The following is a 57,671-nucleotide window of genomic DNA, read 5'->3' on the forward strand; positions in this document are numbered from 1 at the left end:
AGGACACCTATGCTAGCAAGCGCTCCTACCTTAGCAAGCTTTTGCTGTAAATCTTCATCCAGCTGTGCCGCAAGCGTCTGCGTCTGCAGCGCCAGCTTGTCGTTGATCTGATCCCGGAACACGGAGGAGTTCGGAATAAACAGCGCCAGCGACATCGAAACAACGATAAGCAACGAAATGACGAGCGTAGAGATCATCAGCTTCGTGGCGATTTTCCGTGATGTAAGGCGCTGAAGAATGGAAGGACGGTTCATAACTGTGATTCCCCTTTGCTTCTAAACTAGATTTTGGTTAGTTTAACTATAGTGAACAGATGTTTGATTACTATGGAAAAAGCATTTAGTTTTTGTTAGAACCTGTATTTTACGCTTTTTTTAGAATTGGTTTAGAAGCTGTTTAGAGCTGGGCTATACAATAGAGGAAGAAAGGGGCGTGAGCCTAATGTCGATCCGAAAAAAACTCGTGCTCTCCTATATCGCCATGATTGCAATTCCAGCCCTACTCTTAGTGCTTACTGTACTGCTCGCAGCGAGCGCGTTCATGAGGGATTCCGGTGCTGAACCGGTTGGCGGCAAGAGCGGCGTGCCGTTCGCGGCGATACGCAATCTGTTCGATGGCCGGAGCGAAGTGACGTCAGGGCTGCTGTTCGTTGCCCAGCATGATCCGAAGCTGCTCGGGGATGAGGCTTTTCTCCAAGAGACGGCGGCGGAGCTGGCGAAAGCCGATGCCGGTCTTCTTGTCCTGAACGGCGGCGGACAAGCTGCATATACTTCTCAAGGGTTGAATGCGGATGAGGTAAAGCAGCTGCTCGCAGAGGATAAAAGCAGCAACGGACACGGTCGCGATGCCGGGTGGGGACCTCCCTGGAAACGCGACGACTTCAGCAAGCTGAGCCTGAACCAGATCGCTTTCACGGCAGCGGACGGTCAGCCCGGAACGGTCGTCATTGTATCGGATATGGAGCCGGTTGCTCGCTTCTTCCGTCGGTTCTTCCCGACTGTGCTGCTGACGCTTGTCGGCACGCTTATTCTGACGAACGGCCTGCTCACCTACTTCGTGTCGCGCAGCATCATTAAGCCGCTCTACGCATTGAAGGATGCGGCGAGCCATATCCGCGAGGGCAATTTGGAGCACAGACTGCAGCTGCAGCCGCTTAATCGGCAGGATGAGATCAGCCAGCTCAGCCGATCATTCGAGGAGATGCGGGTGAGGCTGCAAGCTTCCATCGGCGCACAGCTGCAGCTGGAGCAGAGCCGCAAGGAGCTGCTCGCGAACATTTCGCACGATTTGAAGACGCCGATTACGGGCATTCAAGGCTGTGTTGAATGTTTGCAAGGTGGCGTGGCAGATACAGAAGAGAAGCGCGGCAAGTATGTAGATATGATCGCAAGCAAGACGAGCGATATGAACCGGATGATCGAGGAGCTGCTGCTCTACTCGACACTCGATATTGGCAAGCTGCCATTCAATTGGGAGCGGCTGGATGCCGCAGCATATATGCAGATGACAGTCGATGAGCTGCGCCACGACCCTCGAATGGCAGGTATAGCGCTGGTGTACGAGAACAGCGGTGAGCCAGGCAAGCCCGCTTGGATTCGAGCTGACCGCGAGAAGCTGAACCGAGCGCTGCTCAATATTGTCGGCAACAGCCTCGCGCATATGGAACAAGAGCCGCGCGAGCTTCGCTTCGCGATGATTGCAGACAGCGAAGCGGCGGAGGCGGTCACGATTCGCATCACCGACAATGGCACAGGCATTCCGGCCGAAGCGCTGCCGCTTGTGTTCGACCGGTTCTACCGCGCGGAGCAATCGCGCCGGACAGAAGCCGGAAGCAGCGGGCTCGGGCTGACCATCGTGAAGCAAATTATTGAGGAGCATGGCGGAACGGTAGAGGCGCATAGCGTAGTCGGTCAGGGAACAAGCATTACGATCAAGCTACCCCTCCTAGTAGAAGACGCGGATCATGAATTACCGAGAGGAGACCAGCTGTGAAGAAGCGGATATTGATTATCGAGGATGATCCCGTCATTGCCGAGGTGCAAAAGGATTATCTGGAAGCGAGCGGCTTCGCAGCCGATATAGCGTGCCACGGCGACCAGGGGCTTGCGCTTGCACTGGAGGGCGAGTACGATCTGCTGCTGCTCGACCTCATGCTTCCGGGCAAGGACGGTTACGAGATATGCCGGAGAGTACGCGAAGCAAGCAATCTGCCGATACTGATCGTCTCTGCGAGGAAAGAGGAAGTAGACAAGATTCGCGGCTTCGGTTACGGCGCCGACGATTATATTCTGAAGCCGTTCGGACTCGGCGAGCTTGTCGCACGAGTGCGAGCACATCTGGCGCGGTACGACCGGCTCGTCGGAAGCGGCGAATGGCGGCGGGATGAGCTTTCCTTGCATGGCATCCGCATCGAACGGAAGTCGCATCGCGTCTATGTGAACGAGACGGAGGTTGCTTTTACAGCGAAGGAATATGACCTGCTCCTCTTCCTCGTCAGCAATCCGAACCGCGTCTTCCGCAAGGAGGAGCTGTTCGAACGGATATGGGGACTGGATGCGCTCGGCGATCATGCGACCGTCACCGTCCACATTAGCAAGCTGCGGGAGAAGATTGAACGCGACCCGTCCGCTCCGCAATACATTGAGACGATCTGGGGCGTTGGCTACCGCTTTAATCTGTAGGAGGTCTTTAATCCGATGAACAAAATATCTTTAATGCAGCGAAGGATTCTGCTGCTTCTCCACATCCTCTTCGCCTCCATTATGTTCGGCGTGCAAGTCGTCTTCATCATCCTTGCCTTGACGGCATCCGTGACGGACAGCGGCTCCGTGCTGCAAGCGTGCTACTCGATCATGAATTTGCTCGCGAGGACAAGCGTGCGGGCATCCACAATCGGCACGACCGTAACCGGTATTATGCTGTCGGTATGGACCTCTTGGGGACTGTTCCGCCACTACTGGATTATTGCCAAAGAAGCGCTGACGCTGCTCGCTATCGGCATTGGGCTGTATGGGCTGTACGAATGGACGCTGCATGGGATGAACCGCATTGACGCTGAAGGTCTGTCCGCTTGGAGCGCGGCGAGTTTTAACGTGAATCATATCTCGCTATGGATCGGAATCATCATTCAAACCGTTTCCCTCATCGCGATGTTTATTCTATCCATATGGAAACCTGGCGGTAAACGCAAAAATCCAAAATAACGCTAAGGAGAGTTGAAGCCACTATGAAACGCACTTCTGCAATTATCTATTATGTACTGGCATGGCTATTCGCCGCATCCCTGTTCGCTCAAGTCTTCCTCGCCGGTCTTGCCATATTCGATAACGGCGACTGGTCGATGCATAAGTCCTTCATTCATTACTTCGAATTCATACCTATCATCATGATCATCTTCGCAGCGCTTGGACGCCTGGGCTGGCGTACAATTACGTTGTCTGCCGTCCTGTACTTGTTTATTATTTTTCAATACATCTCGGTAAACCTGGATGCACGGGCGCTTGCTGCGATCCATCCGGTAACCGCGCTTCTGCTGCTGTGGACCATCCTGTATCTGATCCGCCGCTCGAACCCTTGGAAGCAGCGTGCCTGAGAGGGAGTGACTCTCGATATCGCGAGAACACATAAAAAAACAAATGAGAGTCGGGTTTGCCGACTCTCATTTGTTTTTCCCGTTCGCACCCGATCAACCCTTCACCGAACCTGCCGTCAGCCCTCGGATAAAGCTTTTCGAGCCAAAAATAAACAGAATCAGCACGGGGATCGTCCCGAGCGTCAGCCCGAGAATTTGCGCAGCCAAGTCGGTCCGATACGCATTGCCGAGCGAGGTAATCGCTAGCGGAATGGTGTATAGCTCCGGCTTGTTAATAATAATTAACGGCAGCAAGTAGTTGTTCCACGACCAGAGGAAGACGAGCAGCGACAGCGTCGCAATCGCCGGGTAGATGAATGCTACAACAATCCTAAAAAATACGCCGATGTCCGAGCACCCGTCAATCCGCGCACTCTCCAGCACCTCGGTCGGGATTGCCCCCTTCATAAACTGCGTCATCCAGAAGATACCGAACGCATTCGCAACCCAAGGCAGAATGAGCGGCAGCAGCGTGCTGGAGACATGAATGTACCGCATCTCAATAACGAAAGCGACAAGACCAAGCTGACCCGGAATCATCATCGTAAGCAGCACACCCGAGAAAATCTGCTTCTTGTACTTGAACTCATGCTTCGCGAACGCAAAACCTGCAAAGCAGCTCACGAACACCGACACCACCGTACTCGCCGCCGAGACGATGAAGCTGTTCAAATACGCGAGGTCGAACCGACTCTCTGCCACCGTCTTGATGTTCTCCATCAAGTAGTGACCCGGTACCAGCACAATCTTCTGAAAAAGCTCCTCATTCTGATACGTGCCCATCACGATCATAATGTAGAACGGTAGAAGGGCAAACAAGGAGAACAGCGCAATCGTCGAAGTCGTAAGCGTCGTGCGGAGCGATCTATTCATTCCTCTTCCCCCTTCTGGAATTTCACGCCTATGAACGAGAATACCGCGATAATGACGCATAGCCCATACGCGATTGCGGCGCCAAGCCCATATCTCGTCGTGCTTCCGTAAGCTGTGTCATACATATTCCATACCGTTGTCAGGCAGCAGCGGTCCGGGCCGCCGATGACCGCACTGCTTGAACCCATGCCCGCGCCGCCGAGCAGCAGCATCGGTTCCTCGAGCAGCTGGAATCCGCCGATAATGCCCGTAATGACAATGAACGTAATGACAGGCCGCAGCAGCGGCAGCGTAATCGACCAGAAGTTGCGGAAGCCGGATGCACCGTCGACCTGCGCCGCTTCGTTCAAGTCTTTCGGAATGTTGGCAAGCCCCGCGAGGAAGAAAATCATCGTGTAGCCGAAGCCTTTCCAGAACATCATCAGCACGATAATGAGGCGCGCGTACACGGGGTCGCCGAGCCAATAGATGCCTTCATCAATGATGCCCAAATGAATCAGCACCTTGTTCACGAAGCCCGCCTGCCAGTCGAACAGCAGATTGAACATCAAGCCGACCGCTACCGGCGTCACGATATAAGGCAGAAAATTAATGAGCTGAAAGAACGCCCGCCACTTCACGTACTGGCTGTAGAGCAGCGTTGCAATGAGCAGCCCGAATAAGAGCTGCAAAGGCAGCGTCATTACGATAAACATCAGCGTATTGCCGATTGATTTAAAGAAATACGAATCCCCGTTGAATAGAAACTTGTAGTTCGCGAAGCCGACGAATTTCTTGCTGCTGATGCCGTCCCAGCTCGTTAAACTGACGTAGAAGGAGAAAATAATCGGAATGAGTCCAAACGCCATATAGAACAGCAAGTAGGGGGATAGGAAAAAATACGGAACCCATTTGCGTTTTGCAGTATCCATTATTCACGCTCCTGATAAAGAAGCCAAAGAACAGCCCGGGAGATACGCAGCCGTTCTTTGGTCTTTAAGTTGGTTAGCCCGTTCGATGCGGCCTTATTCGAATGTAATGTTTGGCGCTTTCGCCGTAAGCTCCGTCTTGATCTTGTCGAAAGCCTGGTCGACGCCAAACGAATTGTCTTTGGATAGCGTCTGCAGCACAATGTTCATGACATCATTCAGAAGAAGGTCATTAACGTTCTCCGGAACGGCCTTGGTCGTCTCGGATATATCCTTGAAGTACTTCTCGCCGATATCTTGATTGCCGAAGCTCGGCCACGTCCACTTCGTAAACGCCGGATCATCATAGGCCGGCTTGAAGTGCGTGAATACGCCGTCCTGCTTCTGCGCGGTCGCGCCGTCCTGCGACATCGATGTGAACTCAATCCATTTCCACGCAAGAGCTGCGTTCTTCGCGCCTTTCGGAATGCCGTGCGAGGAGCCGCCTGTGATGTAACCGCCAGCTGGAGGAACCATCAGACCCCAACGGCCTTCTGCCTTATCGTTCGCACCGATAACATATTGCGGCATCCAGACCGGCGACATCGCGAACATATATTTGGACTGCGCGAACGTTGCGTTCCATGCCGGCGTCCATTGGTCGAGCTTATCGACGATGCCGGAATCGCGGAAGCTGACGAGATCGGTCAGCAGCTGCTTGAGCACAGGCGTATTCATCTTATCGCCGTCGAAGAACGGACCGGAGCGCTGTCCTCTCAGCACCGTATAGACGTCTCCCAGTCCAGGGAACATTTTCACCTTGCCGCCACTGTTTGCGACGACTTCCTTGCCCTTCTCGATAACGGCGTTCCAATCCGGGAACATCGCTTCCAGCTGCTTCGGATCATCGGTACCGAGGTACTCCTTCGCCAGCGGCTTCAAGTAGGCAATACCGGCAATGCTCATGTCGTCCGGAATAGCGACGAGATGACCGTCTACCGAGAAGGCGTTAATGTCATAGTCGAACAGTAATCCTTTATCTGTGTTGTACGGCGCGTCCTCGAGGTTCTCCAGCACGTTCATATCGAATATTTTCGCTTTCTGCCCTGCTTCAATCCGAATGACGTCCGGCAGCTCGCCGCCCGATGCGATCGTCGTTTGCAGCTTCTTCGTCACATCGCCAGCGGATACGTTGACTCTCTTCACCTTAATATTCGGATACAGCTTGTTAAAAGCTTCCAGTGCCGTCTTGTGCTCAGGCTCCCACGTCCACAGGACGAACTCGCCTTCTGTCTTATCGGCGCTGCTTCCGGTGTTTGCCGCAGCAGCATTATTGTCTGAAGCTGTATTGTTTGCTGCCCCGTTCCCGCTTGCCGAATCATTCGCTGCCGTATTTCCGTTCGAGCTGTTGCCGCTGCCTCCGCCACAGCCTGCAAGCAAGCCGATCAGCATGGCCGCGGACAATCCCGCGCCAACTCGCTTCATCCATTTCGGTTCCAACATTGATGAATCTCCCCCTAGCGATCGTTTTTGTATCCGCTTTCAATATAAATCGAAGACCTACGCCGCTGAAATATAAGAAACCTACACTTTTGGTTGCATTTCTACACTGCTCTTCTACCGGCCCTACGCGCTCAGGTATAATAGAGCCATCATCTTCCTGTACATGGAGGTTACACTATGAAGATCATTCTGGTCGACGATGAACGTATCGCTACCGAGCATATGAAGAGCCTCCTAGATTGGGAGGCACACGGCTTCCACATCGCAGCGACAGCGACAAACGGCCGCAGCGCCTTGAAATTATGCGAAGATCTTCGCCCGCAGATTATGATTGTCGATATTCGTATGCCCGTCATGGACGGCTTGGAGCTGATCCACGCCGCAACCGAGCGGAAGCTCGGCGTCAAGTTTATCGTTATGAGCGCCTATGAGGATTTCGAGTACGCCCGCAAGGCGATCTCGCTCGGCAGCGTGTCCAGCTATCTCATCAAGCATGAAGTAAACAGCGAGAAGCTGCTGCTTGAGGTGAACAAGGCGAAAGAAGCATGGGAGACTGAGGAAGCGCAGCGCGCCATTCAACGCAGCGAGCAGCTGAAAGCACTCGTGACCGGAACGGCTGGAGCGACAGCGACGCTTGCAGGCAGCAGCGCTCAACCGGGTGGCGCTCCCCTGCTGCTGAAGCCTCCCTATGCGATGGCGCTGTTCCATAGCGACACCCCGTTCTCGGCTGTCCCGGCAGCAGCGGCAGCAGTCGCAGCTGCGCCATTGCCCCGGCTCACCTGGGAGCAGAAGCTGACCGGCTCCGCCGAGAACAGCGGCTGGCTGCTCGCCGGCGCCTTCCCGCTGAACGCGGATCAATCGCTTGCGCTGTTCTCGCTGAAGAGCGCTATCGCCGCGCCGATGCGCGAGTCATTCCATGCGCTGCTGCAAGCGATCCGCGAGCAGCTGAGCCAGACTTGTCCCGCAAGCTTCTCCATCTGCTATACATGTGAAGCGGACGAACGGGCAGTTGCGTCGCTCCCTGCATCCTATCACAAAATAACCGCCGCACTGCATCATGCCGTCTTCATCGGCCCGCAGGCAACCGTCTATGCGGATGAGCTGCCACTTCCGCAGCTGCTGCCATCAGCTCAACAAGACATAAGCTTTGCGCACAGCTCTTCATCAGCACGGCTGCATGAAGTATCAGAGCTGCTGCTTGAACGTGCCAATGGCTCGGAGCAAATTGAAAGCGTTATCAGCAAGGTGTTCGCGCCGCTTTCCCAGCCGGTCTGGAACTTGCGCGGCCTCTATCATACCGTGCGCGGGCTAACTGCACTTATTAACGAGCACCGCGTGAAGCGAGGGCTGCTCGAGATCGACCCTTTCGACACAGAGTCGTACCATGCAGCCTATAGCACCCGGGACATTCAAGCCCGATTCGTCTGCCTGCTTCGCGAGCTGTGCACCGCACCTGAAGAAGCTCGGAGCCTCTCGCATAAGCTGCAAAAAGCAATTCTATTCATCCACGCGCATTATCGCGAAGATATCAGCATCGACGCTGTCGCCGATGCCGTCGAGATCAGCGCCTCTTACTTGTTCCAGCTGTTCAAACGCGAGCTAGGCCGCACGTTTCTCGATTATTTAACGGAACATCGCATTCACCATGCGAAGCGCATTCTGCGTCATGGAGATACGAAGATGACCGAGGTGGCGACACTTGTCGGCTATCGCTCGCCGCAGCATTTCAGCCAAGTGTTCAAGAAGCTGACGGGTACGCTGCCCCATCAATACCGAAGCGGGGATTACAGCCGATGAGAAGCCTGCGCTCGGTTATTTTTCAACGAATCGTTATCGTTGCCGTCGTCAGCTTTCTGCTCTCGGGCGGGTTCACCTATTCCTATTACGAGACGATTCTCGTCAAGCAGATGATTCATGACGATCAATCGAAGCTTCGCCAGACCGCCAGACAGCTGCAATATATGTCCGATGATATTACGCAATTCGCGTCATCTCTTATCATATCGAATCAGCTGCAAACGTTCTATAAAACTTATAATTCTGCCGATACATTCGATCAATTCATGCTGCTGCAGAATACATTTAACTTCCTTAACGATTACAAAGGGCTGCGCAAAGAAGTGACCAGCTTCGCTCTCGTCATGCCAAGCGGCGAAACGTTCTGGAGCGAATCGAAGTACGACGATTATTTCTCCCGGCGGATGAAGGAGCCGTGGTATCAGAATTTTGCAAGCGCCGAGAATCAGACGAGCGGCTTCACCGAGCCGCATCAGATCTTCTTCGGACCCGCAACCGACAGCAAAACGATCAGCTACATCGTCAAGGTGCGCAATATCGAGAAAATAAGCGGCAGCGTCATCGGCGAGCTCATCGTAAATCTCGATTACAGCGATTTTGATTCGCAGCTTAGCTTCGGCAGCGCGGACTTGGACGGGCTCGTCTGGATAAACAACGCAGGCCATGTGCTGTTCCAGAAGAAGCCGACGAAGGAGCTCAAAGTCAATTTCGCGCAGCTCCTTCAAGATGCAGCCGAGCTTAGGGCGAGCGAGACGCAGCATAAAACGCAAGGCGGCTATATGCTCGTTGACCGGATGGCCGGCAACGGGTGGAAGCTCGTCTCCTTCACCTCGCGCCATTCGCTGGTCGATCGGGCGAGCATTATCATCTACTTGCTCGGCATCTTCACGCTCACGAGCACCGCGCTAATCTTGCTGCTCATGATGCCGGCGATCTTCCGCATTACAAGGCCGATCATGCAGCTGTATCATGCGATGAACGCTGCTTCAAGCGGCAATCTGCAGACGTCCGTGACGATTCATACGGGCGATGAAATCGAGAAGCTCGGTGTCGGTTTTAACCGGATGATCGACCAGCTTCGCGTCCATCTAGAGGAATCGATCCGCTACGAGCAGGAGAAGAAGGAGATGGAGCTTGAGCTGCTGCTAACCCAGCTGAACCCGCATTTCGTCTACAACACGCTTAATGCGGTCATCTATATGGCGCAAAAACAAGGCAATGACGATATTGTGCGGATGGTCAGCTCGTTCATTCGGATTTTGCAGGATGCGGTCAAGATGGGAGGGGCGCAGTCGTTCATCCCGCTTCGGGAGGATCTTGCGCTGCTGCGCGACTACTTGGCCATTCAATCTTACAGGTACGCGGACATGTTCGAGGTGGAGTGGGCGATTGACGATGCGGCGATGGATTGCCGCATTCCGCGCAACCTGATTCAGCCGTTCGTCGAGAATGCGATCTTTCACGGCATCTGCCCGAAGGATGAGAACGGTGTTATCCGTTTAAGCGCTGCTGCTCGCGACGGCAGACTCATCATTACGATTGCCGATGACGGCATCGGCATTGAGGATGGACAGCTCGCTTCCATATGGGAGGAAGGCGAGAGCCGCCGCAGTCCGGGGCTTCGTCATATCGGGCTGCCGAATTCGAAGCAGCGAATTGAGCATCTGTTCGGCGGGCAAGCCGTGCTGCGCATCGACAGCACGGCAGGTCTTGGCACGACCGTTACGATTGATTTGCCCATCCAGCCCCAGGATTATGCGCGGCGGGTCGGCTGACCTGGCTGGACGTCTATGATTCGTTAGCGCGCGCACCAAGAAGGGCTGCAGCAAATTCGCTGCAGCCCTTCTCTATTTCATTCTCTATTTCAAGCTAAATCACTACTGCCTGACTTACCACTCCCAAGGCATTTTCGCCGGCACGCCGATTCTTTCGCAGCGGAACAGGCTCTTCACTTCTTTGGAAGCTTGATCGTACGCTTCTTGCGGAACGTGGATCGAGCCGCCAGCGCCGTACCAATCGTTGTTGTAGATCAGCGCAATGTTCGTGCGGTTCTCGTTCGTTACGTTCGGCGTACCACGGTGCCACATGCGGATGTCACGGATGACGATCGAGCCCGCTGGCATATGGATTTTCTCGGAGTACATCGTTTTCGCGGCGCGAACTTCCGGACCGTCAATCGACGTATGCTTCGTGTTCTCTGGATCCAGATGCGTACCGCCAGGCCATACTTCAAGCGGACCGTTCTCTGCGTTTACATCCACGAGCGGAATGTTTAATACAAGGCTGTAAGCAGGAAGCGCCACGCCTAGGTCAGGGAATAGCGGCGGCATATCCGAGTGCACGTTCTGGTAATCTGAGCCTGGGCAAGCTGTATCCGATGCGAGGTACGTAGCGCGAACACCTTCGCCAAGAACAGCTTTGATTACTGGCATCGCGAACGCGTTAGCAATCATGTAATCATTAATGAATGGTTGTACAAAAGGTAGATGCATTTGTGCACGGTTTGTACCTGTGTTGTAGCCGAAACGCTCAATATATTCGTTAAACATCGGAAGGAATGCAGCCTTCAGCTCAGCAATTTGCTCAGCGGAGAGTACGCTTTCAAAACCGATATATCCGTTTTTCTTAATTTGCTCAATCGCAATCTCAATTGTTTCCTGTTCTGGGACACCTGTCAGTCTTTCTTGTTCTGTCAATTTGAGTAGCATATTTGTTCACTCCTTTAATGTGGTTGACTTATGACTTGATTATACGTTGCATGTACAGGGCTGTATTGTATAATGGAAGTGCGATTGTAAAAAAGTAAGAAAATAAGGTGGATAAATTTTGACAACGGACGAAACGCTGCTAACTGGGCTTGAACAATTCATTGCGATGATTGATCTGGAATGGCCGCGAATGAACCTGCATTCGGGCGGCATCTGGCGGAATACGGGCTGGGACGGCGTTGGCTACGACTTCGAGCTGAGCTACTATATTCAAGGAACGAATACGATTCGGCAGGACGGGACCGTTGTACATGTTGCGCAGAATGACTTGCTCTTCCTGCCTGACACGATTCGCAATAGCAGCTGTGAAGAAGGCAGCTTCAAGGTCATCTTCCTCGCCTTTCAGTTCAAGGACGAAGCGCTCAAGGTCCAGCTGCGCCATATTTACAAAACCATTAATCTACAATCCAAGCCGCTGACACTGCCGGGGCTGGAGGAAGACTTCTTAGCGCTGATTACGGAGATGCGCTCAGGCAAGCCTTCGCCTCATCTCACTAAACATCTGTTCATTCACATTCTTGTGAAGATCTATAGAGCGGTGCACTTGTTCCATGGCCCGACCAAGTCGAAGACGCTCAAGCATGAGCCGATGATCCAGGAGATCATCAAGGACTTGAATGAAAACTACGGCGATGCCATATCGCTTGCCGAAATCGCTGAGCGGTACGAGCTTAACGAGCGGTACCTCAATCAAATCTTCAAGAGCATCACTGGCATTCCGCTCGGCCGCTACTTGATGAAGATCCGCATCGAACAGGCGAAGCGTCTGCTGCGCACGACCCATCTGCAAGTGACCGACATTGCGCTCGACACCGGCTTCTTTGACGCTGCCCACTTCTGCAAGTCTTTCAAGAAGTACACGGACCACACCCCAGCGGAGTATAAGGCACGGATGGAGCATGAGCTGCATGAAGATGTAGACATAAAAGAGCCAGTAAAGGAACTCTAACTTCCTCAATAAGCTCATTACGATTCGTTAGAATCGCCGGCAGGCATACAAAAAGGCAGTGACCACCGAGGTCACTGCCTTCTTCTATATTTCTCCTCAAGCTGACGGAAAAACGGGCGAATATGTACTATTTTAAAATAAATTATTCCTACCCGAAAACTATGTTTTTTCGTATAATAAAATAAACCGACACCAATAAATCGAAAGCGGAGGATGATCTCTATGGAACGTCCGTCTGTAAACTTTTCCTTTGACTGTGTTGACGAAGTCCCGCTCCACCGCGTCCGCGGCAATCAGCTGGGTATCTTGATAAGCATCATTGTCAGCGTTCTGACCGGACAGCTGTGGATTCTATTACTGCCGTTTGTCGTTCAGCTCATCAGCCGAACCTACGGCGTGCGCTATAACCTGTTCGTGCGCGTGCTGTCGCCGCTATTCCCAGTCAGCGCCAGAACAGAAAGCCGCGAGCTGCTGCGCTTCAATAATCTGCTCGCGATTATTTTCCTCGTTGTCACGCTAATCGCCTATGCGCTGAACCTCACGGTGCTCAGCTATATCAGCCTTGGAATGCTTACCGTGGCCGTTGTGCTCGCCTTAAGCGGGTTCTGCCTAGGCTGCTTCATGTATCTCCATTGGAAGCAATTCCGACTGCGCCGCAAAGCTTCACACTAAATTTGCACGACAAAATAAACCCGGACCGCATTGGTCCGGGTTTTTCATGATTTTTCAGTTCAATCGTATGCGCTCTAGCCCTGCTCCATCCACGCCTTCAACTTCGGCGCTAGCAACTTCGCTTCCTCATAGCCCTGCAGGTACAGCGCATCCAGCTTCGACGAATCGCGCTCCAACCGGCCGACGGTCAGCTTCTGCTGCGGGCGGATAACGAATACGTTGCCCTTGCGCTCCTGCTCCGCGATATAGTCCAGCTCATCGTTATAGATACGGTCCCGCGTCAGCATCTTCTCTACGAATTTCGGGAATTTGCGGTATGCGCGCCGAACGATGAAGGAGAACCGGTTCTTCGATTTGCGATAGTCGTCGTTACGGGTAAGAACGAGCACATTGCGCTTATAGCCGTCACGTTCTGCCTGACGCAGCGGAATCGGATCGGAGATACCGCCGTCAAGTAGTTTGCGTCCCTTATATTCAATAATCGGCGCGATAAAAGGAAGCGAGCTCGATGCACGAATAATGGTTAGTAAATCAAAATCCGGATCGCTCTTGCGATAGTACACCGTCTCGCCGGTCTCGCAATCGGTCGTGCCGATGACGAATTCCGCCGGAAAGTTGTTGAACGCTTCGTTATCGAACGGCACCAGCTGGTTCGGAAGCTCGTCGAAGATGAAGTCCATCCCGAACAGCTCACCCTTCTTGAAGAAGCCGCTCCACGAGATGTAGCGCGGATCGCTCACCCAGTTCACGTTCACTTCCCGATTCCGGCCGATCTGCCGAGAGAGGTAGCTAGCCCCCATACACGCCCCCGCCGACACCCCGATTGTATATGGGAAATAGATGTTTTGCTCCGCGAAATAATCGAGCACGCCCGCCGTATAGATGCCCCGCATGCCCCCGCCTTCAAGTATGAGTCCAATTGAATCCATTACGTCTGCCTCCTGCACGATATGCCACTAACGCTGCTATAGTTTGCTTCAATTATTTTATCCAATCAAATTTGAGTAAGTCAATTTATACATATGAATATAAAGCAACAAAATCCACAACCTCTTCAGGGTGTGGATGCTACTGTTAACTTGCAATATCGCGATCTCCTGCAGTCTTGCTTCTGTCCGCAAGCAGTTGCAGACGTTGCCCGAAATTACGCTCCACAAGTCCAGCCACGTAGAGCATACCCATCAATCCTAGCAGCACGATTGTCACCGAGATCGGAATCGCCCACAGATGGGGGGAATGAGAGAAGAACGGTATAAGAGCAATCGCCGCAATCGGCGGCGCATTCCACTTGAATTTGCGAATGAGCCAGATCGCAATGACGACATTGATAAACAAAGTGATCGCACTCGCGTACAGCGATACCAGGAGCAAGCCAATCAGAGATGTCACAACTGCGCCTAACACGACCTTCGCCAGCTCGCGAGTCGTAAATGGACGAGAAAGAAACAGAAAGCTAAATGCACCGATCGTTGGAAAGAATAACGTATCAAGGAAGGATACGTGTAAGGATAGCCAATAGATCAGCATGACATACAGACAGATAACTAGCGTTTTCACATTCATAACCTACAAGGATGCCTCCTTCATGTGCACGGTAGCCCAAGTGTAAACGGCTGTCGCCGTCCTCTGGCGGCAAAAGCATACGTTTCGCGGAGAAATCTAAGCAAAGTGTACCGAATACTTATACTTCCTTAGATTTGCACAAAATAAGGCGTCCGATAGCTGGTACCGGTCGCCTTGCGTCTTTCGTTCATTCATTCCATTCGTTCGTTTATTCGTTTGTTCGTTATCCTCACGATAACATACTCTCGCATAGCCGCCAAGATTGGAATTCACGCCAGATGTTCTTGAATCTGCCTCCTTGCGATGTATGGCCAGCTGTGTCACAATCGGTAAGGGATGTATAGCGTTTCCAAACGAAGAGGAGGACAACAATTCCAATGAGAACGATTAAGCTTGGTACAAGCACGTTAGAAGTGCCCGTTCTGGCCGTCGGCTGCATGCGCATCAATTCGCTTAGCAAATCAGAAGCAGAGCGTTTCGTCCAAACATCACTAGAGGCAGGCGCGAATTTCTTCGATCACGCTGATATTTACGGCGGCGGGAAGTGCGAGGAGATTTTTGCAGATGCCATACATATGAACGATGAGATTCGGGAGAAAATCTTCCTTCAATCCAAATGCGGTATCCGCCAAGGACAATTCGACTTCTCCAAGGAGCATATCCTGGAGTCGGTCGATAAGATCCTTCAGCGTCTGAGAACCGACTATCTGGACGTATTGCTGCTGCACCGTCCTGACGCTCTTGTTGAGCCAGACGAAGTTGCGGAAGCATTCGATAAGCTCGAGAGCTCTGGCAAAGTGCGCCACTTCGGCGTATCGAACCAGAACCCGCTCCAAATTCAGCTGCTTAAAAAGTCGGTTAAACAGCCGATTATCGCGAACCAGCTGCAGCTTAGCATCACGAATGCAAACATGATCTCTAACGGCGTTAATGTTAACATGGTGAACGAATCGGCAATCAACCGTGACGGCAGCATTCTTGATTTCTGCCGTCTGAACGACATTACGATTCAGCCTTGGTCGCCATTCCAATACGGCTTCTTCGAAGGCGTATTCCTAGACAACGACAAGTTCCCTGAGCTAAACGCCCAAATCGATGAGATCGCGGCGAAGTACGAAGTGAGCAACACAACAATCGCTATCGCTTGGCTGCTCCGTCACCCGGCGAACATGCAGCCGGTAACAGGCACCACGAATGTGGAGCGTCTGCTCGATTGCATCAAAGCAACCGAGATTCGCCTTACGCGCGAAGAGTGGTACGCGATTTACCGCGCTGCTGGCAATATTTTGCCATAAGGCTTGGCACAACGGCATCGCCAGCTATAACGACAAACACCCTCGGGCCCGTTACATCGGGCTTCGAGGGTGTTTTCATTTACAGAGAAGAGGAGAGCTACCAGCTCCACAGCTGCTCGAACTTATCCGGGTCCATGCCGGAGCGTTCGTTCCGGTTCAGGCCATTCAGCCGCTCCATGTCGGCAGCCGACAGCTCGAAGCCGAACAGCTCGGCGTTCTCGTGGATTCGCTTTACGTTCGAAGACTTTGGAATCGTCACGACGCCGTTCTGCAAGTCCCACCGCAGCACGATCTGCGCAGGTGTCCGTCCGTATCGCTCGCTCAGCTCTTGAATGGCGGGCTCCTCAAGCACGCGGCCGAGCATGAGCGGACTCCAAGCCTCAAGCTGAATGCCTTTGCTCTTGCAATAGCTGTGCAGTTCGAGCTGCGTCAGCCGCGGATGATACTCCACTTGATTCACAGCCGGCACAATTTCGCTTGCGCCAATCAGCTTCTCAAGATGGTGAATCTGGAAGTTGCTCACGCCAATCGCTTTCACCTTGCCTTCGGCGTACACCTTCTCAAGCGCTCGCCACGTATCGAGAAACGACGCGCGAACAGAAACCGGCCAATGGATCAGAAACAGATCCACATAATCAATATTCAGCTCGCTAAGCGACCGATCCACTGCGCGCAGCGTCTTGTCATAGCCGTGTTCCGGGTTCGCCACCTTCGTCGTCACGAAGATCTCTTCCCGCGGAACGCCGCTCTCGCGAACGGCCCGGCCGACGCCGCGTTCATTCTCATAAGCCGACGCCGTATCGATGCTGCGGTAGCCAGCCTCAATTGCCGTCCGCACCGCGGCCTCGACATGCGGGCCATCCTCCGGTCTGCCCTGCCATACTCCTAGTCCTAACCACGGCATTTGAACGCCATTATTCAGCGTCACTTTGCTTGAAAGCGATAGTACCACGCGTATTTGCCCCTTCCTCTTCTTCCAGAAATTGAGAAGCTTCTTATCCTCTTCTTTATACCCTTTCCGCTCAGGTCTGACAAGGCTTATCCCGCTTTGAAATAGACGGACTTGCTGCTTTCACAGATCATAAAAGTCCATATTTTGTATGAATTACGCACATTGAAACCGCTATCATTTGGCATTACAATCTACTTACATCCGCGAACAGTCACTAGAAATCGCCATAATTGGAAGATTTTCAATTCTGGAAGGGGTCGACTCGGACAATGAAGAGAAGTTTGAAATTAACTGCAGGCTCACTCGTCGTTCTATCACTCGCGCTGTCTGCTTGCAGCAGCGGCAAATCCGGTTCTGACGGTGAAGTGCTGCACCTGAAATGGAGCACCTGGGGCAACCCTGGCGAGCTAAAGCGTTTCTACGAATTAACGGATCAGTATAACAAGGATCATCCGAAGACACAGTGGGAGCTCGTTGCTGTACCGAACGACGGTTATGAAGAGAAGCTTATTACGCAGCTGCAAGGCGGCACTGCGCCAGACGCGTTCTACGCGGGCGATCAGACCGTCGTCAAGCTCATTGCCAACGGCTCGATCACTGAGCTGACCCAGCTGATGGACAAGCCAAGCAGTCCGATCAAAGCGTCTGATTTTGCCGAAGGGCTATGGGGCGGTTCTAAGAAGGGCGACCAAATCTTCGGCGTAACGGTCGACTGCAACCCGCTTGTCATGTACTACAACAAGAAAGTGCTGCAGGATGCCGGCATTACGGACGATCCGCAAGCGTTGTACGAAGCTGGCGAATGGAACTGGCAGAAGCTCTCCGAGCTGACGGCTAAGATCCAAGCGGCTGGCAAATACGGCCTCGTGCTTGAAGATTGGTCTTCTCCGATCTATTCGTGGGTAACGACAAACGGCGGCAAAGTGTACGACAAAGATCTTGGCGGCCAATTCGTTGCAGACAAAGATCCGAAAGCGCTCGAAGCCTTCCAGTACCTGGCTGACAACGTGAAGAACAAGAACTTCGTCTTCTCCGGCTCCCTGCCGAAAGGACAAGGTCCTGATGCCATGTTCATGTCCAACCAAGTCGGCTTCGGTATCGCTGGACGCTGGTGGGTGCCGCAGTATAACGCAAACACCGCGCTGCAGTACGACATCGTTCCGCTGCCTACGAATACAGGCAACAAAATGGAACCAGCAGGCATCCCTACCGCTTACATGGTTATGAACAAGAAAACAGCTCATCCAGATGAAACGTATGACTTCCTGTCCTACTTCGTATCGAAGGCAGGCCAGCAGTTCCGTCTGAAGGGCGGTAATGCCGTTCCTTCCGTATCTGGTGTAGATGATCTGGTTCTCGATAAAAACGCTCAGCCTGCGCACGCCCAGTACTTCCTGGACGCTCGCGAAATCGGCTACGCGCTCTGGCCTTCGGAATCCGCAGTAGCAGGCGCTTCGGACGTCGTGAAGGACAACTACGACTTGCTGCTGCTCGGCAAGCAGGACGCAGAGACGACGCTGAAGAAAATGGCTGAAGGCGTCAATAAGAAAATCGCAGAGGCAAACGCCAAATAATATAGCAACGCCTTAAGAAGGGGAGGAATTCATTCCTCCCCTTCTCTACTATTCCATTCGAGCTAAACCCGGAGGTGCATTATGAATCCTAAACGTTCGAACACCATATGGGGCTATTTCTTTATTGCCCCGCAGCTCATTGGGCTCCTTGCCTTCTCGCTCATCCCGCTCATCAGCGCGTTCGTGCTCAGCACGCTCGATTGGGACGGGTTTAAGGCAGCGACATTCGTCGGCCTCGATAATTTCAACTATGCCTTCCATAACCCTGACTTTCAGAAAGCGATGAGGAACACGCTGCTGTTCTCCGTCCTCACTGTGCCTGCAAGCATCTTCCTCTCCCTCATCACAGCGGTTGCCCTGAATAACGTACGGATGCGCGTGCTGTACCGTTTGTTCTTCTTCATGCCTGTCGTCACGAGCTCGGTTGCGGTTGCAATCGTCTGGATGTGGCTCCTTAACGGCGACTTTGGCCTCATCAATGTCATGCTCAAGATGATCTTCAATGTCAAAGGCCCGCAGTGGCTGACCGACCTGAATCTCGTGCTGCCGTCGCTTGCAATCGTAAGCATCTGGAAAGGAATCGGCTTCAACATGGTGCTGTTCCTCGCCGGGCTGCAAGGCATCTCCAGAGACTATTACGAAGCTTCAATGATTGACGGCGCGACAAGAAGCCAGCAATTCTGGCGCATTACGGTGCCGCTGCTGTCGCCGACGACGCTGTTCGTCACAATCATTGCCGTTATCGATTCCTTCAAAGTATTCGATACCGCATTCGTCATGACAAGCGGCGGACCGGCAAAGGCCAGCTACACGATGGTCTACCACCTGTACGAGCTCGCGTTCAAGAACTTCCAGTTCGGCAGAAGCGCATCGGCAGCTGTCATTCTGTTCGCCATCATTCTTGTCCTAACCGTGCTGCAAACCTACTACTCCCGCAAATGGGTACATTACGCCGAATAAGGAGGATGAATGTCCATGGAATCTGTTAAGACGGAATCAATGACGCAGCTGCAGCAGCGCACAGTTACAAAGCGCGCTTCGCACAAAGTGAATATCCCAGGCATCATTCTCCATCTCATTCTGATCGTAGCTTCGGCGCTCATGATTGCCCCATTCTTCTGGATGGTATCTAGCGGCCTGAAGGATCTGTCCCAGATCTTCCTCGTTCCGCCGAACCTGTTGCCGAGTCCGTGGCACTGGGAGAACATTCATCGTTCCTTGACGGCAATGCCGTTCGACAAGGCCTACTTCAACAGCGCCTACATTTCAATCGCGATCGTCGTCGGCCAGCTGCTCACCTGCTCCATGGCTGCGTTTGCTTTTGCAAAAATCAATTTTCCGTTCCGCAACATCCTCTTCATCGCTTTCCTGTCGATGCTGATGGTGCCGGAGCAAGTAACGATCGTGCCGCTGTATATTATTTTGAAAAATCTCGGGTGGCTGGACTCGCACTTGTCGCTCATTATTCCTGATTCGTTATTCAGCGCGTTCGGCGTCTTCCTGTTGCGTCAGTTCTTCATGGGCATTCCCCGCGACTTGTCGGAATCGGCATACGTCGATGGTGCCAACCAGTGGACCATCTACTGGCGCATTATGATTCCGCTCGTGAAGCCGGCGCTCGCAGCGCTTGCCATCATTGCTTTCCTCGGAACGTGGAACAACTTCTTCCGTCCGGTTATTTTCTTAAGCACGACGGATAAGTTTACCGTTCCGCTTATGCTGAGTACGTTCAAGGGGCTATACGTAACGGACTGGACGCTCATGATGTCGGGTTCGACAATCGCCGTTATCCCGGTTCTCGTGGTCTACTTGCTGCTGCAGCGGTACATTATTGAGGGAATTACGATGACCGGTATCAAGGGTTAACGTAGATGTAGGTATTGATCGGGTATTTGGCGTCGATGTGCTGCTCGTACACGACATGCCGCTCAGCAGGCGCTGCGTACCTGCCTCTGTACACAGAAGCGGAGATGCCGAAGTAAGCGGCGAACGTTCTGGAGAAGTAGTGATTCTCGGAGTAGCCGCACTGGGAAGCAATTTCATTAATGCTGAGGGTGCTGTGGCGCAGATGATAGGCAGCGCGCTCCAGCCGCAGCTGAATAATCATTTGGCGAAGCGGAATGCCCACCTCGCGTGCGAACAATCGTGACAGATGCTCCTGCGACAGCTCGCAGTGGTTTGCGATTTCTGCAACCGAGATGGGCTCGACCAGATGACGGCGAATATAGGCGAGCGCCTTGCCCACTATAGGGGAATAAGAGGAACCGGCAACGGTTTCTTTTTGTTTGGCTGCGAAGCCCAGCTGGTTTAATTCATTGAGCAGCGCGGCAAGCAGGAACCCGCTGCGGCTGCTGTCCTTGCCCGTATACGAAACCTCAAGCAGGTGGCGAATCATCTGCTCCTGAAATCCTCCCTCGCGAATCGGAATGACGTCAGGTCCGTCCGCGGCCAGCAGCGCAAGCTCGAAGCAGTCTTCCATTGTAAAATGTATAAATTGATGCCGTGTCGCCGACGTCTCGCTGAACTGATAGCCGTGCAGAGCACCTGCTCTCGTAATGACCCAGCAAGGCTTGTCCAGCGTATATACCTTGCCTGCGATATGGTATGTCGTTCCCGTTCCGATGGGGAAATAGACGAGCTCATGCTGTTCCAGTCGGCGCAGTTCCAGCTTCCAATTACGCCTCACGACGAAATCCCCGCACAAATGTACAACAGGCAGTTTCATAACGGTGTAATCAACTCCTATGCCATTGTAGGTTTTTTCCATGCTTGTTCATGCGCAATTGTTATTGTAAGCGATTTCATTCAAGCTTTAAATAGACTGACAAAACTAAATAATTAATGTCTATTTTCGACAATTTATTATAAGGCGGTGTGTAGATGGTTAAGAAGCAGCCCGCGTTGATAGGGATTGACGGTGTCTACATCCCTGTTTCGGACAGGAGGCAAGCGGAAGAATGGTACGTACGCCACCTGGGGCTTGAGCGCAAAGAGGATTATTTGCTCGCAGGGAAACAAGAGGTTTTCTTGCGTGAGCGAATGGACCGCACGGCTCTAACATTCAAGACGAGGAGATGGTCGTACATTATGTTCTCTCAGCTCCGCCATGTTGCCTATTTCGGCTGGTTCCTTATTTGAGAGTGCTGAATCTGCACGCTCAGCGCTTCAAGCGGCCGATTTGCATGTTGAGAGTACGTATTCTGCTCTCTCGGCTGCTGGTTCCTTATTTGAAAGTGCTAATTTTGAACTCTCAGCGCTTCAATCAGCGGATTTCTATGCTGAGAGTACGTAATTTGCTCACTCAGCAGCAGAACTTTAGTTAGTTTGCTCGACTGCGGCGGTGAGAGCACATATACGTGCTCTCAGCCAACTTTCGGCGCGATCTACCTAAGAAAAAAAGCAAGCCGAACCGGTCCTACCGGCTACAGCTTGCTTCTTCTCGTTTAAACAGTCATATGCTCGTGGCTGACGAGCGACTTGCGCGCCCAGACACCACTCTTCCAACGAGCGAGCATGAGCAGTCCCCTCACCCATTCATCGACGGCAAACGCAATCCATACCCCGATCAGCCCCATATCCTGATGAATGCCGAGGTAGTACGCGAGCGGCACACAGATTCCCCACATGGAGCAGATGCCCATGAGGACCGGGAACTTCGCGTCGCCAGCTGCGCGGAGCGAGTTAATGACGACGATGTTGAAGACGCGCCCTGGCTCCAGGACGATCGACAACAGAAGGATGCTTGCGCCGATTGCGATGACCTGTGAATCCTCGGTAAACAAACCGAGGAGCTGATAGCGGAATAAAGCAGTGATAGTCACCAAGCCTGCCGTTAACGCGATGCTGAGCTTTAGGCTTCGCAGCAGCCGGAAGAATGCCGCCTTCTTCTCGCCCGCTCCGACCATATGTCCAACGATAATCTCCGTTGCCATTCCGATTGCCATCGACATCGCCATGAAATACGCCGAAATGTTCCATACGTACACATGCGCGCTCAGCGCTTGCTGGCCGATCATGTTAATAAAGACCATAATCATCATGAGCTGCGACTGCCATGCAAGATGCTCGCCTGCGGAAGGCAAGCCGATGCTTAATATTTTGGAGGCATACTGCTTGTCGAAACGGAAGTAATCCTTCAGCCGAATCTTGCTCGGTACAGTTCGGTACAGTAGCACGAGCAGTACCAGCACGCCGATCAAACGGCTTGCAATCGTTGATACCGCTGCACCTGTAACGCCCCATTCCGGGAAGCCGAAGTGTCCGAAGATGAGCAGATAGTTGCCTGCAACGTGCAGCAAATTGACGCCGAGCGTGACAAACATAACGCCTCTCGTATTGCCGTTCGCCCGAATGATCGACGCGATGGCATAAGAGAGAGCCTCAATCCATATAAATCCGCCGATGAGCCGCAGATACTTGTTCGCAATCGCCACCTGCGCCGGATCAAGATTCATCAGTTCAAGGCCCTGCTTGCTGAAGCAGAAGAGCACCGCGCTGATCACAACGCCAAAAATAAACACCATCGTAATCGCCTGTGCGGATATTCGGCTCGCCGTTTCCTTCTGACCGGCTCCCAGATATTGCGTCACCGCTACGCTTGTGCCGACGGCAACAAACCCGAACATCATCGCGCAGAACATAATCATTTCATTCGCAAGCCCGACCGCACCGGCGGTTTCATCCGAAATGCGGCTTAACATAAAGACATCCGCTGTGCCCAGCATCATGCGCAGGACGGTATCGACCAGAATCGGCCATGCCAGCGCAAACAGCGTGAGCTTCTTCCAAGAGGGCTGCTGCGCTCCTAATTGTTGTTCTCCCCTACTCATCTTCCTATTCGCTCTCCTATCCCATTCACCCGTATCTATCTCTATTTATGATTTCACTCCCGCTATTATCCCACCTGCCGGCGTTGTCTGTCTAATGGAAGTATCACCTACTGCCTGCACGGAAACATGAAGAAAGACGGCGTAAATGGACCATTTACGCCGCCTTTCCAAGAAAAATGCCTACACTTGCATAGTGCCTTTGTCCTTCAGCACCTTCATGAAGATCCCGCCAACAACGCTGCGATGCTGGAAGTTCAACTGTCTCGTCGTTAACGTATCCGTCCAATCCGAGAACGGCACACGGTCCGGCGTGTCGTTCAGCATATGCCAGATTGGCTCGATCAGCGAAGTGAAATCACTGTCTTGCTCCGCGAGCGCAGCCGACCATACGAGCCAGTCCGACTTCGTATACGTCGCGCGGCTATCGAGCGGCGTGCCGTACTTGTTGCTTTGCTTCACATACCAAGCCACTTCCTTGCGAATCATATCGCGGTCGAACAGCTCTGTACCGAAGAGCACATCCCAGATCAAGTTATATTTGAGGCTCCATGTGCCTTCGGAACCGAACGCAAGCTTCGTATGCTCGCCATCTGCTGCAAGCTCGCCCCACTTAACCGCCATGTCCTGCGCCGCGCTGCGGTAACGAGCAGCTGCTTCCTCATCGCCTTGCAGCCGCTTCAGAATGCCAAAGCTCGCAACGCCCATAATCGCTTTCACAGACAGGTTCGCATTGCGGGCAAGATGGCCGGCAAAGTCATCTGTGCACAGCTGGTTCTCTGGATCGAGGCCGAACTCCAGCAGATACGATGCCCACTCGCCAAGCAGCTCGATATGGTCAAAGATATATTCGCGGTTAGCGCCAGCCAGACATGCAGCAGCCGCCATGATGAGCATGTTGCCGCATTCCTCGACCGGCATTTGCCCATCTCGCGAATTATCGCTGTACACTTGACCGTTGCCAATCGGATATTGGCCGATATCATGCGGCGCGAACTCGAACGGCCATGCATCGGTTAACGAATATTTCAGAATCGGACGGATCATGCCCTCTACGAGCGCTGGATTGTACAGCAGGTAGAGCGGAATGGACGGGTAGCTGACATCGACCGTCGCCATACAGCCATTGCTGTAACATTCCTTGGACAGGAACAACAGCTGTCCTTCCGTATCCGTTACGAGCTTATGCGCAGCGATAGACTGCCGGTAGGACAAAGCAAGCAGATCGGCATAGCGCTCTCCGCCTGCCTTCGTGCCGTCTTCAAGCAGCTGCCGGTCGAATGCCGCACAACGCTCGCGCAGTGTATCAAACTCCGCGAAGGCAGCCGCGAGCATCTCTTCCGCGCCTTGGCCGTTCCGGCGCCAATACGCTTGCAGCTTGTCGCCGAAGTACTCGACTGCATAGACGTCATCGTATGCAAGAACAACCAGATGGCTGACAGGGGACGCGCCAACGCTGCCGCTATCGAAGACAACCGCCATCACAGGGCTGGCATCCGCCACCACCCTCGCTGCCGTCACATCAGCCGGTTCGCCCTTCAGCTGCTCGCCACGGACGAAGCGCTTGCGCAGATCGTCTGTGCCCGCGAATATCCGGGCAGGCTCCGAGCGCTTCGCTGCCAGATAGAAATGCCCCCAATCGATGCGGTGGTCGTCGCCCGAACGGTTCATATAGCGCTGCTGCTCATGGCTCATGCGCAGCGCCAGCAGCTCATCGCTGTCTGCAGCTTCGCAAAGCACCGCTTGCTTCGGAAGATCGACGCACCATTCGCCCGTCACGTCGTAGTACACGCTGACTTCATGCTCGCGTCCGTCAGTCGCCTTCACTTCAAAGGATACATACGAAGCTGGGCGCGACAGGACATCAAGATCCTCCAGCAGCAGCGGCGTCAAGAAGTTCACCGACAGCGCCACTCCTCCCGCTTCAAACGTATAAACCGTGCTAAGCGGCGTCACCGTTAATCCGGTCTGCTCCATCGCAGGCGGTTCCGTATAGTACCGGTCCGCTCTCGGCTCCACTTTGCCGGCGAAGCGCCATACTGTCCCATCGATACGCACTAAGCCGGTCATCGCATGACGCTGGCCGGTCCAGTGGCGCGTATAATCGTCAGTCAGGCGATCAGCTGCCGACCAAACGCTGAAATAAGGATCAACTGTAACTAGAGGAACTGAAGAAGGACGAATTGCATGCATCATTGGGACATCCTCTCAATCTAATATATATTTTTTATAATATATATAGATTAAATCGTATATAGAAGGATGTCAATGCAGAGATCAGCGCGCTGCACGAGTGAAGGGCAGGGCAACATCAACCGTCGTCCCTTGACCGAGCTCGCTTTCGATGCTGATCTGCCCGCCATGCTCCTTCACGATTTTGTAGCAGATCATGAGGCCAAGGCCCGTCCCTTTCTCCTTCATGCTGTAGAACGGTTCGCCAAGTCGCGCGATACGGTCCACTGGAATGCCGCAGCCTTGGTCGGTTACACGAATGGAGACATGCTCCTCATTCCTTCGCCTAATTACAATTTTTATCTGGCCGCCGGTGCTCATCGCTTCAATCGCATTCTTCACCACGTTAATGAATACCTGGATAAGCTGATTCTCATCGCATTCCACCTCTGGAATGTCCGGCTCCGTCTCCAGGTGAATTTGTACATTATTCATCAGCGCGAGCGGATAGAGCAGCGAGGCTACCTGCGCCAGAACAAGCTCGATCCGGTGCATCTTGAAGGACGTCGACTGCGGCTTCGCGACCGACATGAACTGATTCGTAATCCACTCCATCTGCTCAATCTCGCTGCGCATCACATCGAGGTACCAGCTGTTCTTGTCGGTCGTCTGCTTGCTTAGAAGACTAATAAACCCTTTAATCGTCGTTAGCGGGTTACGAATTTCGTGCGCGATTCCTGCTGCAAGCTGGCCGACTAAGGCGAGTTTATCCGTCGTCCGGAGCAGCTCCTCCGTCTGCTTCAGTTCTGTGATATCGCGCCCTATCGTCAGCAGACCATTGCGCCTGCCGTCCGCGTGGAAGATCGGCACCTTCATAATGTCGTATATACGATCACCGTACGGCGTATTCGGAAGTCCATTCTGCTGACGGATGGCATGGCCCGCCTCCCAAACTTGCTCGTCCCATTCGTGGCTTTTAGCGAGAATCTCTTCGTAATGCCCGCTTCGCGCAGCCAGCTCCTTGTTCGTCAGCCCTTTATACGGAATCGACCCGATCTTAAACATAATCAGCGTATTCTGGTTGGCTTCTACCCATCTACCTTGTCCATCCTTAAAACTGACGAGATCCGGCATGGCGTTCATTACCTCGCGCAGCCGTTTCTCGCTTTCACGGAGATCTTCGATCATTTTCTTACGCTCGGCTATATCCTTCATTACCAATGCAATAGCGACAGGCTCTCCATTACTGTCCAGCAGTGGGGCAGCGGAGACGGCGATCTCGACGAGGCTGCCGTCCTTGCGGGTTCGGAAGGCTTCGTAGTAGTACGTCTGCCGAGAGTCAAGCACGAGTTTGCGAACACGCTCCACCTCATCCTGCTGCTGGTCAGCAATAGTAGGCACTCTCCTGCCAAGTAACTCCTCTTCAGCCCAGCCGAATATGGACTCGAACGCTTTGTTCATTTTAATAATATGCAACTCCGTATCCAGTACGAGGCAGGCATCATCGACATTCGCAAAGAAAAACTTCAACTGTGCTTTCGAAAGCTGCTCATCCAGAGTCGCCTCATCACTCGACTCCCTCTTACGCAGCACCATATAGACACCGGTAATTGCATCATCAACGATAATAGGGAAGCTCGTTAGTGTCATCGCAAGACGTATTCCCCGTTTATGAAGAACGACCATTTCGCACTCGTATTCCGATCCGTTTGCCGAGTCCTCGAAAGCCTGCTTGCTTCGTCCCCTGTAATCCGGAGCAGCCAAGCGATCCAGCGTCAAATCGGCAAGCTCGCTTGCCTCGTATCCAAGCCTCCGCTGTGCCGTATGGTTGGATTCGAGCAGCCTGCCTTCCAAATCAAAAGATAAAATCGCTTCGGGATGATGGTCAAACAATGACTTATAGGCGGGATATCGGTCCGTTACGGGCAATCGGTGGTTATGCGACATGATTCCTCCAAATGAATGGTTCTGTATGAGATATAGTTCTTTTATATCATAAACCAAGCTAGCAGGTTGGATTTTCTTGCATCTCTCCAGCTGCTTAATGAACAAAAAGAGCTCCAGTAAGAGTAGTTACCTACCCTCACATACAGCTCTTCTCACATACTAGTCGTTTTATTCTTTGGTATCATCCTCAATCGCCCGCTCGCTGCGGTCTAAAGCTGCCTATGCTGCGGATATCGACTAGCCCTATTCTTTCACCGAACCAAGCATAATGCCGCTAATGAAGTACTTCTGCATGAACGGGTATACGACCAGTATTGGAATCATCGTAATGACGAGCTTCGCTGCCGTGAGGCTGCGGTTGGAGACCGCTAGCAAGCTGCGAACCTGATCCACATCGCGAATCGTCGTATCGTAATTGACGACAAGCTGCTGAATATACGTTTGCAGCGGGTAGTCGTCGGTATTAATGGAATAGATCAAGCCGTCAAAATAGGCGTTCCAGTTGCCCACTACTATAAAGAGTGCAATGGTTGCCATAATCGGCAAGGAGAGCGGTACATAGATTTGCAGCAGACGGCGCCATGGCCCCGCTCCATCGATACTCGCAGATTCCTCCAGCTCAGATGGAATGTTACGGAAGTAGTTCATCATGAGAATAATGTTGAACTGGCCGACCGCGCCTGGAATGACAAGCGCCCAGATCGTGCCAAGCATGTGCGTATCCTTCACCGTAAAGAACATCGGCACTAGACTTGGACCAAACAACATCGTACCGATGACGATCCACATGTATATGCCCCGGGAGCGGAACACTTTGCTGGTTCTGGACAAAGGGTACGACGCCAGGACGACCAGCACCATATCGATAACGAGCGCAAGCACGACTCGCTGCACCGATACGCCAACCGCTGTCAGAATTGCGTGATCCTTAAAGATTGTCGTGTACGTCGTCCAGCTAAATCCAAGCGGGTAAACCGTTACAAGACCTGCCGTCGCCTTGGCGCTGTTGCTAAATGAAATCGACAGGATGTTCATCAGCGGAACGAGCGTCATTACGGCCAGCATCGTTAGAATACTGTAAATAATCGTGTTGGTTATGATATCACTCTTTGTTAATCGAATTCCCATCCATTTCACCCCGTCATCTAGAACACCTTATATTCGCCATACTTCTCCGCCAGCCATTGCGAGACAAGAATGAAGATGAATGCCACAGCCGAGCGGAACAATCCAACCGCAGTAGCGAACTCGTATTGATTGCTCTGGAAGCCCATGCGATAAATATACGTGTCGTAAATATCAGCGACCTGATACACGAGCGGATTGTACAAGTTGAATATTTGATCGAAGCCGCCGCTCAGAATACCCTGAAGACTTAATATGAGAATGAGCACTACCGTACCTTTTATGCTCGGCAGCGTAATATTCACCAGCTTGGCCCATCGTGAAGCGCCGTCTACATCAGCCGCCTCGTACAGGTTCGGATTAATGGCCGTCAATGCCGCAAGGAATACAATGGCGTTGAAGCCGAAGCCTTTCCATACATCCGTCAAATAGATGATAATCATGAACCAGGTGTTGCTGCTGAAGAACATCGTCGGTTCGCTGCCGTTCAGCTTATGTACGATACCGTTAATCATGCCGTCAATGGAGAAGAAATCTTTGAAAATACCGGCCATAATGACCCAGGAAAGGAAGAAGGGCAAGTACACGATCGTCTGTACCGTCTTCTTGAACCATTTTTTCTTAATTTCATGCAGCAGCAGGGCGAATGCCAGCGCGCACGAGACATTCAGGATGATCTTAATAACGGAGATGGTAATGGTATTGATCGTAATTTGCTTGAACTCCAGTATTTGAAACAGCATTTTGAAATGATCGAGTCCCGCCCATGGAGAGCCCCAGATGCCTGCAATCGGATCAAAGTATTTGAAAGCCATAATCGAACCGAGCGTAGGATAAATGCTGAAAATAGCCAAAATAACGATACTCGGAAAGAGCATAAAGTGATAATGAATCGATTCCTTGTTACGCACTCTGCCGCCCGTTTTCAATATAAGTTCACCCCAGTTCGAATCAAACAAATGCTGAGTTTGCTCAAGCCAAGCAGCAAGCTCAGCACTTGTTTTGTGATCCGTTATCCTTATTTGCCTACGATATCGTTAACTTCTGCTGTAATATCTTTACCGCCCATGTTGTTCCACAGCTCTACGAACTTGTCGAACTCATCAACAGACTTCTTGCCAGTAATGATCTCAAGGAAGGTCTTCTTCTCCAGATCGTCAAGCGATGCTTTCTTCTTCTGCATCAGATCGGTCGAACCGATGAATGCCGGAAGCGTCTGCTGAACCGGATTCTTCACAAGGCCAGCCGCACCGACCGCGAACTGGTTCGCAAGGCTCCACAGTCCCATATCCGCGAATTTATCCGCTGCCTTGTTGTAGTTCAGAATCGAAGTCGCTTGTACTTTCGTCTCTGGATCTGCATCTTCCATCTTCGTCTTGCCGTTTACAACGTCCATGATCGCTTTGTAGCGAACCGTAATTTCATGCGGATCTTTCGCACTGACACTTGCAGGCAGCAAAGGCATCTTCGCATTCAAATACTTCGCGCCCTCGTCGATCGTCAGCTTGTTGTACCAGTCCAGCTTCTTCGTGTTCGCTTCTTGCGCATAGTTCAGCATCTTCATAATGGCTTCTGGGTGCTTGAAGCCTTTCTTCACGACAACGAATGATCTCACGGCGCCGTAGCCCTTCGCATGTGCGATGCCGTCAACACCTTTAAGCACAGTCGCTTGCCAATTCGCATTATGATCGTTCTTCACCGAATCCGGCAGCGGGTACCATGTCGCCCACCATGCGCCCTCGAACAGACCGGCTTTGCCCTTCGCAATCGCTTCTACCGCTTTGTTGCTGTCGTTCATAATGAAATCTTTCGCAACCAGACCGTCCTTGTACCACTTCGCAAGACGCTCCAGCGCGCCTTTCATCTCAGGCTGTACGGAGCCGTAGCCAACGCTGCCGTCTGCCGTTCTAATCCATTGTCCCGGATACGAGTTATACGCGCCGAATACGAAGTCGAAGGAAGCTGTATCTGCTCCGAAAATGTTCTGCTGCGACGGAAGCGCGCCAGCACCGAATTTATCCTTGAACGCTTTCAATGTTGTCTCTACATCTTCCAGCGTTTGCGGCTCTGGGAGGCCCACTTGGTCCAGCCAATCTTTACGCGTCCAGATAACCGGGATAGCTGTCTCAACGTCGGCAATCGACGGAATCGCATACAGCTTGCCGTCCGAGGACACGGATTTCAGCGCATCTGGTCCGCCAAGCGCGATGCTGTCCTTCAAGTTCTGGGAACCGTAATCGTTATACACCTGCGTCAAATCTTCGATCATATCTGCCTTGATGAGCTTCTTCAGGATGCTAAGTCCATTCGGGTCCACGCTAATGGACAGGACATCTGGAATGTTGTTCGCTGCGATCAAGAGGCTGACCTTCTGCTCGAAGGCGAAGTTCTGGTCGCTTGTCGACCATGCCATCTTCGGCTTCACGTTCAAATTCTGCTCAAACCACTTTTCGACATCGTTGTTCTCGAAGCTTTCCCCTGCAGGCGGTTTTGTTTCTGCCGAGAGCGAGATCCCTGTCGTGAACTCGACCATCTCTGACATTTTGCCGAACGGATCCGGCTTCTCGGCAGGCGCAGCCGTATTCGCCGCTTTGTCGTTCGTGCTGTTTGCATTACCGCTGTTATTCGTGCTTGCATTTGTCGTTTGTGCGTTGCCTTCTGCGGCGTTGCCGTCTTTTGTATTTCCCCCGTTGTTCGAATTGCCGCAAGCTGCACTTGTTAACATAAGTGCGGTGACCAGTGATACAGATGCTACTGCTTTTAATTTCTTTTTCACTTGAATCCCCCTAAGACTTGAGTAGTATGACTTGCTTGTCTCTATATTAAGTGAAAGGAGGAAGATCGCGGGATAGACGATCTTCCTCTTCTAATGGGAGTTTGGTCACCAATTGCAGGCGTTTACATGACAACATTCCTACTAACTGATGAAAAGTTTCTCTTGTGTATGTAAGCGTTTACCAATGGGTGCGCATTCACCGATTTCGCTCCCGATATTCAGACGGCGTCATGCCGTTATGCTCCCGAAACAGCTTGCTGAAATACTTCTCGTCCTGGAAGCCCAGCTGGTCGGCAATGACATAGATCGGCTTCGCCGTTTTGCGCAGCAGCGCCTCCGCATTGCTCAGCTTGAGCCCTCTTAGATAATCACTAAACTGCGTTCCCATGATGTCCTTGAAGCAGACGCTGAAGTAGCCTCGGCTCATATTGACCGCTTTGGCCACTTCCTCTTGATTAATGCCGTCAAACAAATGATCGTTCAAGTATTGAATCGCATTGTTAATGCTAGCAACAACCTCGTCCGAGTAGCGTTTACCCTGATCATTTATGTAGGTCGGAGCCGAGACGAAGCCGCCGCGCTCCTTGCTGTCATGCCGAATTCGAGCAGAGATCCGTTCGAGTACATCATCGAGCGTCTCTTTCTCGAGCTGTGTCTTCACAATATAATCAATCGCGCCTAGGCGCATGGCATCCTGAATATAGTTGAAATCCTGATGACAGGTCAGCACGACCACCTTGAGATCCGGGTAAGCATCCCGCGTCGCCTTCATCAATTCAAAGCCAGACATGCCTGGCATCGTTAAGTCCATAAAAGCAATATCGACGCGATTATTTGCTAAAAACTCAAGCGCCTTCTCGCCTCCGCTCGCTTCTCCTACAATTTTGAAGCCGAATTTCTGCCATGGCAGAACAGAGATGAGCCCTTTTCGCACAAAAATTTCGTCATCCACAATTAACGTCTTCATCATCGCGACTCCCCCTTAGATCATGCTGCGGCTTATCGGAAGCGTGAGCTTGAAGGTCGTTCCCTGATCCTTCTCCCCTTTAATCTCCATTGAAGCAGCGCTTCCGTAATTAACTTCAAGCATATCCCTGACATAGCTAAGGCCAATGCCCATGCCGACTTTCTTATGCGCGTCCGCCTGCGGCTCCAGCAGTCGCTCGATCTCCTGCTCCGTCATGCCTGCGCCATTGTCCTGCACCGTGATAATAAGCTTGCCGGCTTCTTCATACGCGCTAATCTGGATATAACCGCTCTCATCCTTCAGCCCATGGTAGATCGCATTCTCCACAATCGGCTGCATAATAAAGCGCGGTACCGCAACATCTCCAAGCGCCGGATCGACCTTAATCTGTACGTCAAAATGGTACGCATACCGGATACGCTGCAAATCGACGTAGTTCTGAAGCGCCTCCGCTTCCTCGTTTAAGGAGACGATGCCGCCTTCCTTGCCGAGATTGTAATGAAGCACTCTTGTAAAGAGCGCAACAAGCCGGTCAATCTCGTCCTGCCCGTTCATCCGCGCCAGCCACTGCACCGTATTGAGCGTATTGTGCAGGAAGTGCGGGTTAATCTGGTGAAGCAGCTTCTCCACCTCGACGGCCCGTTTCTTGCGCTCCTTCTCCTCAAGCTCCTTGAACAGATCGGAAATTTTGTCCTTCATCACATGAAATTGAACGAGTAAGCCATCGAACTCCGTGATGCCTGTCCTTTTCAATTCGGAGTTGAACTTGTTATGGGATAACAGCGTAATCTCGCGGTGAATCGTACGCAGCGGCCTGTATACGACTCGCCAGATGGATAGACCGAGCAATAAACTGATTGCAATCGACAGTACCGCCAGCAGCGCGAACTTGCCCATCCACTTGCGTACGTCCGAGCTGTACGCTTTCTTCTCGACCGCCGACAGAATGTACCAGCCCTGCTCGCCTTGCTCAGCGAAGATATAGTAGCCTTTCTTAATCGAGTCGGACTTTCCCGCAGCATCCAACTTACTGACATCAATATAGGAGCCAAGCGGAAAATCCTTCTGCCCCTGGCTGTACATGACTTTGCCCTGTGAATTAAGCATAATGGAAGTTACCGCTAGCTTGTACTGCTGAGATTTAAGCAAATCCTCAAACAATTTAATACTTGTCTCCATATAAACGTAGAGATCGGCACCTTCAATGAGATTCACTTTGCGTGCGACCGAGAACACCACACTGTCCTTGGTTGATTTCATCGTCTCATGCGGCCCGAAGAACGTGGCGTTAATGCCATGGGCAAGCACCGGGAGGTTCGATAAGCGAAACCCTTCCTGTACACTCTGATTCTCGAACATGACTTGATGCATGCCCGCGTGGTAGAAGAAGATTAGTCCAATATCCGGCTTCGCGGCGTTAATGAGCGAGATGCTCTCAATAACGGCTTTCTTCTTCTCGTACTTGGTCAAAATATCATCCGTATCGATATACGTCTCAATATCGTCGGCCACTCTGCCGTTATACATCGCCAGCTGCAGCGCCGAATCCTCCAGATTGGTGAACACATTGTTGGTGCTGATCTGAATCTGCTTCATATTGCTGCGGATACCGTCATCAATATTGTTGTTTAGTAAGGAAATGATCGAAATATAGGAGATATAGCCGATTAGAGCAAGAGGAATGATCGAACTGAGCACGAGGAAGAAATAGGCTCTGCTCTTTAGCGAGTACGATGATTTTGGTAGCACAAGTTGTCCCCCTAGCAGCATGAGCCAAAACTGTTGGATGATTTACAATTCTGTCATGATTTTTCATCATTTTACGTACTCTACCTGCTTCGCGTCAATCCATTCCTGCTCACCTAGTACTACTGAAGGCCAGCCCGGCAGTCAATTAAGACCTGCGGACCAGCCCTCGTTCTGCTGATGAAGCAGCTTTAGCTGCGCGTTTCGATGATGCGGCGGTTTAGCCGCGAGTACCGATGATTGGAATTAGCTCCGAGTTACAATGATGCTGTACGTTAGCTCCGTGCCGTCTTCCGCTTTCACGCTCACCGTAATTGTATTCGCGCCAGCCTTCAGCTTCTTCACGCTGTTAATGTGAACTTTAGCCTGCGCATCAAGCGCTGTTGCCGTTACTGTCACCGATGTTGTTGTGCTCGGCACTTGAATCGAATAGGCTAGAACATTTGGATTAAATCCGGCTACCTGAACGCCGTTCACTTGCAGGTCGCTAAGCGATGCCACATTGGATTTAACGCGATTAACCGTCAGCGTATACGTGCGCTGCGTGCCATCCTCAGCGGTAACTATAACGGTTACCGTGTTCGGAATCTTCTTCAGCTTCGCACCGCCGACAACCGTTACCGTCGACTTCGCGTCAGTAGCCGTCGCCGTTACTGTCACTTCCTTCGTCTTGATCGGCACTTCGACATTGTAGCTGAGTGTAGTCGGCGAGAAGCCCGCGACTGTTACTCCGTCGATTTGCAAATCGCTTAAAGATGCATCGTTCGAGCGGATCGGCGGGAATACGAGCGACTGGTGCTGGCTGTAGAAACTGCTTGCCGCAGGTCCGACTTTCGTCAGATCACCAAGCCAGTCGACGCCGTTGGAGGTCCAAGGCATCATGCCCTGCCAGCCGTTCGCATACGCGCTGAAATAATCCTGCTCCAGCGTATGCCCTGTCGTGCCAAGCGCTGCCGTCTCGCCAATGACAGCCGGACGATCCGCACTTAGACCGAACTGCTCTGGCGTCATATACATCGGAACGCCCCAATACTGACCCATCCAGTCGTAATAGTGCGGCGCCCAGAAGTCCAGCTTCGCTAGCGCATTGCCTCCCGCTGCAGCCATCAGCTCCGTATCGCCGACTTTGTTGCCTTGGCAGCCTTCCGTGCATGTGCCGCTGTTGTATTTCACCATCGCGATACCAACCGTTGTCAGCACGTGACTGTTCTCATGAACGGCAACACTCATCTTCGCGAACAGTTTCTGCAGTTGTTCCCACGGCAGCTTGCTCTCTTCATACACCCAATCCGGCTCGTTCATGAAGTCAATCGACCACAGATAAGGGTTGTCTTTATAGCGATTTGTAAAAGGAATGACGTAGTTCGTCACATACGAGTCGATGTTCGTGTCGTTCATCAGCATGTTGCGCCAGCTGTTATAGTTCGGGTGCGAGTCTTTCATATGGTCGAACGACATCAGCGTTGCCATAATGTACACGCCGTGCTTCTGTGCGAGGTAGAACAAGCTGTCGAGATCGTTCCAATGCGCCGCCGTTGCGCCGGACACATGGCCGGATTCATCAATATCAATACCAACCTCGCCATTGCTCGTAATCCAGACGCGCGTCGCATTGACGCCATTGTCATGGAGCTGCTTGAAATGCGTATCCCAGAAGCTGAAATCGAAGTCGCCGCCAAAATCGTTCCAGTTATCCCAAGGCGTGTTCGCCCCGTTGAACCAGATCGGTTCATGACCCGCGTAGAACTTCGTGCCTTGTACGTTAATATGATTGCTGCCACCGCCTGGGAGATCGCGGATCAGCTTAATGGTGTACGTCTTGGTCGTAAGGTCCTTCGCCGTCACGAGCACGGACACTTCATTCTCGCCAACCGCTAGATTGCTGCCGCCGCTAACTACCGCTGTCGCTGCAGAGTCCGTTGTTGCAGCTGTGATTGCCGCTGAAGTCGTCGCGTTTGGAACATGCGCGATGTAGGAGAGCTTCTTGTCTGAGAACCCGGCTACAGTCACGCCGTTCACGCGAAGATCGCTCAGACTTGCCGGGCTTGGCGTTTCGACAGGAGCACCGCCGACAAGGCCAATGCTATCGATGTAGATGCTGCCGTTAAAGTCGCCGCTTGTCTGCAGCTGAACGCCAAGCTCGTTAAACGGATTGAGCGCGGCAGCCGGAATCGTAAGCGTGAGCGTATTCCAGCTGTCCTTCGTCAAGTTATTGTAAGAGACAAGCGATCCGGTCCATGACCAGTTCTTGTCCATCATATAAGGCTGAATGCCTGCAATATTAGCGCCGCTCGGCACCCAAATATGAAACTCATAAGTGCTGCCTGCCGCAAGTCCAGCAGGATTGCTCAGCTTCGCGAACGGGCTTGTCGAAGCCCCAGTTACGTTCACGCTCATCTTCAGCGATTGCGCGCCTGCGTATGCTTGTTCACTGCTGGCGGAGAGCGCTGCTCCACCTGTACCTGTAAAGCTTTGCGTGCCATTTTCGAAATGGAATAAAGCTGTGTCGGTAGTCGCATTAGCACTTGCAGGAATTGCGAGCATTGCCGCAATCATGCTCATTATGAGAAACAGTGCAGCCAATCGGCGAGTTCTCTTCATATTCATGTTCTAGTTCACCTCATCTTTGGATTTAAGCGCTTTCATAAAAAGCAAAATCATGATGCTTCTTCTTCCCATTTCTCGTCATAGCTGTGACAGTACCCCATACGCGCAACAATCCGTTTACTCAATACCCTCCTTTTGTCGAGTATTTTGTAACATAAATGCCTTACAATTATCTTAATTATGTAATATTTTCCGTCAGTTCAGATTATAATGTACCTATAAGCTTTCTGTAAATAAGACTTTTGTTTAATTTTCTCTTAATTTTGTAATGTTACAAAATTAATATTTTGTTTATTGACAAACTGATGCACTATTCTACAATTGAACCAAGGACTCTATGACTAAAGGATTGATATGCTTGAGCAAAAAGGTGACGACCCACGATATTTCGTTAAGTCTCGGCCTTTCCCGAAACACCGTCTCCAAGGCGCTTAACGACCATCCAAGCATTACAAACGAAACGAAGCAGCGTGTTATCGAACAGGCGATTGCGATGGGCTATAAGAAGGTGAAGCAGATCATTGCTGCACAGTCACAGTCCGATGGCACCCCGCCTGGCAGAACACAAAGCATCGCTTATATTACAAAGCATCAGCTGCATCACGGCACCGGCTTCTGGATGAACGTGATGAGCGGCGTCGAGGAGATTTCGAGCGGCAACGGCTACGAGATGAAGATTAGCTTCGTGAAGAATGAGGATATCGACGCCCTCGTGCTTCCCGCCGTACTCACTAGCGGGGACATTGCCGGCTTTATCGTAGCAGGCAGCATGGACAAGCCTTATACTGAGAAGCTGCTCCAGCTCCCGATTCCGAAAGTATTTATTAACATTAATCCTGAGCTGCCGCTCTCCGGTCTGGAGACGGACGTCGTGTTCATGGAGAATGAAGACAGCATCTACCAGATTACGTGTCAGCTCATTGCTGCAGGCCACCGGAGGCTCGGCTTTATTGGCGATATCAGCTCCTGCCGCAGCTTCATGGAACGCTGGTTCGGCTTCCAGCGGGCGCATTTCGATGCTGGCCTGCCCATGAACCCGGCCTATTGCATCACGTCGGCAAGCGCGGATGGCTTCCAGAACTATGAAGGTTTCGCACGCTCGCTGAAGGAGATGAATGAGCTGCCTGACGCATTCGTCTGCGTCAACGATAAGATTGCGCTTAACGTCATTAAGTATGCCGGCGAGATCGGCAAGTCCATCCCCGGCGACATCGCCGTCTCCGGGTTTGACCAGATCGAGGAAGCGGAGTTCCTCGGCTACACGCTGACGACAGTGGCGCACGACGAGCACCAGCTCGGCTTGCGGGCGACGGAGCAACTGCTGCAACGGCTGAGCAAGCCGGACCGCGCATACGAGACCATTCGCCTCGCGACGAAAGTGGTATTCGGCGAAAGCACGATGGCGGCAGTAAGGGGATAATTAGAACGGCTGTGCAGGCGCGGATTGCGCTGCGCAGCTGGTTTTTGTTTTGGGGCAAGGGGCAAAGAGCAAGGGAGGCTTATCGCGAAGAGAGCGAGCACCGTGAGCGGAGCTCGGAGTGAGGAGCTCGAAGAGAGGAGCTCGGTGAGCAGAGGCTACGATAAGGCGGAGTCGGCGAATGTAGCTGGTTTAGTGGACCTCAGTGGCACGTATATTTGGATCCTCCAACTCCAAGAGAACGTATGCGTACAATTGAAAGCAATTAGACAGCGGAGATAGCCATTTTCTCCTCCGAGAGAGCATATACGTTCTCTCAACTTCAATCTTAGGTGGTTTTGGCACTGAGAGAACGCATGCGTTCTCTCGGAAGCATTTAGTCAGCGAAAATAACCAATTTCTCCTCTGAGAGAACATATACGTTCTCTCAACTTCAATCTTAGGCGGTTTTAGCGCTGAGAGAACACATACGTTCTCTCAGAAGCAATTAGTCAACGAATAAAGCCATTTTCTCCTCTGGGAGATCACATTGAGCGACTTTTGGCGAATGTAGCTGGTTCGGTGGACCAATTCGACTCCGGAAATACCCGAAATCAAATCATCTGTATGGAAAAACCCAACATAGTTAAAAAGCCGAATCGAGGATCGATTCGACTCGGTTCAACCGTAGGCGTGAGCTCCGCTGCCATAGGCGCAAGCTTGCGAAGCACAGGGGTGAACTGCTACGGCTCAGCAGCTGTAGGTGACACATGGCATAGAGGGCCTTCGTATAGCCACTCCCCCCATCCTCTCCCGCCACTATCCCTCGCTGGAACTACGCTTGAGCGAGCGACGGAACAGCAGCCGCAGCAACGGTGGAACTGCGAAGAAAATAAAGAACATCCGGAACAGCTGGTACCCCGCGACCATGGACAAGTCGGCATCAATCTCATGCGCGATGATGCCCATCTGGTCCATTCCGCCCGGCGCCAGGCTGAGCAGCGCCGTTGGCAGCGAGATCGGGTACAGGTTCGTCAGCAGCAAGCTGAACCCCCATGCTCCAATGATGAGCAGCAATCCACTGCCTACCGCAAGCGAGATCGTCCGCAGCTTATTTTCCAGCTGCTCCGGCTTCAGAAGCAGCCCGACATAGGCGCCGATCATGAGCTGCGCCGCATCAATGAACAGCGCTGGAAGCGCCGGACCCTCCAAGCCGCACAACAGCTGCAGCACAGCGGTACCAATCGCTGGACCGAGCAGGTACGCGGTTGGGAAGTTGACCCGGCTGCCGAGCAGCGCACAGCCTATCGCTACCGGCGCGAACCACAGCATGCCGGGGAACAGCCCGCTCCAAGTCGCGGCTGCATGGTGCAGCTGTTCCACAGTCACATCCACAGCCCCACCCGTGTCATGCGTCCCTCCGATGAGCGGACTGAACACGATAATTGGAATGCACACAATAATCATCATCAGCCGGATGACCTGCGTGACCGTGACGATGGTGACATTAACGCCTTCGGTCTCCTCCGCAAGCGCCAGCACTTGTGTCAGCCCGCCGGGCACGCTGCCGAGCAGAGCGGTCTTGAAGTCCGTGCCCGAGAGCTTGGCAACAACGAACGCCATACCTGCGCAAAACAACAATAGCAGCACAATCATAAGCACCATTGAAACCAGCTGATGGGACATCTCCTCAAGCGCCGATGCGGTCATGGCTAGCCCAATCGTATAGCCAACGGTAATCATCCCCGCATTCCGAACGGAGGAGGGCCACCTGTAAGCAGATGTTCGGCCAAAAACCTTCGAACCGATCAAGACAGCAAGCATTGGCCCAAGCAGCCAAGGGATCGGCGCATGCAGCAGCATAAACAGCGCGCCGCCGAGCAGCGCAGTTACAAGTGTCTTCCCCATTTTCTGGCATTCACCTTCTTACGTACATCAATATCAATTAACAATACTACGACTATGCCAATAAAACAAAAAATCGCCCGGGCAACCCTCATTCGGAAGGCAGTTGCCGGACGATCGTCTATGCGCTTAACTATGCACTTATCTATGCACTTATCTATTAACCTGCTCGCTTCTATTCTACTCTATTCTACTCTATTCTACTCTAGCCCACTCGCAGCGTTCTCCGTCCTTCAAACCAAGCGCTTCGCGAATCATTTGCTCAACAACCGAATAATCCGCCGGATTCTCCCGATTGAAGTTCATCCGTTCGTGCGTCGGCGCGACGCGGTTGCACATGAAACGCGGTACGCCAAGCTCGTTCGTAGACGGGGCGTGATATAAGAACGGATGGCAAAGCACCAGATCCCCTGGTTCCCCCGTCGTCTCAACAACGCGCAAGGAGTAACCTTCCGGGTCCTCATACGTATTGTCCATAAACTTCGCCAGATGCTCCTTCTTCGACAGCTTCTCCTGCTCCCGCTTGTCCTGCTCCGGAGAATCCGCATAAATGTCGTCCGACGCTGACTGCTTCTTGCCGATCAGCTCCGACAGCCAAGGGTGCTTCGCACACTCACGCAGCGCCTCTCCCAGTCCCATGCCTTCTGGATGCTGTGCCAGCACCTTCGACACAATATGGTGCGAGCCTTCCGCAACAAGCGTGCCCGAGCCGCCTTTTTTCACGCTCGAGAACAAGCATACCAGCAGCAAGCCTTGCTCCCAGCTGTCCAGGTAATGACGGAAATGACTGCCGTCATAATGCCAGCCGCCCGGAACCTCTGGCCCGAAGTTGATGATGTAGCCGCCCCACATCGCGCCTTTCATCTTCTTCCCTTCCTGCCAGCGTCCCTCCCCAAGCAAATCCTCAATCGCACCAGTTAGACGTTCGGAGTTCAGTCCATCCATAATCGGATCGACATAATTGCCAAGGCGAACAACCGGCTCCGTCCAGCTGCTCTTATCCTCCTTGTGAATGCCCCGCTTCGCGAGCTCTCCCCATAGAAAATCCTGCACCTTCAGCGCCTCTTCACGCGGATAGGCACCTTCGACCTTGACCCAGCCTTTTTCCTTAAAATGCTGCACTTGCGCTTCAGTCAACACTTTCGACATGCTCGACACTCCTCGATTCATAAAATGATTAACCATAATAATAGCTTCCAGCAACCTCAAGCCGCTCTATCTGCTGCACAGTTAAGTTACACGAACTCCACTTGATCAACGGCAATCTGCCCAGCTCGCACATCTACAAAAGGCGCTCCATCCCGCACACCAGCATGCCCGTAGCCGCTAGCCGTACTAAGGAAGACGCTGTAATCCCCCGCGACCCGCGGTGATACATAGAGCTTCCGCTCCGCGGCGTCATAGCGTACGCCGCCCCAGCCTTGAATGAGTCCGTATGATGCCATCGCCCGGGCATACCAATGGCCGCATTCATATTCATTGAACGGGTTGCGCGTTCGCCCGTCATAGCGATCACGGCAGGTGCGCACGATATCGAGCCCTTCCTGCACGCTGCCAAGCGACATCAGATGGGATGCCACCTGATATTCAATCCCTGTCCATACTTCATCGCTGTATACGAACGGCAGCGACAGCTTGCCGCCCTTCGGCCATGTGCAGAGCAGCAAGCCGCCCTCTGCGCCAAGCGCAAAGCTAGGCCGCTGCGGATTGGCATGCTCCGTCAAGTCACGCTTCAAGTTATAGTTATAGACGCTGAGCAGATGGCTCCTCACCATCGCCTGATCGAGAATGTCGCCGAGGCCGCACATTTCTGCAAGCCAAGCGCCAATGACGCCGTCGGACAAGCAGCCTTTGCCATACTGGTATTTCGGCCCCTCTTCCTCAAGTAGCGCTCGCGCTTCAGTGGAATAATTGACGTTCCAAGCATCCTTGGCCTCAAGCGGCGAAGGAGCGTGCAGCCCTTCCCACACAATTCGCTGTTCAAAATACTCCCCGTTAAACAGCTCCTGCTCCACAAAGAAACGTCCGCGCTTATAGATCTCCTCGTACTGATTGTCGCCGTCCCCGCAAGCCTCCGCGATGCGGGCAGCTGCCTTCAGCGCACCGAGATAAATGGACGAGCACATGCCGTCCGGTCCCCAGAACTCAATGTCATACGTATTGTGATGCGGCTCGGAGAGCACGCCGGTCTTATCAGGGTCCCACGTATCCATGCAGTAATGAAGGCTCTGCTTCACCTTCGGCCAGATCGCCTGCAGCCAAGCCGTATCGCCGCTAATCCGCCATTCCCGGTACACTTTCATAATGCCGCCAAGCTGCCCGTCGGCTGCGGCATGGAAATCGTGATCAGCCGGCTGGATCGGCAGCGGCACGCGGAAATTCTGATGGCCCGCTGCATCCTGGCCTTCTTCAAACTCCGTATCGCGAATGGTACGCTCCAGCTCAGGGAACAAATGCGATAGCGCCTGCGCGTAATTCCATACATGCGTACATGTACCGTGGCAGCTGCCTTGCAGATCCTCACTGCCTTCCCACGCCCAGAACCTACCGTCCACCTGTCTCAGCACGGTTGGCGATTTTAATATGGATAAGTTCGCAGCTGCCGCTTCTACTAGCTCGGGCGGCAATGAGGTGCCGAAGAAGCTATCTGTGAAGACTTCGCTTTCCGCACGCAATCGGGAGTAGTGCTGTGACCAATAGCCAGCCGCTTCTGTAATATCCGCAAACCTTCCTGCATACCAAGGCTTATAGTAGCCGCCCGAAGAACTGCCTACGCCAGCTCCAGCACTCGAGTCTGCACCCTCACGCTCCGTCACTGCGACGGGAATACCTGCATTCAGGTTCGATTCCGGCACATACCAGGACAGCATGACCCTCACCGTTTGCCGCTCGTACGGCAGCAGCTCCAGAGGCACATAGAGACTTGCGCCAGGGCTTGGCGCCCCCTCCGTCACAGGTGGATGCTCGCACGACTCACCTGCTGCCACCTTGTTCCAGATCATCGTCACCGAGTCGAACCAGCCGCCTCTGAACCAAGCACAGTCCACTTTAGCCCGAGGGTCATCGCTAACCGCACTGAATGCCCCCTTCTTCCATGGCTCATCCGCAAGCGCCGGCTGGTCCAGCACGAAGCCGCTCGCATCGCCTTCAGCCCGCAGCACGCGACGTCCTTCCGTGTTCCAGCTGCTCATGAAGTTTGCCGCATGGAACGAATACACGAGCTCAAGCGACTCGCTAGTCTTGTTCTCGAAGGTGAATTCCAAGCCCGCCGCAGGCAAGCTGGAATCGTTGGCATTGAGCGGAATGAACGGACTCCAGCCCGTAATGGACACGGCAACCGGCACCTTGTCATCCTGCAGGTTCACCGTTCCGAAAGGGAATCGCCCCTCGAAGCTGCTCTCCGCAAACCGAGGCAGTCCGTAATGCTTGCCATACAGCCCGCTTCCCGGTCCCGACTCGTAGTCCTTCACCTTGGTCCCGAATATTTTGCGCCGCGGCACCTGCCCCTCCAGCACTCTTGCAACAACGTCCCCATTAGGCGTCTTCACGCTTAGAGCGGAGAACACCATCGGCTCATTCAAGTTGTTCGGTCGGTGATGCATCGCAAAATGCGACAATGCTCCCGTACCCTCCAAACAGAGCATACCCGCACCAATACCGCCTAGCGGAAACGCAATATGGGCACTGCGCTCACCTTCATAGATACCGTTATATCGCTGACTCACAGAATCACCCGCTTCCTCAGGATTTAAGCGCATTCATAATCATTTGGAAAATATACAAATCCTCACGAGCATCCTCAGGCGTCGTCTTCGGCGCATGATCGTTCGTAATGACGTCATGCAAATGCTTCATCTCTAGCGTATACGGATCGGTGAGCGTCGGACGGATGACCGATTCCGTGTAGGCTTCGCCTTCTGTCTCATAAATGTGCAGCTTCGTCGGCAGATGGCGAATATACGGCGTGTCGTACTGCACCTTCACCGTTTTGCGGCTTGCATACACTTCCACATGCGCATCGAATCGCCCTTGCTGATCCATTCCTGTCTCATACGTAACGGAGAAGGTGCCATAATCGAGAATCGCGTTTAAGAAAATACTGTCCTTATGAACCGACAGCTTCGCCCCAAGACAACCCTTCGGCATACCGATTGCCTCGCGCATCGCCGACAGGTCATGGCTGCCAAGACCAGCCAGCAGCCTGTAGAAGCTGAACAACGGAGAATCCGGTTCAAGCCCCGTCGCCTCACGGCCAAGTCGCTCCGCTCTCTCCTTGCGATCTGCCTTTGCTTCCTCCGGAATATCGTCGAACATGACCGTACGGCTCGTCGGGCGGATAAAGAAATGATTTTGCCCGATAATGTCGCGCACTCTTGCGTATGTAATGTTGTCTAGGCCACCGATCTCTTGCACAGCTTGAACGAACGACGCTGCATAACGGCGCATGTAGCCGATCATCACATGGACGCCGTTGCGATCCCTCGCCTCAATAATGGCTTCCGCTTCAGCAAACGTAAGGCACATTGGCTTCTCGATCAGCACATGCTTCCCCTGATTAGCTGCTTCAATTGCGCATTCCGCATGGTATTCATCACTATTAAGTACAAACACAACATCAAGATCCTCTTGCCTAACAAGCTCTCTCATATCGGTATACAGCTTGTCTACTCCATACTGATTGCCGACATGCGCCAGCAGCTTCGGCGAAATATCGCATATTGCCGCAATTCTGTATTGCTCCGGCAGTGATTGAAGCACCGGCAAATGGATGACCTGGGCAACCTCGCCAAGACCAATCAGTCCAACATTAAGCACGCGTCCGCTCATGTACAAGAAGCACCTCTTCCCTTGAGATGTAGTTGGTATTTAGTTTACAAAATTTAAAAATGTAAAGTCATTCAATAAACACTTTCGTAATTTTGATTATAATACTCCGCTATTACTCTGTAAACACTACATTTTATTCGACAATTCGGACATTATTTCACCACATAAGTTTACACCTAATTAGTTTTGTTTATAAAAAGCTTCAAATCCAGTAGATCCTGCGGCGTATCCTATGCACAGCAACAACAAACGGCTCCCTGGGGAGCCGCCCTTTAGCGCTTCATATGAACGTTAAGCGTGCCGATGAACCGGCGCAGCTCCTTGCGATGCGAGTACAGGAGCAGCAGGAAATTCACGAAGCCGAATGTGACAACTGAAGCGGAGTAATCGGATAGGAGAATATAGATTGTCAGGACGAGCATGCCGAGCACGACTTGGAAGCCATCCGCCTCTGACGAGGTCGGCTTACCCTTGCTCAGGAGCCTCCCTGTAAGCAACAGAATTGCAAGAATAATGGCATATGCAAGCGAAGCCGTGAATGCCGTGAGCCCGCTCCATACGCCGAACGTCACCGCGATTGCTTTGCCGCCTCTTAGCTTCATGAAAGGCGGGAATATATGGCCAAGCACTGCCGCTGCGCATGGAAGGACAAGCTCGAAGCCTCCTAACTTATCTGCATGGATAAGCCAGAGGATGGGGAGGTAACCTTTTAGAAAATCAAGCACAATACCGGTCAGTCCATAGGAGTAACCCGCTGCCTTCCACAGATTGAGCGCGCCCGGGTTGCCGTCGCCATGCTCCTTCAGGTTCTGCTTAGCAAGCAGACCAAGCCAATAGGAAAACATCAGCCCGCCGGAGAGGAATGCCAGCAGCGTCCATACGACGATCATCGCTTCGACCGCCCCCCAACCTCGATGTGCCTGCCTTTCCAAGCGACCTGCCCGCAGCATACAACCTGGTAGATGGAGTACAGCATAATAAACAGGAAGAAAACCGTGCTAATCGGATGCAGCGCAGGCAGCCATCTCCCGAACCGGCCCGTGTAGCGGATAAAATAATAAATTTGCGCCGTATACAACAGATACCCTGCTGCGAGCGGCAGTGCCAAGGACGTTCCCAGCAGAAAAGGAGCCGCTTCCGCTACAATCAGGCCGATGAGCCAGACAGCAACAAGCAGCGTCGTCCATAGGCTAAGCTTGCTTGTGCTGAGGACAGCCCCTTTGCTGAACCCTTCGATTTCGCTGCGAATGCCGCCCGGATACATCCGAAACGACACCGTGCCATACCCGATATAATTGTTGACGGGAATACCCATTTTCATAAATTGTGCACCGAGATTCAGATCATCGAGCAGTTCGGCCTTCACACTTTCATGGCCTTTGACTGCCTCGTAGTCTTCTCTCGTCGTTAGAATGCAGGAGCCATAGAGCCCTTTCCGCGGATTCGTCCGTTCCATCGGCGACGTAAATGCATAGAGACCGAGCAGGTTCGGGATCAGCGCGAGCCGCTCATAGAACTTCCCCGCTTCGTGATAGGGCACAACGGAGATCGTCCCACCCTTCTGCGCTCGTGCTGCGAGCAGCGCCTCCATCGCATGCGATGCAAGCCGGACATCTGCATCGAGAAAAGCGATCAGATTACCGCTTGCTCGCTGGTAGCCGTTCCATACGGCCCAGTTCTTGCCTGTCCACCCAAGCGGCAGCGCCGGGCACGATATGACCGTCACCCCGAACTGTTCGGCAATTTCTCGCGTGCGATCCCCGGAGTGATCATCGACAACGATTATCTCCATCTTACCTATCGTCTGTGCCTGAAGGGAGCTGAGCAGAAAGGCAAGATTACGCTCTTCATTTCGGGCTGGTATGATGACGGAAAGCTTCCCTTGCGGCAGCGGATGATGTTCTGGCAACACCGGAACTGTATTTCGGCGGAATAACAGCAAACCCGCGGAACAAGCGCAAATGAGCAGCACAGCAACAACAAACTCCATATTCGTTCCCCCACCCCAAAAAAGCTTGTTTATCGCGATCTGTACAAGTATATGGCGGCTCACTCCCATTCTATGAACGCAAATCTATGGGAAACAAAAAATCCACAATCATGTGAGATTGTGGATTCATTGATTGGCGACCTCTATATCATTTTGTAATACAAAATCGTAGCGTCCAGTTCCCCACTAGCTGATCGTGCAAAGCTCGGAATACGCCCTGCCTGAACGTAGCCAAGAGAGGCATACAGCAGATTCGATGGATCCCCTTCTCTTGTGTCGAGCACGAGCAATGAGAGTGCCTCATGCTTCGCCATCTCCTCCGCAGCCTGCATCAGCTGACGCCCGATTCCATTGCGCCGGAAGTCAGGATGTGTCATGAGCTTGGCGATCTCTGCACGGTGATTACCATTCGGCTTCATGCAGAGATGAAGCTGCACGGAGCCTGCTATTCGTCCGTTCATGCGCGCAACGAGCAGGATGACGTCCGGTGCAAGTACTGATGTCCAGTATTGCTTCGCTTCTTGTTCGGTTAGTGGCGGCAAGAAGCCGATTGATGCGCCATCCTCCACCACCGTTACCAGCAGCTCGGACAGTTCCGTTAGGACAGAATCGTTAATGGCATGTACTTGTTCAATTGTGATTGTCGGCATCGTTAACTACTCCTTCACGGCTTATCTTGCCCTTCGATATAGCCATATGATATAGGAGACAGTATCATTTGTATAACGAATAATTCAGGTTGTTATAATTAATAAAACGAATCGTGTTTTGAAAGGAGTTTTAGTAACCCGATGGACTCATCCCAGTTAGAAGCTTTCATAGCCGTCTGCCAAATCCAGAACTTCACCAAAGCCGCCGAGCATCTGCACATCTCCCAATCCGCCGTGACCGCACGTATCAAAGCACTTGAGACTGAGGTCGGCAAAACGCTGTTTCTCCGCGACAACCGCAATGTCAGCCTGACGCAGGCCGGTATCGCCTTCCTCCCCTACGTCGAGCGGATGCTGCGGCTGTATGAAGAGAGTAAGCTGACGCTGTCGGAGCAATTCGAGCATCAGCTTGTCCTGAGCGGGCCTGGCTCGGTGTGGCATTATCGATATCTACCGAAAATACTAGCGTTCCGCAGAACTCATCCCGAGGTAGCTGTGAAGTTCCTTAGCAATATTGATCCCGGCTATATGGTCCGGGATCTACTGCTGGACGGCGTCGTGCACCTCTCTGTCCGGTTCGATCCGCCTGCTCATCCAAAGGTATCCCAGCAGTTGCTCTTCGAGGATCAGATCGTGCTTGTATCCGCTGTAGAACGGACAGTTGCGGTCAACAGGATAGACTTCTTGTCCTCATCTTACTGCCATATCGAGTGGGGCTATCCTTTCCCAGATTGGTTTGCAGGCGTAGTGGACGCTGGCTATGTGCCCGCGCTGCACACAGATCACTCCACCATCTTGCTGACGATGCTGCTCCAGGGTGATTGCTTCGGTTTCCTGCCGCTCTCCATTGCTCAGCCTTATCTTGATACGCAGCAGCTGTTCCAGCTCCACTGCGAGTTCGAGACGCCGACGATAAGAGCGTATGCGCAATATCTCACTGAGCAGCGGGAGCATCCCTCTGTTGGATTAGGGCTTGAAATGTTGACAAATGAAAAGACATGAGTCCGGTACAATACCGAACTCGTACCAAGTCTTATGACATGCATGCAAAAAAAACAGCCGTTCAGGGATGAACTCTGAACGGCTGCTTCTTTTATAAATTACTCTGCGTTATAACTTACTTGTACTTTTGTGCTTTCAGCTTTAGTTCCGTTAGTCACAGACACCCAAATCGTGCTGCCTGCAGCCAGATTTAAGCCAGTAACTTTAATGGATGTACCGCTAGCCCACACTTGTGTTCCAAGTACAGTTGTTCCGTCAGCAGCGTATACTGTTACAGTATCACCAGATGCCACACCAGAGACTCTGACAATATCAGTAGATCCAGTATCATTCAGAACCGCAATTTGAGCCGACGTCGGTGCAACACTGCTTTGATCAGTGTAAGTCACAGCTACGCGAGGACCTTCAATTTTGCCCGAACTCTGAACAGTGATGTATACTTTGCCGCCAGTTGCAACCAGTGCAGATGCTGAACCAAGGTCAATGTCAAGCGGTGATCCGAGCACGCTTGCATCTCCAGAACTTGTTCCGAGCAGTGTACCGCCTGTTGCCGCGGAATATACTCTAAAGACATCTGTAGCTGCAATATTACCAGAAGTGTTCTTAACGGTTACAACGTCATTATTGCTTCCGCCGTTGTTTTTAACTGTGAAATCACCTGCAGTTGGAGTTGCGGACGGTGGCGCAGTTGTGTAAGTGTACGCTGTACGCGTGCTCTCATCCTTACTTGCCTTTGTTACCGTCACGTAGATTATGCCAGCTGTGGTGTTGCTCAGCGTAATACCAGTAGCATTCAGATCAATTGTTACGGAAGTGCCTGCACTTACAGTACCAGTTGCTCCAACTGTACTTGTACTACTATCTGCATAGATTTTGACTACATCGCCAACCGCAAGATTTGCAACTGTCACCGTATCAACGCCAGCACCAGTACCGACGCCATTTGCGTTACTAATGGAAGCTACCGCAGGAGCTTTCGTCACTTGCGACTGATACGAGGCAGCAACACGAGCACTTTCCCGTTCCATTGTACGTTTTACGCTGACATAGACAGAACCGCCTGCATCAGTCAGAGCAAATGTTACGGATGCTTTACCGCTAGTAGGAGTTCCAGATGTGCCTGTACCGCCTGTTGCTGCCGAATACACATAGACAATATCGCCTGGATTCAAGCCATCCACTGTAACTGTATCCGAACCTGTGCCCGAGTTATTCACTACGGTAATGTCACTCAGATCAAGCGCAGTGGATTGTGTTTCTGCGAGATAAGTTTGCGCTGTACGAGCACTTTCCGTTTTGTTCGCTGTTTGAACAGTAACATATACGGAACCACCAGTCGCAACATTTAGATTGCTGTTTCCAATATCAAGTGCAAGCGTAGAGCCTGCTACAAACGTACCTGTCGCAATCGCTGAACCGCCTGTTGCCGCGCTGTACACTTTATAGATATCGCCATCTGTACCGTTCGAAATATTAACAAAGTCATTGTTGGATTCGCCGTTGTTCACAACTGCGATATCACCTGCAGATGGAGCTACTGATTGTGGCGCCTTGATGTAAGCTGCCGCTACTCGAGGCGTGCTCTCATCCTTGTTTGGCTTTGTTACCGTTACGTAGACCGACCCGCTAGCGATGTCGCTCAGCGTAAGAGCTGAAACATTCAGATCAATCGCGACGGCAGTACCAGAAGTTACTGTACCAGTCGCTCCAACTGTAGTAGCTGGATTATTATCTGCATAGACGTTGACTACATCACCAACCGCAAGGTTTGTAACTGTCACTGTATCCGCGCCAGCTGCAGTACCGAAGCCGTTAACAACGGTAATCGTTGATGCTACAGGTGCTTTCGACACTTGCGAAGAATACGTTACAGGAATCAAGGTGCTTTCCAGTTCGTTTGCGCGTTTTACGCTGACACGGACTGTACCGCCTGCATCAGTCAGAGCAAATGGGACTGTAGCCTTGCCGCTAGTAGGAGTTCCAGCTGTACCTGTACCACCTGATGTTCCAGGATACACATAAACAATATCGCCTGGATTCAAGCCATCTACAGTAACTGTATCCGTAACTGTACCCGAGTTATTCACTACTGTAATGTCACTCAGATCAAGTGCTGCGGATTTGGTTTCTGCAATATAAGTCTGCGCTGTTCGAGTACTCTCTGTTTGGTTCGCTTTTTGAACAGCGACATATACAGAACCGCCAGTACCAGCAGTCAGGTTCGCTGTTCCGATATCAATTGCAAGCGTTCCGCTTGCATACGTACCTGTTGCAATCGCTGAACCGCCTGTTAACGCGCTGTACACACTAAAGATGTCGCCAGCTGTTAAATTACCAGAAACGTTCGAAATATTAACAAAGTCATGGTTGGTTTCGCCGTTGTTCACAACCGCGATATCACCTGCAGATGGAGCTGTGGATTGCGGTGCCTTGCTGTAAGTTTTTGCTGTTCGTGCACTCTCTGCCTTATTTGGCTTTGTTACCGTCACGTAAACGATTCCACTAGTAGTAGTGTCGCTGAGGCCAGGAGTTGCAGCAGACAGATTAACGACTACGGATGAACCGGAAGCTACTGTGCCAGTCGCTTCAGCTGTAGTAGCTGAATTATTATCAGCATAGACCTTCACTACGTCGCCGATCTCAAGGCTTGAAACGGTCACCGTATCAAGAGCAGTGCCGTAGCTGTTATTAACAGTTATCGTTGCTGATGTAGGAGCATTCGTAATTTGCGACTGATATGCTACAGCAACACGATTACTTTCTTGCTCCCCTGTACGCTGAATACTGATGTATACCGTACCGCCTGCAGGAGTCAAATCTGGTATTGTAAATTGAGCAGTACCATTAGTAGGAGTTCCGCTTGCAAGTACGGAACCGGTTGTTGCAAAGCCATACACTCTGATTGTATCGCCCGCATTCAGACCTATCACTTTAACGGAATCCGTATTTGTATCCGCGTTATTAGTTACAGTAACGTCAGCCGGATTAAGCACAGTGGACTTCGGCTCTGCAAGATAATCCTTCTTGATGCGTACACTTTCCTTCTTGCCCGCTTTCGTAACGGATACATAAATCGAACCGGCTGTTATACCGAGCAAGTTAGGCTGCGATACTGTCGCAGTTGTTGCCGATGCCAGTACAGCTGCTGATGATACTGCAGTACCGCCTGTAGTTGTTGTGTAGACATTTACAATATCGCCTTCTGCAAGACCTGTTACGGTCACTACGTCAGCAGCTGTATCATAATTGTTCGCAACGGAAATGTTAGTTGCTACCAGAGCAGGGCTCGTGTCGGAGTCAAATGTAACTTTCGTTCTTGTACTCTCCAACCCGCCGTCTCTGAAGACGCTGACATAGACAGAGCCTGCTGCAGAACCGATGTCATCTGCAGTAGCCGTTGAAAGAGTTGCAGTAGCAGTGGTTTGACCAGTTAGTACTGTACTCGTACCAATAACAGTACCTGCGGTAGAAACTTTATACACATTAATTACGTCGCCCGTAACCAGGTTGCTGACAACTACTGTATCAGCAGTTCCGTTGTTATTGTTGACTTTGACATCTGTCGCAAGAAGCGGAGCAGATACCGATTGAGCAAGGTATGCTTTTGCAGTACGCGCGCTCTCGCCTTTGCCCACTTTCGTTACCGAAACATAAGCTGTGCCGGCTGTATTCTTCAACGCAGTAGTCAAGAGTACTGTCACATCTGTGTCACCAGAATCAACAGTGTCTTCACCAATCTTATTTCCGAGCGTTGCTGCGTCATACACCGTTACTTTGTCACCTTCAACAAGTCCGTATGCTGAAGTGCTGCTCACACTCACCGTGTCGTCAACGCCAGTTTTGTTATTGACAATTGCAATATTCGCTGCAGGCGGGGCAATACTTACCTCCGCTGTATATGGCTTTGCTACTCTCGGGCTTTCAAGCTCGTTCGACTTTAGCACGCTCACATAAATGCTACCCGTTCCAGCGAGCAAATTGGCCGTACCAATGTCCACAGTAGCTGTACCACTGACTTCAGAAGTACCGCCCGCATTGATAGCTGCGCCTGTTGCGGCTTTATATACAAATACTTTGGCACCAGATGGCAAACCTGTTACAACAACAGTGTCATTAATCGTTTTATTGTTGTTAACTGTAATTTGAGTAAGATCAAGCTTAACGGATTGCGGTTCTGTTAGGTATGTCTTTGCGACACGTGTGCTTGGTTTTTTGTCTTTTCTCGTTACCTCGACATAGACCGTGCCACCAATCGGATTCAGCGCATCTGTCAAGGTTGCATTCACCTCTGTTGTTCCCGAGAGAACAACATTGTCAGTTATCGCATACTTAGTTCCGGCTGTTGAAGCAGTGTATAAATTAATTTCGTCGCCTTCACTGAGACCTGTTACTGTCACAGTGTCAAGTTGACCTGTTGGTTTATTATTGATTCCAACGATATTCGTTGTACCAAGCGGCTGGCTCGTCTCGGACGTATATGCCTTGACTGTTCTTCCGCTTTCTGTCTTGCCAGGAGCTTCCTTCACGCTGACATACAGGCTGCCGCCTGTCGCGGTTAGATTTGTAGTTCCCAAATCAAATGTCGCTACGCCGCCACTTTCAGCGATTGGCGTAGAATTGATAGCAGCTCCCGTTGAAGCTTTATACACATTAATAGTAGCTCCAGATGGCAAGCCAGATACAATAATTTCGTCATTTGCACCATATTTATTGTTAATCGTAATTGCGTCTGCGCCTAGAACGTTAGATGCGGTAGAAGGCAAATATGTTTTTGTAAGCTTCGAACTTTCCAGCTTATCTTTTCTTGCAACCGAAATTTGGAAGCTTCCCCCTGCCGCCTTCAACAGATCGGTGCCGAGTACAGTTACAGTGCCCGTTCCAGTTCCAGACACCGATGCTGTCGCACTCGCGACTTTCTCACCGTATACCGTTACCGTATCGCCATCATAAAGACCTGAAACGGTTACGGCGTCGGTTCCGCCAGCATCATTGTTGATAATATTCGTAATTGCAGTTGCCGCCAGAGCTACGGACGTTTCGGACGTATACGCACTGGCAACACGAGCGGCGCCATTGACCGAAATGTACACAGAACCAGCACCGCTGCTAATTTGAGGAATTTCAATAACGACTGTGGAATCCGCAGCGGTAGCTTCACCTAGCAGCGTACCTCCTGTTGAAGCGGAGTACACCTTGATATCGTCGCCCACGTTAACTTGTTTGATTGTTACCGTATCTGAAGTACCAAATTTTTTGTTCACGACGGTAATGTCTGCTGCTGTCGCTGCAAACCCGACTGCCGGGCTTATAGCGGATAATACTAGTGTAGCGCTGATCAAACCTGCAGCAAGTTTTGTATACTTGCGCTTAGCTTGAGGCTGCACTTTCGACCTAGCTTTAAGCTTCATGAATGTTCCCTCCACTGAATGAGTTAGTAGCTTTATACTAGTTCTATCGGATATATCTGCCATATTGTTTAGTTTTCTTTCAAAGTTTTTGCGAGAATTTTAGTTCTTTTGAAACATATTGTCTAAAGCCCCCGCTTCATATGACTTGAATATAGTCCGTACCTATCTGATTCATCGCCATAATACGACAAAAAGCGCCTAAACGGCGCTCTCCATATTTGGCTTGTATATTGAAGAAAGCTCTTAATTTCTACCTGTGTGAACAGTGTTATTAGTAGAGAAAAAAAAACAGCTGCCTGAATCATTCGGCAGCTGTTTTGTTACTACACTCCTACTTTATTATCCAAACACAACACGATCATCCGCCATCTTATGACCGCTGATGTTCTCGAATTCACGCAGCAGCTGCTCGACCGTTAGGTCTTTCTTGCGCTCCTCATCAATATCGAGGATGATTCGGCCTTTATCCATCATGATCAGTCTGTTGCCAAGTCGAATCGCTTGCTCCATGTTATGAGTGACCATTAAGGTCGTCAACTTCATTTCACGTACGATGCTCTCCGTGAGGCGCGTTATGAGCTCGGCTCTAGCCGGGTCAAGCGCCGCGGTATGCTCGTCCAGCAGCAGGATCTGCGGCTCGGTGAACGTCGCCATGAGCAGGCTTAGCGCTTGGCGCTCCCCGCCGGACAGCTGGCCAACCTTGGCACGCAGCCGCGTATCAAGGCCGATCCCCAGCTTCTTCAGCTGTTCCTGGAAGAATGCACGCTTCGCACGAGTGATACCAAAGCTTAGTCCGCGCTTCTTGCCTCTTACATACGCAATTGCCAAGTTCTCCTCGATCGTCAGATGCGGGGCAGTACCCGCCATCGGATCTTGGAAGACGCGGCCGATCCAGCGGCCTCGCTTGTACTCTGGCAAATCTGACACTACATTACCGTCGATGCGCACATCACCCGAATCCGGAGATACGACACCGGAAATGATATTCATCAGCGTCGATTTCCCAGCGCCGTTACTGCCGATTACCGTTACGAAATCGCCCGGCTTCAGAGTCAGATTAATGCCGAGAAGCGCAGCCTTCTCATCCGGCGTCCCCGGGAAGAAGAGCTTGGACACCTTGGATAGCTCCAGCATTAACGCTCACCTCCCGCAGCCGCAAACATGTCGGCCAGTTCTGCAGAACGTTTGCGCGCCGCATGCTTCTGCTTCCAAGACCGCTGAGCGGTTGGAATGATAAGCGCTACGATAACGATAACCGCAGTAATGATCTTCAGATCTGACGCATCCAGCCAGTCGACCTGAAGCGCCAACGCAACGACAATTCGGTATACGGCCGAACCAAGAACAGCGGCCAGTGTCGCCAACAGAATCGTTCTTGCGCCTAGAATCGCTTCCCCGATAATGACGGAAGCAAGACCGATCACGATCATCCCGATTCCCATCGAATTGTCTGCGTAGCCTGCTTGCTGGGCAACGAGTGCGCCGGATAGTGCAACGAGGCCGTTCGATAAGCCGATGCCAAGAATAATCGTATTATCGGTATGCGCGCCGAAGCTGCGGATCATTCTCGCATTATCGCCAGTCGCCCGCAGCGCCAGTCCAAGGTCTGTCTTAAGGAACAGATTCAGCAGCGCTAGGATAAGGATTACGGCAATGATCATAAACGTTAGAATGGAAAGCGAACTAAATATCGTATCCTGACCGAGCAGCGAGATGTTCGGACGGCCCATAATCCGGAGATTAATGGAATAGAGCGCGATCATCATCAGAATACCGGACAACAGCCCGTTAATCCGGCCTTTCGTATGCAGCAAGCCAGTGACGATCCCTGCCGCACAGCCGCCGAGACAGGCAACGATTGTTGCAATCCAAGGCGATGCTCCGTGGGCAATCATCGTCGCGGCGATGGCGCCCCCCGTTGTGAAGCTCCCATCCACCGTTAGATCGGGAAAATCAAGAATGCGAAACGTGATGTATACGCCGAGGGCCATCAGCGCGTATAGCAAGCCTAGCTCAATGGCCCCTGGCATGGAATGGATGATAGCATGCATGATGAACCTCCGATTACTGGATTACTGGATTACTGAATAATGTTTTGAGCTTGATCCTGAACAGCTTTCTTCATGTCGTCTGTCACTGTGATACCAAGAGCTTCAGCCGCTTTCAGGTTGAGGATCAGATCCAGCTTCTCCTGCATACTTACTTTCAGGTCGCCCACTTTTTTGCCGTTCTTGAGCACTTCCGCAGCCATCTGGCCAACTTGATAGCCGTGATCGTAATATTTGAAGCCCACTGTTGCAAAAGCACCCTTCTCTACCGTATCGCGGTCAGAGGAGAAGAACGGAATTTTATTCTTTTGTGCCACTTGAATAATCGAATCTACGCCGCTTACAACCATGTTGTCGAGCGTAATGTAGAGTGCATCGGCACGACCGACTAGCGATTCTGCCGCTTGCTTCACTTCAGAAGTGTTCGTTACAGCCGCTCTAACGAGCTTGATGCCATGCTTGGACAGCTCATCTTCAGCCATCTTAGCCATCACGACCGCGTTCTCTTCACCTTCATTAATGACAACGCCGACCGTCTTCACATTCGGGAAGTTCGCTGCGATAAAGTCTACCAGCTGCGTTGTTGCCGCAGGGTTTGTATCCGATGCGCCAGAGACGTTGCCGCCTGGTTGATCCAGGTTGCTTACGATCTTCGCGCTAAGCGGATCGGTAACTGCTGCGAACAGCACCGGCGTGTCCTTAACTTGCTGTACCACTGCTTGCGCCGATGGCGTTGCAATTGCAAGGACAAGGTCATTCTTCTCCGCCGCGATCTTCTGAGCGATCGACAGGTTGTTCGACGAGTCGCCTTGCGCGTTGTTGAAGTCAACGGTCAAGTTCTTGCCTTCTTCAATGCCAGCGTCTTTAAGCGCCGCTAGGAAGCCTTCGCGAGTCGCATCAAGAGATGGGTGCTCGACGATTTGGGAAATTGCGATTTTGTACGATTTTTCCGCCGGTGTTTCTGTGTCGCCTGCATTCGAGCTAGCATTAGCTGTTGTGTTGTTTCCAGCCGCAGCTGCGTTGTTTGTCTCTTCTTTCTTGCTGCCACAACCTACAATCAGTAGAACGATAGAACATACGAGCACTAATAAAGACCATTTTCTCATAACGGTATTTCCCCTCTCGTTGTGTAAAGCATTACATTTGTTCTGAAAAACTGCGACGCTTTATCACCAAACAGCAACAAAGCGTGAATCTAGCAGAATCCCCTGAGAACGCTAACATGCTTTTTATCTATATTAAGAGGTGTTCACAAGTTCGTCAATTGTTTAAAAAATTAACGAAGACCACACCCGATCCGGATGCGGTCTTCACGCGTGCTTCGTTTACAAGCAGCATTTCTTATATTTCTTCCCGCTTCCGCACGGGCAAGGCTCGTTTCTGCCAATCTTGACAGACGTAACCGGGCGGCGAGGCGCTGTGATCGTTCTCTGGTAGGAAGCGCGAATCGGGCTTGTAACGCTTGCTGCAGCCGTTTGTGCTTGCGCTGTAGCCTGCGGAGCTTCAGGCTTCGCTTCTGGTGCCGAAGGGGCTTCAGGCGCTTGTGCGTCCGTGCCGCTGAGCAATTCCCGGATCTCCTCCGGCATGTCAGGGTGCTGCAGACTCGTTTGCGGGAAATCAGCTTCTGTAAGGAGTTGAACGAGTGCGTCCGCGAGCTCCTGCTTCTTCAGCTTCGAACGGCCAGCTAGCTCACATGCAGCAGCAATTTGGTTCAAACGCTCTTTGGTCAGAGCCGACAAAATATCGCGAAGTTGCGTTGTTTTTGCTAAATCCATGATGTTAGACCCTTTCTATCCGTCAAGGCAAATGACTTCA

At 51.9% G+C, this 57,671-nt stretch carries 45 protein-coding genes (1 of these 45 running past the window's edge); 15 read left to right on the top strand and 30 right to left on the bottom strand.

Annotation, left to right across the window (positions count from 1 at the left end; genetic code table 11):
* A protein-coding gene (locus AC0LWF_RS17535) for a methyl-accepting chemotaxis protein (RefSeq protein ID WP_474652831.1) crosses the window boundary here: on the bottom strand, positions 1 to 254 show its 5' end (the start). Its footprint begins 1,624 nt before the window's first position; the window shows 254 of its 1,878 coding nt (coding positions 1–254); the start codon lies at positions 252 to 254; its stop codon lies beyond the left edge, outside the window.
* A gap of 187 nt (positions 255 to 441) precedes the next feature.
* Between AC0LWF_RS17535 and AC0LWF_RS17540 the strand changes: the two genes are divergently transcribed.
* The 4 genes from AC0LWF_RS17540 to AC0LWF_RS17555 are packed head-to-tail and all read left to right on the top strand — an operon-like array spanning position 442 to position 3,592.
* Positions 442 to 1,992, top strand: a complete 1,551-nt coding sequence (locus AC0LWF_RS17540) for a sensor histidine kinase (protein WP_474652832.1) — start codon at positions 442 to 444, stop codon at positions 1,990 to 1,992.
* On the top strand, positions 1,989 to 2,681 hold the full coding sequence (locus AC0LWF_RS17545; RefSeq protein WP_474652833.1) for a response regulator transcription factor: 693 nt from the start codon (positions 1,989 to 1,991) through the stop codon (positions 2,679 to 2,681). The genes AC0LWF_RS17540 and AC0LWF_RS17545 overlap by 4 nt, the downstream gene beginning before the upstream one ends.
* 15 nt (positions 2,682 to 2,696) lie before the next feature.
* Positions 2,697 to 3,203: a hypothetical protein gene (locus AC0LWF_RS17550; protein WP_474652834.1), complete on the top strand. Its 507-nt coding sequence runs from the start codon at positions 2,697 to 2,699 to the stop codon at positions 3,201 to 3,203.
* Between the two features lie 23 nt (positions 3,204 to 3,226).
* Entirely contained in the window at positions 3,227 to 3,592 is a 366-nt protein-coding gene (locus AC0LWF_RS17555; protein ID WP_474652835.1) for a DUF6220 domain-containing protein, read from the top strand.
* A 93-nt stretch (positions 3,593 to 3,685) separates the two neighbouring features.
* Here the strand turns inward: AC0LWF_RS17555 and AC0LWF_RS17560 are convergent, their stop codons facing one another.
* The 3 genes from AC0LWF_RS17560 to AC0LWF_RS17570 all read right to left on the bottom strand — a co-directional run bounded on the left by AC0LWF_RS17560 (position 3,686) and on the right by AC0LWF_RS17570 (position 6,894).
* Positions 3,686 to 4,504 (bottom strand): carbohydrate ABC transporter permease, encoded by an 819-nt coding sequence (locus tag AC0LWF_RS17560; RefSeq protein ID WP_474652836.1) that lies wholly within the window; start codon positions 4,502 to 4,504, stop codon positions 3,686 to 3,688.
* Positions 4,501 to 5,415, bottom strand: a complete 915-nt coding sequence (locus AC0LWF_RS17565) for a carbohydrate ABC transporter permease (protein WP_474652837.1) — start codon at positions 5,413 to 5,415, stop codon at positions 4,501 to 4,503. The genes AC0LWF_RS17560 and AC0LWF_RS17565 overlap by 4 nt, the downstream gene beginning before the upstream one ends.
* Before the next feature lie 93 nt (positions 5,416 to 5,508).
* Positions 5,509 to 6,894, bottom strand: a complete 1,386-nt coding sequence (locus AC0LWF_RS17570; RefSeq protein WP_474652838.1) for an ABC transporter substrate-binding protein — start codon at positions 6,892 to 6,894, stop codon at positions 5,509 to 5,511.
* 177 nt (positions 6,895 to 7,071) lie between these two features.
* Between AC0LWF_RS17570 and AC0LWF_RS17575 the strand changes: the two genes are divergently transcribed.
* A complete protein-coding gene (locus AC0LWF_RS17575) occupies positions 7,072 to 8,691 on the top strand; it encodes a helix-turn-helix domain-containing protein (RefSeq protein ID WP_474652839.1) in 1,620 nt (539 codons plus the stop codon).
* On the top strand, positions 8,688 to 10,466 hold the full coding sequence (locus AC0LWF_RS17580) for a sensor histidine kinase (RefSeq protein ID WP_474652840.1): 1,779 nt from the start codon (positions 8,688 to 8,690) through the stop codon (positions 10,464 to 10,466). Before AC0LWF_RS17575 ends, AC0LWF_RS17580 begins: the two co-directional genes overlap by 4 nt.
* 114 nt (positions 10,467 to 10,580) lie before the next feature.
* On the opposite strand, the gene AC0LWF_RS17585 is transcribed toward AC0LWF_RS17580, so the two are convergent.
* Complete coding sequence (locus AC0LWF_RS17585) at positions 10,581 to 11,399, bottom strand: phytanoyl-CoA dioxygenase family protein (RefSeq protein ID WP_474652841.1); 819 nt, start codon at positions 11,397 to 11,399, stop codon at positions 10,581 to 10,583.
* A gap of 118 nt (positions 11,400 to 11,517) precedes the next feature.
* Here AC0LWF_RS17585 and AC0LWF_RS17590 point away from each other — a divergent pair, with 118 nt between their 5' ends.
* Together AC0LWF_RS17590 and AC0LWF_RS17595 are read left to right on the top strand one after the other, a co-directional pair.
* Positions 11,518 to 12,408 carry a helix-turn-helix transcriptional regulator gene (locus AC0LWF_RS17590; RefSeq protein ID WP_474652842.1) on the top strand — a complete coding sequence of 297 codons (891 nt, stop codon included), beginning with the start codon at positions 11,518 to 11,520 and terminating at the stop codon, positions 12,406 to 12,408.
* A 222-nt stretch (positions 12,409 to 12,630) separates the two neighbouring features.
* Complete coding sequence (locus AC0LWF_RS17595; protein WP_474652843.1) at positions 12,631 to 13,080, top strand: DUF4395 domain-containing protein; 450 nt, start codon at positions 12,631 to 12,633, stop codon at positions 13,078 to 13,080.
* A gap of 74 nt (positions 13,081 to 13,154) precedes the next feature.
* Here the strand turns inward: AC0LWF_RS17595 and AC0LWF_RS17600 are convergent, their stop codons facing one another.
* Both AC0LWF_RS17600 and AC0LWF_RS17605 read right to left on the bottom strand, forming a co-directional pair.
* Complete coding sequence (locus AC0LWF_RS17600) at positions 13,155 to 14,009, bottom strand: patatin-like phospholipase family protein (protein ID WP_474652844.1); 855 nt, start codon at positions 14,007 to 14,009, stop codon at positions 13,155 to 13,157.
* Positions 14,010 to 14,154: 145 nt separating this feature from the next.
* Complete coding sequence (locus AC0LWF_RS17605) at positions 14,155 to 14,643, bottom strand: HPP family protein (protein ID WP_474652845.1); 489 nt, start codon at positions 14,641 to 14,643, stop codon at positions 14,155 to 14,157.
* Between the two features lie 377 nt (positions 14,644 to 15,020).
* Between AC0LWF_RS17605 and AC0LWF_RS17610 the strand changes: the two genes are divergently transcribed.
* Positions 15,021 to 15,938, top strand: coding sequence for an aldo/keto reductase (locus AC0LWF_RS17610; RefSeq protein ID WP_474652846.1), 918 nt, complete (start codon positions 15,021 to 15,023; stop codon positions 15,936 to 15,938).
* A gap of 97 nt (positions 15,939 to 16,035) precedes the next feature.
* On the opposite strand, the gene AC0LWF_RS17615 is transcribed toward AC0LWF_RS17610, so the two are convergent.
* Complete coding sequence (locus tag AC0LWF_RS17615) at positions 16,036 to 16,842, bottom strand: aldo/keto reductase (RefSeq protein WP_474652903.1); 807 nt, start codon at positions 16,840 to 16,842, stop codon at positions 16,036 to 16,038.
* A gap of 317 nt (positions 16,843 to 17,159) precedes the next feature.
* On the opposite strand from AC0LWF_RS17615, the gene AC0LWF_RS17620 reads away from it, so the two are divergent.
* The 3 genes from AC0LWF_RS17620 (at position 17,160) to AC0LWF_RS17630 (ending at position 20,330) form a co-directional block, all read left to right on the top strand.
* Positions 17,160 to 18,464 carry an ABC transporter substrate-binding protein gene (locus tag AC0LWF_RS17620; RefSeq protein ID WP_474652847.1) on the top strand — a complete coding sequence of 435 codons (1,305 nt, stop codon included), beginning with the start codon at positions 17,160 to 17,162 and terminating at the stop codon, positions 18,462 to 18,464.
* An 81-nt stretch (positions 18,465 to 18,545) separates the two neighbouring features.
* Positions 18,546 to 19,424: a carbohydrate ABC transporter permease gene (locus AC0LWF_RS17625; protein ID WP_474652848.1), complete on the top strand. Its 879-nt coding sequence runs from the start codon at positions 18,546 to 18,548 to the stop codon at positions 19,422 to 19,424.
* Between the two features lie 15 nt (positions 19,425 to 19,439).
* A complete protein-coding gene (locus AC0LWF_RS17630) occupies positions 19,440 to 20,330 on the top strand; it encodes a carbohydrate ABC transporter permease (protein WP_474652849.1) in 891 nt (296 codons plus the stop codon).
* On the opposite strand, the gene AC0LWF_RS17635 is transcribed toward AC0LWF_RS17630, so the two are convergent.
* Complete coding sequence (locus AC0LWF_RS17635; protein WP_474652850.1) at positions 20,320 to 21,189, bottom strand: helix-turn-helix domain-containing protein; 870 nt, start codon at positions 21,187 to 21,189, stop codon at positions 20,320 to 20,322. The genes AC0LWF_RS17630 and AC0LWF_RS17635 overlap by 11 nt on opposite strands.
* A gap of 155 nt (positions 21,190 to 21,344) precedes the next feature.
* Between AC0LWF_RS17635 and AC0LWF_RS17640 the strand changes: the two genes are divergently transcribed.
* The gene (locus tag AC0LWF_RS17640; protein ID WP_474652851.1) at positions 21,345 to 21,602 is read left to right on the top strand and encodes a hypothetical protein; all 258 of its coding nucleotides are present in this window, start codon (positions 21,345 to 21,347) and stop codon (positions 21,600 to 21,602) included.
* A gap of 305 nt (positions 21,603 to 21,907) precedes the next feature.
* Here AC0LWF_RS17640 and AC0LWF_RS17645 read toward each other — a convergent pair whose 3' ends face one another.
* The 9 genes from AC0LWF_RS17645 to AC0LWF_RS17685 form a co-directional block, all read right to left on the bottom strand.
* Positions 21,908 to 23,293 carry an MATE family efflux transporter gene (locus AC0LWF_RS17645; protein ID WP_474652852.1) on the bottom strand — a complete coding sequence of 462 codons (1,386 nt, stop codon included), beginning with the start codon at positions 23,291 to 23,293 and terminating at the stop codon, positions 21,908 to 21,910.
* Positions 23,294 to 23,473: 180 nt separating this feature from the next.
* The gene (locus AC0LWF_RS17650; protein WP_474652904.1) at positions 23,474 to 25,483 is read right to left on the bottom strand and encodes a glutaminase family protein; all 2,010 of its coding nucleotides are present in this window, start codon (positions 25,481 to 25,483) and stop codon (positions 23,474 to 23,476) included.
* 84 nt (positions 25,484 to 25,567) lie between these two features.
* A complete protein-coding gene (locus tag AC0LWF_RS17655) occupies positions 25,568 to 27,409 on the bottom strand; it encodes a PAS domain S-box protein (protein WP_474652853.1) in 1,842 nt (613 codons plus the stop codon).
* A gap of 243 nt (positions 27,410 to 27,652) precedes the next feature.
* Positions 27,653 to 28,537 carry a carbohydrate ABC transporter permease gene (locus AC0LWF_RS17660; RefSeq protein WP_474652854.1) on the bottom strand — a complete coding sequence of 295 codons (885 nt, stop codon included), beginning with the start codon at positions 28,535 to 28,537 and terminating at the stop codon, positions 27,653 to 27,655.
* Positions 28,538 to 28,554: 17 nt separating this feature from the next.
* Positions 28,555 to 29,463 (bottom strand): ABC transporter permease, encoded by a 909-nt coding sequence (locus tag AC0LWF_RS17665; RefSeq protein WP_474652855.1) that lies wholly within the window; start codon positions 29,461 to 29,463, stop codon positions 28,555 to 28,557.
* An 89-nt stretch (positions 29,464 to 29,552) separates the two neighbouring features.
* Positions 29,553 to 31,310, bottom strand: a complete 1,758-nt coding sequence (locus AC0LWF_RS17670) for a type 2 periplasmic-binding domain-containing protein (protein ID WP_474652856.1) — start codon at positions 31,308 to 31,310, stop codon at positions 29,553 to 29,555.
* Between the two features lie 196 nt (positions 31,311 to 31,506).
* On the bottom strand, positions 31,507 to 32,280 hold the full coding sequence (locus AC0LWF_RS17675) for a response regulator transcription factor (RefSeq protein WP_474652857.1): 774 nt from the start codon (positions 32,278 to 32,280) through the stop codon (positions 31,507 to 31,509).
* 12 nt (positions 32,281 to 32,292) lie between these two features.
* Entirely contained in the window at positions 32,293 to 34,026 is a 1,734-nt protein-coding gene (locus tag AC0LWF_RS17680) for a sensor histidine kinase (protein ID WP_474652858.1), read from the bottom strand.
* A gap of 243 nt (positions 34,027 to 34,269) precedes the next feature.
* Positions 34,270 to 36,630, bottom strand: a complete 2,361-nt coding sequence (locus tag AC0LWF_RS17685) for a cadherin-like beta sandwich domain-containing protein (RefSeq protein WP_474652859.1) — start codon at positions 36,628 to 36,630, stop codon at positions 34,270 to 34,272.
* Positions 36,631 to 36,988: 358 nt separating this feature from the next.
* Between AC0LWF_RS17685 and AC0LWF_RS17690 the strand changes: the two genes are divergently transcribed.
* Positions 36,989 to 38,050, top strand: a complete 1,062-nt coding sequence (locus AC0LWF_RS17690; RefSeq protein ID WP_474652860.1) for a LacI family DNA-binding transcriptional regulator — start codon at positions 36,989 to 36,991, stop codon at positions 38,048 to 38,050.
* A gap of 795 nt (positions 38,051 to 38,845) precedes the next feature.
* On the opposite strand, the gene AC0LWF_RS17695 is transcribed toward AC0LWF_RS17690, so the two are convergent.
* The 7 genes from AC0LWF_RS17695 to AC0LWF_RS17725 form a co-directional block, all read right to left on the bottom strand.
* Positions 38,846 to 39,934 carry an AbrB family transcriptional regulator gene (locus tag AC0LWF_RS17695; RefSeq protein WP_474652861.1) on the bottom strand — a complete coding sequence of 363 codons (1,089 nt, stop codon included), beginning with the start codon at positions 39,932 to 39,934 and terminating at the stop codon, positions 38,846 to 38,848.
* A gap of 192 nt (positions 39,935 to 40,126) precedes the next feature.
* A complete protein-coding gene (locus AC0LWF_RS17700) occupies positions 40,127 to 41,080 on the bottom strand; it encodes a phytanoyl-CoA dioxygenase family protein (RefSeq protein ID WP_474652862.1) in 954 nt (317 codons plus the stop codon).
* An 86-nt stretch (positions 41,081 to 41,166) separates the two neighbouring features.
* Positions 41,167 to 43,656, bottom strand: a complete 2,490-nt coding sequence (locus AC0LWF_RS17705) for a GH116 family glycosyl hydrolase (RefSeq protein ID WP_474652863.1) — start codon at positions 43,654 to 43,656, stop codon at positions 41,167 to 41,169.
* 16 nt (positions 43,657 to 43,672) lie between these two features.
* Positions 43,673 to 44,758: a Gfo/Idh/MocA family protein gene (locus tag AC0LWF_RS17710; protein ID WP_474652864.1), complete on the bottom strand. Its 1,086-nt coding sequence runs from the start codon at positions 44,756 to 44,758 to the stop codon at positions 43,673 to 43,675.
* Positions 44,759 to 45,030: 272 nt separating this feature from the next.
* Positions 45,031 to 45,648, bottom strand: coding sequence for a glycerol-3-phosphate acyltransferase (locus tag AC0LWF_RS17715; RefSeq protein ID WP_474652865.1), 618 nt, complete (start codon positions 45,646 to 45,648; stop codon positions 45,031 to 45,033).
* Complete coding sequence (locus AC0LWF_RS17720; RefSeq protein WP_474652866.1) at positions 45,645 to 46,748, bottom strand: glycosyltransferase; 1,104 nt, start codon at positions 46,746 to 46,748, stop codon at positions 45,645 to 45,647. Before AC0LWF_RS17720 ends, AC0LWF_RS17715 begins: the two co-directional genes overlap by 4 nt.
* A gap of 143 nt (positions 46,749 to 46,891) precedes the next feature.
* On the bottom strand, positions 46,892 to 47,398 hold the full coding sequence (locus AC0LWF_RS17725; protein ID WP_474652867.1) for a GNAT family N-acetyltransferase: 507 nt from the start codon (positions 47,396 to 47,398) through the stop codon (positions 46,892 to 46,894).
* A 141-nt stretch (positions 47,399 to 47,539) separates the two neighbouring features.
* Here AC0LWF_RS17725 and AC0LWF_RS17730 point away from each other — a divergent pair, with 141 nt between their 5' ends.
* Positions 47,540 to 48,400, top strand: coding sequence for a LysR family transcriptional regulator (locus tag AC0LWF_RS17730; protein ID WP_474652868.1), 861 nt, complete (start codon positions 47,540 to 47,542; stop codon positions 48,398 to 48,400).
* A 98-nt stretch (positions 48,401 to 48,498) separates the two neighbouring features.
* On the opposite strand, the gene AC0LWF_RS17735 is transcribed toward AC0LWF_RS17730, so the two are convergent.
* The 5 genes from AC0LWF_RS17735 to AC0LWF_RS17755 form a co-directional block, all read right to left on the bottom strand.
* Complete coding sequence (locus tag AC0LWF_RS17735; RefSeq protein ID WP_474652869.1) at positions 48,499 to 53,808, bottom strand: beta strand repeat-containing protein; 5,310 nt, start codon at positions 53,806 to 53,808, stop codon at positions 48,499 to 48,501.
* A gap of 339 nt (positions 53,809 to 54,147) precedes the next feature.
* Positions 54,148 to 54,942 carry an ABC transporter ATP-binding protein gene (locus AC0LWF_RS17740; RefSeq protein WP_474652870.1) on the bottom strand — a complete coding sequence of 265 codons (795 nt, stop codon included), beginning with the start codon at positions 54,940 to 54,942 and terminating at the stop codon, positions 54,148 to 54,150.
* Complete coding sequence (locus AC0LWF_RS17745) at positions 54,942 to 55,859, bottom strand: ABC transporter permease (protein ID WP_474652871.1); 918 nt, start codon at positions 55,857 to 55,859, stop codon at positions 54,942 to 54,944. The genes AC0LWF_RS17740 and AC0LWF_RS17745 overlap by 1 nt, the downstream gene beginning before the upstream one ends.
* A gap of 29 nt (positions 55,860 to 55,888) precedes the next feature.
* Positions 55,889 to 56,962 (bottom strand): ABC transporter substrate-binding protein, encoded by a 1,074-nt coding sequence (locus tag AC0LWF_RS17750; protein ID WP_474652872.1) that lies wholly within the window; start codon positions 56,960 to 56,962, stop codon positions 55,889 to 55,891.
* Positions 56,963 to 57,181: 219 nt separating this feature from the next.
* Entirely contained in the window at positions 57,182 to 57,631 is a 450-nt protein-coding gene (locus AC0LWF_RS17755) for a Rho termination factor N-terminal domain-containing protein (protein ID WP_474652873.1), read from the bottom strand.
* Positions 57,632 to 57,671: the final 40 nt, after the last annotated feature.

The organism is Paenibacillus sp. sgz302114 (assembly GCF_056120345.1).

Excerpts from the sequence above, each read along its gene's own strand:
- AC0LWF_RS17630 (WP_474652849.1), top strand. The coding sequence starts at position 19,440 with ATGGAATCTGTTAAGACGGAATCAATGACGCAGCTGCAGCAGCGCACA.
- AC0LWF_RS17625 (WP_474652848.1), top strand. The coding sequence starts at position 18,546 with ATGAATCCTAAACGTTCGAACACCATATGGGGCTATTTCTTTATTGCC.
- AC0LWF_RS17730 (WP_474652868.1), top strand. The coding sequence starts at position 47,540 with ATGGACTCATCCCAGTTAGAAGCTTTCATAGCCGTCTGCCAAATCCAG.
- AC0LWF_RS17735 (WP_474652869.1), bottom strand. The coding sequence starts at position 53,808 with ATGAAGCTTAAAGCTAGGTCGAAAGTGCAGCCTCAAGCTAAGCGCAAG.
- AC0LWF_RS17740 (WP_474652870.1), bottom strand. The coding sequence starts at position 54,942 with ATGCTGGAGCTATCCAAGGTGTCCAAGCTCTTCTTCCCGGGGACGCCG.
- AC0LWF_RS17585 (WP_474652841.1), bottom strand. The coding sequence starts at position 11,399 with ATGCTACTCAAATTGACAGAACAAGAAAGACTGACAGGTGTCCCAGAA.
- AC0LWF_RS17650 (WP_474652904.1), bottom strand. The coding sequence starts at position 25,483 with ATGCATGCAATTCGTCCTTCTTCAGTTCCTCTAGTTACAGTTGATCCT.
- AC0LWF_RS17550 (WP_474652834.1), top strand. The coding sequence starts at position 2,697 with ATGAACAAAATATCTTTAATGCAGCGAAGGATTCTGCTGCTTCTCCAC.
- AC0LWF_RS17575 (WP_474652839.1), top strand. The coding sequence starts at position 7,072 with ATGAAGATCATTCTGGTCGACGATGAACGTATCGCTACCGAGCATATG.
- AC0LWF_RS17725 (WP_474652867.1), bottom strand. The coding sequence starts at position 47,398 with ATGCCGACAATCACAATTGAACAAGTACATGCCATTAACGATTCTGTC.
- AC0LWF_RS17755 (WP_474652873.1), bottom strand. The coding sequence starts at position 57,631 with ATGGATTTAGCAAAAACAACGCAACTTCGCGATATTTTGTCGGCTCTG.
- AC0LWF_RS17645 (WP_474652852.1), bottom strand. The coding sequence starts at position 23,293 with ATGAGTAGGGGAGAACAACAATTAGGAGCGCAGCAGCCCTCTTGGAAG.
- AC0LWF_RS17715 (WP_474652865.1), bottom strand. The coding sequence starts at position 45,648 with ATGATCGTCGTATGGACGCTGCTGGCATTCCTCTCCGGCGGGCTGATG.
- AC0LWF_RS17700 (WP_474652862.1), bottom strand. The coding sequence starts at position 41,080 with ATGTCGAAAGTGTTGACTGAAGCGCAAGTGCAGCATTTTAAGGAAAAA.
- AC0LWF_RS17720 (WP_474652866.1), bottom strand. The coding sequence starts at position 46,748 with ATGGAGTTTGTTGTTGCTGTGCTGCTCATTTGCGCTTGTTCCGCGGGT.
- AC0LWF_RS17695 (WP_474652861.1), bottom strand. The coding sequence starts at position 39,934 with ATGGGGAAGACACTTGTAACTGCGCTGCTCGGCGGCGCGCTGTTTATG.
- AC0LWF_RS17560 (WP_474652836.1), bottom strand. The coding sequence starts at position 4,504 with ATGAATAGATCGCTCCGCACGACGCTTACGACTTCGACGATTGCGCTG.
- AC0LWF_RS17640 (WP_474652851.1), top strand. The coding sequence starts at position 21,345 with ATGGTTAAGAAGCAGCCCGCGTTGATAGGGATTGACGGTGTCTACATC.
- AC0LWF_RS17710 (WP_474652864.1), bottom strand. The coding sequence starts at position 44,758 with ATGAGCGGACGCGTGCTTAATGTTGGACTGATTGGTCTTGGCGAGGTT.
- AC0LWF_RS17565 (WP_474652837.1), bottom strand. The coding sequence starts at position 5,415 with ATGGATACTGCAAAACGCAAATGGGTTCCGTATTTTTTCCTATCCCCC.
- AC0LWF_RS17600 (WP_474652844.1), bottom strand. The coding sequence starts at position 14,009 with ATGGATTCAATTGGACTCATACTTGAAGGCGGGGGCATGCGGGGCATC.
- AC0LWF_RS17610 (WP_474652846.1), top strand. The coding sequence starts at position 15,021 with ATGAGAACGATTAAGCTTGGTACAAGCACGTTAGAAGTGCCCGTTCTG.
- AC0LWF_RS17635 (WP_474652850.1), bottom strand. The coding sequence starts at position 21,189 with ATGAAACTGCCTGTTGTACATTTGTGCGGGGATTTCGTCGTGAGGCGT.
- AC0LWF_RS17615 (WP_474652903.1), bottom strand. The coding sequence starts at position 16,842 with ATGCCGTGGTTAGGACTAGGAGTATGGCAGGGCAGACCGGAGGATGGC.
- AC0LWF_RS17655 (WP_474652853.1), bottom strand. The coding sequence starts at position 27,409 with ATGTCGCATAACCACCGATTGCCCGTAACGGACCGATATCCCGCCTAT.
- AC0LWF_RS17660 (WP_474652854.1), bottom strand. The coding sequence starts at position 28,537 with ATGGGAATTCGATTAACAAAGAGTGATATCATAACCAACACGATTATT.
- AC0LWF_RS17540 (WP_474652832.1), top strand. The coding sequence starts at position 442 with ATGTCGATCCGAAAAAAACTCGTGCTCTCCTATATCGCCATGATTGCA.
- AC0LWF_RS17685 (WP_474652859.1), bottom strand. The coding sequence starts at position 36,630 with ATGAATATGAAGAGAACTCGCCGATTGGCTGCACTGTTTCTCATAATG.
- AC0LWF_RS17605 (WP_474652845.1), bottom strand. The coding sequence starts at position 14,643 with ATGAATGTGAAAACGCTAGTTATCTGTCTGTATGTCATGCTGATCTAT.
- AC0LWF_RS17555 (WP_474652835.1), top strand. The coding sequence starts at position 3,227 with ATGAAACGCACTTCTGCAATTATCTATTATGTACTGGCATGGCTATTC.
- AC0LWF_RS17620 (WP_474652847.1), top strand. The coding sequence starts at position 17,160 with ATGAAGAGAAGTTTGAAATTAACTGCAGGCTCACTCGTCGTTCTATCA.
- AC0LWF_RS17675 (WP_474652857.1), bottom strand. The coding sequence starts at position 32,280 with ATGATGAAGACGTTAATTGTGGATGACGAAATTTTTGTGCGAAAAGGG.
- AC0LWF_RS17570 (WP_474652838.1), bottom strand. The coding sequence starts at position 6,894 with ATGTTGGAACCGAAATGGATGAAGCGAGTTGGCGCGGGATTGTCCGCG.
- AC0LWF_RS17750 (WP_474652872.1), bottom strand. The coding sequence starts at position 56,962 with ATGAGAAAATGGTCTTTATTAGTGCTCGTATGTTCTATCGTTCTACTG.
- AC0LWF_RS17595 (WP_474652843.1), top strand. The coding sequence starts at position 12,631 with ATGGAACGTCCGTCTGTAAACTTTTCCTTTGACTGTGTTGACGAAGTC.
- AC0LWF_RS17745 (WP_474652871.1), bottom strand. The coding sequence starts at position 55,859 with ATGCATGCTATCATCCATTCCATGCCAGGGGCCATTGAGCTAGGCTTG.
- AC0LWF_RS17580 (WP_474652840.1), top strand. The coding sequence starts at position 8,688 with ATGAGAAGCCTGCGCTCGGTTATTTTTCAACGAATCGTTATCGTTGCC.